This is a genomic window from Levilactobacillus andaensis (assembly GCF_016861695.1).
Classification (GTDB): domain Bacteria; phylum Bacillota; class Bacilli; order Lactobacillales; family Lactobacillaceae; genus Levilactobacillus; species Levilactobacillus andaensis.
Window position 1 is genome coordinate 1 of sequence record NZ_BOLP01000019.1, and the last position, 57,671, is coordinate 57,671.

The 57,671-nt window shown below is 50.8% G+C and carries 48 protein-coding genes, 18 tRNA genes, 1 rRNA gene, 1 riboswitch and 1 other annotated feature (1 of these 69 running past the window's edge); of the genes, 55 read left to right on the top strand and 12 right to left on the bottom strand.

The annotated features are described in order from the left end of the window. Positions 1-98: 98 nt before the first annotated feature. From rrf to JUF10_RS12085, 19 genes are all read left to right on the top strand, one after another. Positions 99-215 (top strand): 5S ribosomal RNA (rrf, locus tag JUF10_RS11995). Positions 216-221: 6 nt separating this feature from the next. Continuing rightward, a tRNA-Val gene (locus JUF10_RS12000) sits at positions 222-294 on the top strand. A gap of 3 nt (positions 295-297) precedes the next feature. After that, positions 298-370, top strand: a tRNA-Lys gene (locus tag JUF10_RS12005). Positions 371-418: 48 nt separating this feature from the next. Beyond that, positions 419-491, top strand: a tRNA-Thr gene (locus JUF10_RS12010). Between the two features lie 7 nt (positions 492-498). Then, a tRNA-Gly gene (locus tag JUF10_RS12015) sits at positions 499-570 on the top strand. A 36-nt stretch (positions 571-606) separates the two neighbouring features. Continuing rightward, positions 607-680: transfer RNA gene (locus JUF10_RS12020), tRNA-Arg, on the top strand. Positions 681-687: 7 nt separating this feature from the next. Next, a tRNA-Pro gene (locus JUF10_RS12025) sits at positions 688-761 on the top strand. Positions 762-791: 30 nt separating this feature from the next. Continuing rightward, positions 792-865 (top strand) — tRNA-Met (locus tag JUF10_RS12030). Positions 866-879: 14 nt separating this feature from the next. After that, positions 880-953: transfer RNA gene (locus tag JUF10_RS12035), tRNA-Ile, on the top strand. Positions 954-981: 28 nt separating this feature from the next. Next, positions 982-1,071, top strand: a tRNA-Ser gene (locus JUF10_RS12040). Between the two features lie 16 nt (positions 1,072-1,087). Beyond that, positions 1,088-1,161 (top strand) — tRNA-Met (locus tag JUF10_RS12045). A gap of 2 nt (positions 1,162-1,163) precedes the next feature. Continuing rightward, positions 1,164-1,237: transfer RNA gene (locus JUF10_RS12050), tRNA-Asp, on the top strand. 52 nt (positions 1,238-1,289) lie between these two features. Next, positions 1,290-1,362: transfer RNA gene (locus tag JUF10_RS12055), tRNA-Phe, on the top strand. A gap of 20 nt (positions 1,363-1,382) precedes the next feature. Next, a tRNA-Gly gene (locus tag JUF10_RS12060) sits at positions 1,383-1,453 on the top strand. 6 nt (positions 1,454-1,459) lie between these two features. After that, positions 1,460-1,534 (top strand) — tRNA-Ile (locus JUF10_RS12065). 4 nt (positions 1,535-1,538) lie between these two features. Beyond that, positions 1,539-1,626, top strand: a tRNA-Ser gene (locus tag JUF10_RS12070). A 9-nt stretch (positions 1,627-1,635) separates the two neighbouring features. Continuing rightward, a tRNA-Glu gene (locus tag JUF10_RS12075) sits at positions 1,636-1,708 on the top strand. Positions 1,709-1,728: 20 nt separating this feature from the next. Next, positions 1,729-1,802: transfer RNA gene (locus tag JUF10_RS12080), tRNA-Met, on the top strand. Positions 1,803-1,807: 5 nt separating this feature from the next. Next, a tRNA-Asp gene (locus JUF10_RS12085) sits at positions 1,808-1,881 on the top strand. 184 nt (positions 1,882-2,065) lie between these two features. Here the strand turns inward: JUF10_RS12085 and JUF10_RS12090 are convergent. Continuing rightward, positions 2,066-3,277, bottom strand: a complete 1,212-nt coding sequence (locus JUF10_RS12090; RefSeq protein WP_203642685.1) for a DUF2075 domain-containing protein — start codon at positions 3,275-3,277, stop codon at positions 2,066-2,068. A gap of 99 nt (positions 3,278-3,376) precedes the next feature. Continuing rightward, positions 3,377-3,886: an antibiotic biosynthesis monooxygenase gene (locus JUF10_RS12095; RefSeq protein ID WP_203642687.1), complete on the bottom strand. Its 510-nt coding sequence runs from the start codon at positions 3,884-3,886 to the stop codon at positions 3,377-3,379. 177 nt (positions 3,887-4,063) lie between these two features. Between JUF10_RS12095 and JUF10_RS12100 the strand changes: the two genes are divergently transcribed. The 6 genes from JUF10_RS12100 (at position 4,064) to JUF10_RS12125 (ending at position 9,537) form a co-directional block, all read left to right on the top strand. After that, a complete protein-coding gene (locus JUF10_RS12100; RefSeq protein ID WP_203642689.1) occupies positions 4,064-4,804 on the top strand; it encodes an MBL fold metallo-hydrolase in 741 nt (246 codons plus the stop codon). 261 nt (positions 4,805-5,065) lie between these two features. Continuing rightward, a complete protein-coding gene (gene spxA, locus JUF10_RS12105) occupies positions 5,066-5,470 on the top strand; it encodes a transcriptional regulator SpxA (RefSeq protein WP_143462142.1) in 405 nt (134 codons plus the stop codon). A 149-nt stretch (positions 5,471-5,619) separates the two neighbouring features. Beyond that, positions 5,620-6,345, top strand: a complete 726-nt coding sequence (locus JUF10_RS12110; protein ID WP_203642693.1) for an adaptor protein MecA — start codon at positions 5,620-5,622, stop codon at positions 6,343-6,345. A gap of 489 nt (positions 6,346-6,834) precedes the next feature. Beyond that, positions 6,835-7,638: an EAL domain-containing protein gene (locus JUF10_RS12115; RefSeq protein WP_203642695.1), complete on the top strand. Its 804-nt coding sequence runs from the start codon at positions 6,835-6,837 to the stop codon at positions 7,636-7,638. After that, positions 7,638-8,174: a hypothetical protein gene (locus JUF10_RS12120; protein ID WP_203642696.1), complete on the top strand. Its 537-nt coding sequence runs from the start codon at positions 7,638-7,640 to the stop codon at positions 8,172-8,174. Before JUF10_RS12115 ends, JUF10_RS12120 begins: the two co-directional genes overlap by 1 nt. 37 nt (positions 8,175-8,211) lie before the next feature. Further along, a complete protein-coding gene (locus JUF10_RS12125) occupies positions 8,212-9,537 on the top strand; it encodes a glycosyltransferase family 2 protein (protein WP_203642697.1) in 1,326 nt (441 codons plus the stop codon). Positions 9,538-9,860: 323 nt separating this feature from the next. On the opposite strand, the gene JUF10_RS12130 is transcribed toward JUF10_RS12125, so the two are convergent. From JUF10_RS12130 to JUF10_RS12140, 3 genes are all read right to left on the bottom strand, one after another. Next, positions 9,861-10,085 (bottom strand): type II toxin-antitoxin system RelB/DinJ family antitoxin, encoded by a 225-nt coding sequence (locus JUF10_RS12130; protein WP_203642698.1) that lies wholly within the window; start codon positions 10,083-10,085, stop codon positions 9,861-9,863. A 135-nt stretch (positions 10,086-10,220) separates the two neighbouring features. Further along, positions 10,221-11,204, bottom strand: a complete 984-nt coding sequence (dapF, locus tag JUF10_RS12135) for a diaminopimelate epimerase (RefSeq protein ID WP_203642699.1) — start codon at positions 11,202-11,204, stop codon at positions 10,221-10,223. A 4-nt stretch (positions 11,205-11,208) separates the two neighbouring features. Next, positions 11,209-12,579, bottom strand: coding sequence for an aspartate kinase (locus JUF10_RS12140; protein WP_203642700.1), 1,371 nt, complete (start codon positions 12,577-12,579; stop codon positions 11,209-11,211). 171 nt (positions 12,580-12,750) lie between these two features. Next, positions 12,751-12,931: riboswitch (Lysine riboswitch) on the top strand. Positions 12,932-13,518: 587 nt separating this feature from the next. Between JUF10_RS12140 and lysA the strand changes: the two genes are divergently transcribed. Genes lysA through JUF10_RS12175 form a run of 7 tightly spaced genes read left to right on the top strand, consistent with a single transcriptional unit; the run spans position 13,519 to position 20,679 of the window. Continuing rightward, on the top strand, positions 13,519-14,820 hold the full coding sequence (gene lysA, locus JUF10_RS12145) for a diaminopimelate decarboxylase (protein WP_203642701.1): 1,302 nt from the start codon (positions 13,519-13,521) through the stop codon (positions 14,818-14,820). Between the two features lie 18 nt (positions 14,821-14,838). After that, on the top strand, positions 14,839-15,543 hold the full coding sequence (gene dapD / locus JUF10_RS12150) for a 2,3,4,5-tetrahydropyridine-2,6-dicarboxylate N-acetyltransferase (RefSeq protein ID WP_203642703.1): 705 nt from the start codon (positions 14,839-14,841) through the stop codon (positions 15,541-15,543). A gap of 3 nt (positions 15,544-15,546) precedes the next feature. Further along, positions 15,547-16,692, top strand: a complete 1,146-nt coding sequence (locus tag JUF10_RS12155; RefSeq protein WP_203642705.1) for an N-acetyldiaminopimelate deacetylase — start codon at positions 15,547-15,549, stop codon at positions 16,690-16,692. An 11-nt stretch (positions 16,693-16,703) separates the two neighbouring features. After that, a complete protein-coding gene (gene dapA, locus JUF10_RS12160; protein WP_236008227.1) occupies positions 16,704-17,594 on the top strand; it encodes a 4-hydroxy-tetrahydrodipicolinate synthase in 891 nt (296 codons plus the stop codon). Then, positions 17,591-18,367 (top strand): 4-hydroxy-tetrahydrodipicolinate reductase, encoded by a 777-nt coding sequence (gene dapB / locus JUF10_RS12165; protein ID WP_203642707.1) that lies wholly within the window; start codon positions 17,591-17,593, stop codon positions 18,365-18,367. The genes dapA and dapB overlap by 4 nt, the downstream gene beginning before the upstream one ends. 26 nt (positions 18,368-18,393) lie before the next feature. Beyond that, positions 18,394-19,596 carry an aminotransferase class I/II-fold pyridoxal phosphate-dependent enzyme gene (locus tag JUF10_RS12170; protein ID WP_203642713.1) on the top strand — a complete coding sequence of 401 codons (1,203 nt, stop codon included), beginning with the start codon at positions 18,394-18,396 and terminating at the stop codon, positions 19,594-19,596. An 18-nt stretch (positions 19,597-19,614) separates the two neighbouring features. Continuing rightward, positions 19,615-20,679, top strand: coding sequence for an aspartate-semialdehyde dehydrogenase (locus JUF10_RS12175; protein WP_203642721.1), 1,065 nt, complete (start codon positions 19,615-19,617; stop codon positions 20,677-20,679). Between the two features lie 269 nt (positions 20,680-20,948). Here the strand turns inward: JUF10_RS12175 and mnmM are convergent, their stop codons facing one another. Further along, positions 20,949-21,515: a tRNA 5-(aminomethyl)-2-thiouridylate-methyltransferase MnmM gene (gene mnmM / locus JUF10_RS12180; RefSeq protein WP_203642723.1), complete on the bottom strand. Its 567-nt coding sequence runs from the start codon at positions 21,513-21,515 to the stop codon at positions 20,949-20,951. Next, positions 21,516-22,154: a phosphatase PAP2 family protein gene (locus JUF10_RS12185; RefSeq protein ID WP_203642725.1), complete on the bottom strand. Its 639-nt coding sequence runs from the start codon at positions 22,152-22,154 to the stop codon at positions 21,516-21,518. Between the two features lie 945 nt (positions 22,155-23,099). Here JUF10_RS12185 and leuS point away from each other — a divergent pair. The 3 genes from leuS (at position 23,100) to JUF10_RS12200 (ending at position 27,630) form a co-directional block, all read left to right on the top strand. After that, the gene (gene leuS / locus JUF10_RS12190; RefSeq protein WP_203642728.1) at positions 23,100-25,529 is read left to right on the top strand and encodes a leucine--tRNA ligase; all 2,430 of its coding nucleotides are present in this window, start codon (positions 23,100-23,102) and stop codon (positions 25,527-25,529) included. Between the two features lie 178 nt (positions 25,530-25,707). After that, a complete protein-coding gene (locus JUF10_RS12195; RefSeq protein ID WP_236008229.1) occupies positions 25,708-26,484 on the top strand; it encodes a hypothetical protein in 777 nt (258 codons plus the stop codon). A gap of 474 nt (positions 26,485-26,958) precedes the next feature. After that, positions 26,959-27,630 carry an AAA family ATPase gene (locus JUF10_RS12200; protein ID WP_203642729.1) on the top strand — a complete coding sequence of 224 codons (672 nt, stop codon included), beginning with the start codon at positions 26,959-26,961 and terminating at the stop codon, positions 27,628-27,630. A 65-nt stretch (positions 27,631-27,695) separates the two neighbouring features. On the opposite strand, the gene JUF10_RS12205 is transcribed toward JUF10_RS12200, so the two are convergent. Then, positions 27,696-28,463, bottom strand: a complete 768-nt coding sequence (locus JUF10_RS12205) for a flavodoxin family protein (protein WP_203642731.1) — start codon at positions 28,461-28,463, stop codon at positions 27,696-27,698. Between the two features lie 587 nt (positions 28,464-29,050). Next, positions 29,051-29,371 carry a hypothetical protein gene (locus JUF10_RS12210; protein ID WP_203642733.1) on the bottom strand — a complete coding sequence of 107 codons (321 nt, stop codon included), beginning with the start codon at positions 29,369-29,371 and terminating at the stop codon, positions 29,051-29,053. Positions 29,372-29,616: 245 nt separating this feature from the next. On the opposite strand from JUF10_RS12210, the gene JUF10_RS12215 reads away from it, so the two are divergent. Together JUF10_RS12215 and JUF10_RS12220 are read left to right on the top strand one after the other, a co-directional pair. Next, a complete protein-coding gene (locus tag JUF10_RS12215; RefSeq protein ID WP_203642735.1) occupies positions 29,617-31,257 on the top strand; it encodes a putative polysaccharide biosynthesis protein in 1,641 nt (546 codons plus the stop codon). A gap of 12 nt (positions 31,258-31,269) precedes the next feature. Next, positions 31,270-31,959, top strand: a complete 690-nt coding sequence (locus JUF10_RS12220) for a pseudouridine synthase domain-containing protein (protein ID WP_203642737.1) — start codon at positions 31,270-31,272, stop codon at positions 31,957-31,959. A 435-nt stretch (positions 31,960-32,394) separates the two neighbouring features. Here JUF10_RS12220 and JUF10_RS12225 read toward each other — a convergent pair whose 3' ends face one another. Beyond that, entirely contained in the window at positions 32,395-33,225 is an 831-nt protein-coding gene (locus JUF10_RS12225; protein WP_203642739.1) for an NAD(P)H-hydrate dehydratase, read from the bottom strand. A 137-nt stretch (positions 33,226-33,362) separates the two neighbouring features. Here JUF10_RS12225 and pepV point away from each other — a divergent pair, with 137 nt between their 5' ends. Both pepV and JUF10_RS12235 read left to right on the top strand, forming a co-directional pair. Further along, positions 33,363-34,763 carry a dipeptidase PepV gene (pepV, locus tag JUF10_RS12230; protein WP_203642743.1) on the top strand — a complete coding sequence of 467 codons (1,401 nt, stop codon included), beginning with the start codon at positions 33,363-33,365 and terminating at the stop codon, positions 34,761-34,763. A gap of 34 nt (positions 34,764-34,797) precedes the next feature. Continuing rightward, positions 34,798-35,304 (top strand): universal stress protein, encoded by a 507-nt coding sequence (locus JUF10_RS12235; RefSeq protein WP_203642744.1) that lies wholly within the window; start codon positions 34,798-34,800, stop codon positions 35,302-35,304. Between the two features lie 572 nt (positions 35,305-35,876). On the opposite strand, the gene JUF10_RS12240 is transcribed toward JUF10_RS12235, so the two are convergent. Together JUF10_RS12240 and JUF10_RS12245 are read right to left on the bottom strand one after the other, a co-directional pair. Next, on the bottom strand, positions 35,877-36,818 hold the full coding sequence (locus tag JUF10_RS12240) for a nucleoside hydrolase (protein WP_203642745.1): 942 nt from the start codon (positions 36,816-36,818) through the stop codon (positions 35,877-35,879). A gap of 267 nt (positions 36,819-37,085) precedes the next feature. Next, entirely contained in the window at positions 37,086-37,412 is a 327-nt protein-coding gene (locus JUF10_RS12245; RefSeq protein ID WP_048731954.1) for a PepSY domain-containing protein, read from the bottom strand. Positions 37,413-37,590: 178 nt separating this feature from the next. Here JUF10_RS12245 and JUF10_RS12250 point away from each other — a divergent pair, with 178 nt between their 5' ends. The 16 genes from JUF10_RS12250 to rplT all read left to right on the top strand — a co-directional run. Beyond that, positions 37,591-37,923, top strand: coding sequence for a thioredoxin family protein (locus JUF10_RS12250; RefSeq protein WP_203642747.1), 333 nt, complete (start codon positions 37,591-37,593; stop codon positions 37,921-37,923). A 22-nt stretch (positions 37,924-37,945) separates the two neighbouring features. Beyond that, positions 37,946-38,584, top strand: coding sequence for a YtpR family tRNA-binding protein (gene ytpR, locus JUF10_RS12255; protein WP_203642749.1), 639 nt, complete (start codon positions 37,946-37,948; stop codon positions 38,582-38,584). Positions 38,585-38,937: 353 nt separating this feature from the next. After that, positions 38,938-41,772 (top strand): DNA translocase FtsK, encoded by a 2,835-nt coding sequence (locus JUF10_RS12260; RefSeq protein WP_203642756.1) that lies wholly within the window; start codon positions 38,938-38,940, stop codon positions 41,770-41,772. 139 nt (positions 41,773-41,911) lie between these two features. Continuing rightward, complete coding sequence (murC, locus tag JUF10_RS12265) at positions 41,912-43,243, top strand: UDP-N-acetylmuramate--L-alanine ligase (protein WP_203642795.1); 1,332 nt, start codon at positions 41,912-41,914, stop codon at positions 43,241-43,243. A gap of 389 nt (positions 43,244-43,632) precedes the next feature. Beyond that, positions 43,633-44,343 (top strand): Bax inhibitor-1/YccA family protein, encoded by a 711-nt coding sequence (locus tag JUF10_RS12270; protein WP_203642758.1) that lies wholly within the window; start codon positions 43,633-43,635, stop codon positions 44,341-44,343. 199 nt (positions 44,344-44,542) lie between these two features. Beyond that, positions 44,543-47,203, top strand: coding sequence for a DNA polymerase I (gene polA / locus JUF10_RS12275; protein ID WP_203642759.1), 2,661 nt, complete (start codon positions 44,543-44,545; stop codon positions 47,201-47,203). Between the two features lie 20 nt (positions 47,204-47,223). Beyond that, positions 47,224-48,084: a bifunctional DNA-formamidopyrimidine glycosylase/DNA-(apurinic or apyrimidinic site) lyase gene (gene mutM, locus JUF10_RS12280; RefSeq protein WP_203642760.1), complete on the top strand. Its 861-nt coding sequence runs from the start codon at positions 47,224-47,226 to the stop codon at positions 48,082-48,084. Further along, positions 48,077-48,676, top strand: a complete 600-nt coding sequence (gene coaE, locus JUF10_RS12285) for a dephospho-CoA kinase (protein WP_203642761.1) — start codon at positions 48,077-48,079, stop codon at positions 48,674-48,676. The genes mutM and coaE overlap by 8 nt, the downstream gene beginning before the upstream one ends. 537 nt (positions 48,677-49,213) lie before the next feature. After that, on the top strand, positions 49,214-49,714 hold the full coding sequence (gene nrdR, locus JUF10_RS12290) for a transcriptional regulator NrdR (protein ID WP_048731935.1): 501 nt from the start codon (positions 49,214-49,216) through the stop codon (positions 49,712-49,714). 3 nt (positions 49,715-49,717) lie between these two features. After that, the gene (locus JUF10_RS12295; RefSeq protein ID WP_203642762.1) at positions 49,718-51,085 is read left to right on the top strand and encodes a replication initiation and membrane attachment family protein; all 1,368 of its coding nucleotides are present in this window, start codon (positions 49,718-49,720) and stop codon (positions 51,083-51,085) included. A gap of 3 nt (positions 51,086-51,088) precedes the next feature. Continuing rightward, on the top strand, positions 51,089-52,015 hold the full coding sequence (gene dnaI / locus JUF10_RS12300; protein WP_048731931.1) for a primosomal protein DnaI: 927 nt from the start codon (positions 51,089-51,091) through the stop codon (positions 52,013-52,015). A gap of 714 nt (positions 52,016-52,729) precedes the next feature. After that, complete coding sequence (gene thrS, locus JUF10_RS12305) at positions 52,730-54,673, top strand: threonine--tRNA ligase (protein ID WP_203642763.1); 1,944 nt, start codon at positions 52,730-52,732, stop codon at positions 54,671-54,673. A 228-nt stretch (positions 54,674-54,901) separates the two neighbouring features. Continuing rightward, positions 54,902-56,386, top strand: a complete 1,485-nt coding sequence (locus tag JUF10_RS12310; protein ID WP_203642764.1) for an MDR family MFS transporter — start codon at positions 54,902-54,904, stop codon at positions 56,384-56,386. A gap of 86 nt (positions 56,387-56,472) precedes the next feature. Then, positions 56,473-56,613, top strand: a sequence feature (ribosomal protein L20 leader region). 37 nt (positions 56,614-56,650) lie between these two features. Continuing rightward, positions 56,651-57,175, top strand: a complete 525-nt coding sequence (gene infC, locus JUF10_RS12315) for a translation initiation factor IF-3 (protein ID WP_235805876.1) — start codon at positions 56,651-56,653, stop codon at positions 57,173-57,175. Between the two features lie 46 nt (positions 57,176-57,221). Beyond that, positions 57,222-57,416, top strand: coding sequence for a 50S ribosomal protein L35 (rpmI, locus tag JUF10_RS12320; RefSeq protein ID WP_203642769.1), 195 nt, complete (start codon positions 57,222-57,224; stop codon positions 57,414-57,416). Positions 57,417-57,486: 70 nt separating this feature from the next. Continuing rightward, on the top strand, positions 57,487-57,671 hold the 5' portion of the coding sequence (rplT, locus tag JUF10_RS12325) for a 50S ribosomal protein L20 (RefSeq protein ID WP_048731924.1). The gene runs 175 nt beyond the window's last position; the window shows 185 of its 360 coding nt (coding positions 1-185); the start codon lies at positions 57,487-57,489; its stop codon lies beyond the right edge, outside the window.

Below are 57,671 nucleotides of genomic sequence, written 5' to 3' on the forward strand. Positions count from 1 at the left end.
CTAATCGGTCGAGGACTTAACCAAGTTGTAAAACGTGGTGTTCTCAAAGAAAATAATTGAATAATATCTAGTTTTGAAAGAATAAGTTCTTTCTGTAGTGTAGTGGCGATAGCCTGAAGGATACACCCGTTCCCATGCCGAACACGGAAGTTAAGCTTCAGCACGCTGATAGTAGTTGGGGGATCGCCCCCTGCGAGGATAGGACGTCGCTACGCGAATTTGGAGGATTAGCTCAGTTGGGAGAGCGTCTGCCTTACAAGCAGAGGGTCACAGGTTCGAGCCCTGTATCCTCCATTTGAGCCGTTAGCTCAGTTGGTAGAGCATCTGACTTTTAATCAGAGGGTCGACAGTTCGAGACTGTCACGGCTCATTCACCTTAGGGTGAGTGGCATTTAGATAGAACATTGATACTGGCTATGCCGACTTAGCTCAGTTGGTAGAGCACCTGTCTTGTAAACAGGGGGTCGGAAGTTCGAATCTTCTAGTCGGCATTATTTTGCGGAAGTAGTTCAGTGGTAGAACATCACCTTGCCATGGTGGGGGTCGCGGGTTCGAATCCCGTCTTCCGCTTAATACCTAACGGTATTAAGCAAAGTAACATTATTTGCACCCATAGCGCAATTGGATAGAGTGTCTGACTACGAATCAGAAGGTTGTAGGTTCGACTCCTACTGGGTGCATTTTTAACGGGAAGTAGCTCAGCTTGGTAGAGCACCTGGTTTGGGACCAGGGGGTCGCAGGTTCGAATCCTGTCTTCCCGATTAAATAAATAAATATTTTATTTAACATTTCGCGGTGTAGCTCAGCTGGCTAGAGCGTTCGGTTCATACCCGAGAGGTCGAGGGTTCGATCCCCCCCGCCGCGATTTGGACTTGAACTGGACCTTTAGCTCAGTTGGTTAGAGCAGACGGCTCATAACCGTCCGGTCGTAGGTTCGAGTCCTACAAGGTCCATCACCAGTTGGGCATTGTATGTTTTTATGGAGGATTACCCAAGTCTGGCTGAAGGGAACGGTCTTGAAAACCGTCAGGTGAGTAAAATCACGCGAGAGTTCGAATCTCTCATCCTCCTTTTATCTTAATATTATCGCGGGATGGAGCAGTCTGGTAGCTCGTCGGGCTCATAACCCGAAGGTCGCAGGTTCAAACCCTGCTCCCGCAATTGGTTCGTTGGTCTAGTTGGTTAGGACGCCTCCCTGTCACGGAGGAGATCACGAGTTCGAGTCTCGTACGGACCGTTGCTGTGCTTGTTCGCCCAAGTACGGCATCCATAATTACTAAATGGCAAATGGCTCGGTAGCTCAGTCGGTAGAGCAATGGATTGAAGCTCCATGTGTCGGCGGTTCGATTCCGTCCCGCGCCATTAAATTTACTCTATATATTGCGGGTATAGTTTAGTGGTAAAACCACAGCCTTCCAAGCTGTTGTCGCGAGTTCGATTCTCGTTACCCGCTTTATATGGGCCTATAGCTCAGCTGGTTTAGAGCGCACGCCTGATAAGCGTGAGGTCGATGGTTCGAGTCCATTTAGGCCCATTATGGAGAAGTACTCAAGTGGCTGAAGAGGTGCCCCTGCTAAGGGTATAGGTCGCGGAAGCGGCGCGAGAGTTCGAATCTCTCCTTCTCCGTTTAGTTATGACCCGTTGGTCAAGTGGTTTAAGACACCGCCCTTTCACGGCGGTAACATGGGTTCGAATCCCGTACGGGTCATTTTCACAATTTAATATTATCGCGGGATGGAGCAGTCTGGTAGCTCGTCGGGCTCATAACCCGAAGGTCGCAGGTTCAAACCCTGCTCCCGCAATATTTGGTTCGTTGGTCTAGTTGGTTAGGACGCCTCCCTGTCACGGAGGAGATCACGAGTTCGAGTCTCGTACGGACCGTCAGTTAAAGTCTTCCTGTTTAGGAGGGCTTTTTTGATTTTTCTAAAGGATTAGCGCGAGGAACCAGCTCGGTAGCTGGGAGCAATGACCGGCGACATCGCGACGATAGCTAAACCGACGGTCACACATAAAAAAGTGAAAGCTGCGGTATCCCCAATTTGGTGGGGGTCGTAGCTTTCACTTTTTATTTGGCGCCCAGGTACTGACGGAGATGGGCATCGTGGGCATAGATGTAGAGGCCCTTGACGCCTCGCTTCATGAGAACGTTGACGGAGTTTAAGATGAGTTGCTTCTTAATGGCAGTCAGTTTCTGTGTATCTGTAATGTCGTCCCGCCGTTTGAAGGCCTCGACATCCGTGTATCGCTCCAGATGGACTTCCAGCTGATCTTGCGGCGAAAGGGTTAGTGGGGGACCCAGGATGAGACCGACATAATTGAGGTCGAATCCCTGACAAGTATAAATGGAGCCCACCTCGTTAATTGTCTGTGGAAGCTCTGCCCAGGGAGTGCTGGTATAGTTATACTGATCCCATGGCAGATGAAATTGACCCTCCGTGATGTAGTGCTTGCCACCATCCAAGGTGGAGGGGTAACCAGAGGTTGAGACGATGCGTGACAGACCGACCTGATTATTTTTGGCAACAATTGTCCGCCGCATTTGCTCAGCATCGTTAAAGATACGTAGGTCATAGTGGGTCCCGACAGCCTGTGGCAATGGGCGAACATGGCTGTGAGTGAAGTCGTTGATCCAATCGACTAGGTCATCACTGGCCTGCATTCGAAATTGGTGAGTCAAGCGCACGTGTTGGTGTGGATAGCAATCAATCAGGCGTTCTAAGCGTTGCTCTGTCCAGAAACTCTTCATGCGGAGGACCTGGGTTTCATCAAAGACAAGGATGACCACTTTGGCGGAGGTCAGCAGGGAACTCAACTGATTTTCTCCGTAAAAGTTATTGTAGTGATCTGGTTGAGACAACAGCAAATGAGCTTCATCGATGACCAGAACGTCAGCTGTGGTCTGACCCTTGGCTAGTTGATTAATCAGCGAAGTTGGCCGCTGGAAGTCTTTTTTTAACAGGTGGGGTTCTTTGCCGGCAATTTCGCGATAGACCTTGAGTATTTCTGGGTGATTGACCAGAAAATAGTTAGTTGTTTTGGCTAACGGACTGTCAGGTTGCGTGCGTGCGGCCGTCTGTAGCTGATTGAAGAGGTGTGCTAGAATCACACTTTTTCCGGTCCCAGCGTCGCCATAGACCGTGAAGACTGCTGGGCCGGTTTCGTTGACGTGAGCGGTCGTGAAGCCTAAGATTTGGGCGACCAATTGTTTCTGATCGGTTGTCAGCGGTAACGTGGGTGAAATCTTGTCGGTGGCCGCATTAGAGATAAAGTGACTCAAGTTAACGCCTACTTTCTAGAACAGAATATGCCTATTGTACCGCGAATCGTAAGCAAATGAAAAAGCACCCGGGAATTTTCCGAGTGCTTGGGGGTCAATTTAGGCGTTAGAATCTGGTGCATCAGGCTTGATCTGGTGATAGTTTGCGGTGTGGAAATGATTGGCACTCGATGCGTATTGGGCAATCGGTGTAAAGGCCGCTGAGTGCCGCCAGAGAGAGAAGGCCTCACTGTCTACCCATTGAGTCAACAAGACGTATTCACCGGCGTTGTGTTCCTTGGTCAGGACGTACATGGCCGTCATACCAGCGGGGAGGACATTGCTGGCCAACTGATTCATTTTAGCATCGAAAACGGTCGCGGTGTCATGGTCAAAGGTGAAGTAGGAGAAGTTAAAGAAGCCGAGCCAGTCACGAGCACCTTGGTGCAGCTGGACACGATAGTCTAGGCCACCGGTAAAAATGGTGGGCTCATCAGTGACATCTAGAAGTTGTAGGCCTTCATCGTCCCCAGCAATTTCCATGAGAATGAGCTGACGTTGGGGGTTGCGGGCAATAATTTTACCGAGCAGATCCCGGGTACCGAACGTTAAAGATAATCTATGAAGCATACTGACCCCTCCTAACGAATGCGAACAGACTGGGTAATTGGTCCGAACACTTAGCAATTAATCCAGTCAGCGATAACTACCTTCATTATAAGGGTTTCCGATTAAAAAGCGAACCGTTTACACGCTGTGGTTTGCGCGCTACACTGGGAATATGACAAACGAGAAAGGATGCTTGCAATGCAATTAACGATTTTAGGCTGTTACGGGGGATATCCACATAATGGCGTGGGAACTAGTAGCTATTTACTGACCAGTGGTGACTACCATCTCCTCTTGGATTGTGGTTCGGGCGCCTTACTGGCATTGGAAAAAGTGCTGGACCCACTACAATTAAACGCAGTCCTGCTGACACATTATCATCATGACCACACGGCCGACGTGGGGGTTTTACAATATCTCTGGCAGTTGGCCCCCGGAAAAAAGGCGGAACCGTTGTTGCCCATTTACGGACATACGGCCGATTCACTCAACTTCGGCAGTCTCACTTGGCCGAACGCAACGGTCGGCCAAGCATACAACCCAGCTGAAACGCTGGAACTGGGGCCCTTTAAAATTGACTTTCTGCCTACCCATCACCCAGTACCGGCCTATGCGCCACGGATCACTGAGGTCAAGACGGGGGCGACCTTAGCCTTTACGGCCGATACGGCAGCCTTTGAAGGTATCGCAGAGTGGTCACAGGGAGTCGATGTGCTCTTAGCGGATACGAACTTCTTTGCCGATCATCAGGGAACCGCCTGGCATCTGACCTCAACGCAGGCGGGGACGTTAGCCAAACAAGCCGGTGTCAAACGACTATTGCTAACGCATCTCCCACAGACGGGGAGTTTGGATCAGTTACGGCAAGAGGCACAGACTGCGGCTGGTGAAGCGATTGATGTGGCGGTGGTTAAGCCTCAAGGCATTTACAATATCTAATTGTTTTTATTCGATTAATGTTAATTGCTTGATACCGTTTTCTGGGCACAACTGTTGTTATCCGTCTCAAATTACCCGATAAATAGGCAGATGGTATAATATTGTTTATTAATTAAAATTACAAAAAGGCTTCCTTTTTGATAAAAAACTAGTATAATATAATTATTAAATAATTTATATGCCGTACGGGCCACTAAGGCCGTTCATCGGTTAGTGACCCTAATAGTCGAATCGTTTGCTAATGAGAGGGAGGAAAAGATGATGACAGTTATGCTCTATACATCACCCAGTTGTACGTCTTGTCGTAAGGCTCGGTTATGGTTTGAAGAACACGGAATTGCGTATCGGGAACAGAATATCTTCTCCGAGCCCTTAACTATAGCTGAGATTAAGTCAATCTTGCGGTTAACGGAAAATGGAACGGAAGAGATCATTTCTCGCCGGTCACGCGTCTACCAAGAATTGACGGTCGATTTGGACGATTTACCGCTACGTGACTTGTATGAGTTGATTCGCCAGCATCCCGGTATCTTACGCCGGCCGATTATGGTGGATGACAAACGACTCCAAGTTGGCTTTAATGAAGAAGAAATTCGCCGTTTTCTACCCCGTGAGGTTCGTGCGCTAGAATTAGAGCGAGCCCAACGCCTAGTAAATGGTATCTAATAAGCTTAATTAGTTGCATCTGACCGGATTTGTGAGAAAATATTACTTGCAGTCCGGTTTTTTTGTTATGATTACTTTACAAGTAACTAAAAATGACTAGAATGAAAATCAAGGACAATACCCAAACCCACGAGAAAGGGGTGTTATTCATGGAAATGGAACGAATCAATGAAAACACGATTCGGGTGGTTATTGGTAACGACGATCTAAGCGAACGCGGCATTACCGTCTTGGATCTACTGGGTAACCACAAACAGATTGAAGGCTTTTTCTATAGTATTCTAGAAGAGGTCGATGTTGATCACCAATTTCAAGACAACGATGCGGTGACCTTCCAGGTTTTACCAAATCGTAACGGTCTGGAATTATTTATCAGTAAGAACGTAGACGAGGATGACGCAGCGGACGACAATGGTGCCGACGCTAGTGTTGACAGTGATCACCCCGATCAAGTGTCGGATCAGATTAAGGAGCATTTGTTGGAAAAAGACGATCAGAAAGATTTCTTCTCCAATTTCAAATCGCAGGCGAGTGACTCCAACGACATTGAAGACTACTTGAACGACGACGGTCAGCCCACAACGACGCGGGTAGTCAAGCTCCACTCCTTTGAGGACATGATCAGCTTAGCACGTGTCTTGCACCTCGAGAACGCAGCGTCTAACTTGTACCAATACAATGGAGACTATTACTTGGAACTAATCTTCTTCGTGAATGAATCGTCTAAGGAATCCATCAAGGACGAATTAGCGGTAGCGTATGAATATGCGGACCGAACCAAGGTCGCAGCCGATGTGCTCGCCGAACACGGGAAGTTAATTATGGAACATTCAGCATTGGAACTGACAAGGTTTCATTTCATCGGGAATAATTAGGACTCTATAGGATACGAAATGTTGAGTTATCAGCATTCTTAGTAAATGGTTTTCCTAATAAATCCTATTGTTTCCAGCCAAAAGCACAAGAAAAGCCCAACTTTGGAAGGGTGTGCTTTATACGCCAAAACTCTTTTTTATGCAGAGGGTTTGGCGTTTTTGTTTGCCTTTTAGGTTCGAAGAGTGCACTCAGACTAGGTGGATTATCAACTGCAGATAGGTTGGTAAGTGGCTGCTAGCGCGGTGATTGGGGGAGCTCACCTTTTCCCGATTAAAATAGGCTAGATTTTATGTATTTTTCGTGCTAAAATTACCGCATAGTGTTTATTACCTAATTATTTTCAGCATTGGCGCGAAGTTACTCTTTGAACGCTGACAAGTAAATCGTTAATCAACGAACACCAACGGGGGGATTCAGGCCGATTGGTGTTTTTTTGACGATTAACGGTGTGAAAAGTAGCTATAGTTACGGACTAGGAGTGATTGGCAATGTCTCTGGCACAACTTGAAGCGGTTCTCTTATGGATGACGGGTATCATGGCGGTCATTGTCGTGGGAACCATCACGTTTTATTACTGGTACTCACGGAAGAGCAGTAATAACTATTTAGAGAATCATGAGCTCGAACTGCGCTACTTTATTCAAAAGCAAGTCGACTTTCGGGGCAACACCACCGGTTATGAGTGCTTGTTACGGCAGCACAATGCCGATGGTTCTTGGTCGCTCCCCCAGCAACTGGATTCATTGCCCCTGCAACGGGTGATTTTTCTGTTGGAGGATACCTTCAAGGCGTTGCCCGCGGAGCCAATCACCTTGTCAATCAATCTCGAGTACGATCAAATCGTCAGTCCTGATTTCCACTACTTCGTCCGCTGGGCCATTTCGAAGATTACCCCGATGAATTTAGCCGTTGAGTACACGGCAGACCACGTTGACGGGCGAATCAACCGCCGTTTATTTGCCAAACGAATCAAGGAAGCGCGGCAATACGGGATGCGGTTTGATGTCGACAACGTGGGGTCCACGCTGAGTAACCTGAATAATATTGAATGGCTACTCCCGCAAGTCGATTCGCTCAAGTGTTCCATGCGAAGTTTTCGTAAGGAAGACCCGTCCGTTTGGCTCGACTTGAATCTACAGTTTTGGAATAAACTTTCTCAGGACAACCATATCCAGTTGATCCTGATGGGTATTGAAGATGAAGCGGACGAAAAGCTCGCTGAGCAACTTAAAATTCGGGTGCGGCAGGGCTATCATTTTGGTCGCCCTGTGAATCCCCGGGAGGAATCGTAATGGCACAGCAGGCGCAACAGGAAGCAGAAGAAAAGTCAGAACAGGAACGGCAACAGCTTTACACCGATGATTATTTTGCGAAAGGCCATTGGGGACTCAAAATCTGGCAAACGATAGTCGCTATTTTCGGGTGGCTCTGTGTCATCGTTCCCATCGTGGTCACCGTGCTGTCCTTTTGGTCGGTCTATAATCCGCGGGTGCCTCACGTCTGGACGTATCAAGAGGGGATTTTTGAAATTAAATTCATTGGCGTTCTGCTGCTATTCTCATTCGTCGTGGTCTCTTTATTTGCCGTGGGGATGACGATCATTCAGAACCGTAAGCGTGATCGGGTCGTTGAACAGTGGCCAACCTTTAATCCCATTAATCAACAGAAACGAGAGAGCGAATTAGACCGGTTCATGACGGAGCGGTTCGGTGACCAGGAGTTCCGCGAAAATGTGCGCCATTATCAGGTCAAGCCGGAACAGAATCTGGATACGGAACAGATACATGATTTGTACGCCAAGCATGATTTAAATGACTTGGATGAGTAGCGCGATGGTATGGATGGAAAAGGAGAATTAGCGGCTCGTGGGGAATATTTTTATTGATAACATTTTAAAAGCAACTCTGGGCCAGACGGTTCTCAACATCTTTCTGTTGATTCTCTGCCTATATCCCGTGGTCGGGTCCTTTTTCTGGTTTGCCGGCGCCCTATCCTATCGGTTCTTAAAAACCAACAAACGAGACAGCGACTGGTCACCGATTCTGCCGAGCAAACAACCGATGATTACCATCATGATTCCGGCCCACAACGAAGAGGTCATGATCGAGGAGACCATCACCTATTTATTTGAAGAACTGAACTACGACAACTATGAGGTCTTGGTCATGAACGATGGGTCGACCGACAAGACTGGCGAAATCATCACCCGGCTGCAGGAGAAGTATCCGCGGTTGCGGACCGTCGAGATTCTCAAGAACAAGGGGAAGGCCCACGCCTTTAACATTGGCATGTACTTCGCCAAGGGGGAGTACATCCTCAGCAACGATGCGGATACGATTCCCGAACCGGATGCGTTAATGAAGTATATGAATTTCTTCATGCGCGACCGGGACATGAACACGTCAGCCGTGACGGCGAACATGGACGTGCAGAACCGCTCAACGCTCCTGGGAAAATCGCAGACGGTGGAGTTTTCGAGTATCGTGGGGGTCATCAAACGGAGTCAGACCGCCATCAACGATTCGATGTATGCCTACAGCGGGGCCAACACGTTGTATAAGAAGGATTTCTTGATCGACGTGGGTGGGTTCCGCCAGAACCGGGCAACCGAGGATATCAGTATCGCTTGGGACCACCAGATGCTGGGGGCCGTGCCGCGGTTTGCTCCCAACGTTATCTTTCACATGAACGTGCCGGAGACCATCAAGGACCTCTACCATCAGCGCAAACGCTGGGCACAGGGGGGAACCGAGGTCTGGCTGACCAACATTAAGAAGTTCTTCCGCCATCCCATCGAACACCGTTATCAACTCTCGATGTTTGTCGATTCGACGTTGTCCATCATCTGGTCGTTCTTCTTTACGATCACCTCGATTGCCTTTATTGCCTTGATGCTTTACTTTTTCTTCACCGGGGATTTCGAGCGGGTCTTTCACGGAATCGTCATTTCCTTTATCTTCGTGACCTTCGAGCTGTTCGCGGGCTTTATGCAGCTGATTGCGGCGCTCCTGCTCGATCATCGGGGGGCCAAACTGAAATATTTGATTTTTGCGCCGCTCTACATGCTGTTCTACTGGATGGTCAATCCGATTACGGTGGTCATGACCTTTATTCCAGCGCTCAAGACGATTCTCGGCTTCGGGTCGGGAACTTGGGTTAGCCCGAAGCGCAAGTCGTTACATAAAGAATGAATAATGATATTGGCGTGATAATTAGGCAACCTAGTATGACCTCTCGCCTTACACTGTGGCTTTCTGTCAATTACGAAGATGGGCGTAAAGTTGTTATCAGTTAAACCAAAGATGTCGATTTGTACCAATACTGGGCTGAAGTAGACAATTCAGTTTTCATCCTGCAGTCAACTATATAATTTTGGAGACACGAAAGGCCTGGGATAACCTCCCAGGCCTTTTTGCTAGAGTCAATTTAATCATGTGTAGCGTCTTCTAACTGATCAAGGTGGTCAAGTCAATCAGTGCTACTCGTAAAAAATATGATGTGACCAGCTTTAACATCAGCGAGGGGCTTTATCAAATTCGGTCACGGCCTTGTCGTGGGTAGGCTTGAAAGGCATGCCATTGTCATTTACTAATTGGGCCAAGAACATGTTCACCAGATTAGGCAAGTTTGTGCCCATGGCTTCGGCGATGACTTCGGCTTGCTGCTTAAGGTCATGGTCGACACGAATCGTTAATCGCGTTTTAGGTTTAGAAGTTGGTTTAATCGCAATTCCCTCCACTCGTCGTTATAATGCTGATAGTTTAGCATCTTTTGACAATATTCTCCAGTGGGCCACTTAGGAGAAAGCTAGTTTGACCGAAAACAGTCTGGTTCAGAAAAAAACGGACGTTACCTCAACGCCACAATTTCTTTGTTACAAAACACTGCGTTTCGCGTGGTGGACGAAGGCTTGATAGGCGGCCTCTTCGTCAGTTGTTTCGATGCGTACCGTGGAAAAGTTGCCCGCACGAAAGTCCGATTCATCCAGGGTAATCTTAGCCGTAAATGTCGCGTTGCCAATCAGCCGGAGTGTACTGGTGGCGGGTGTTTTCCCTAAAGCGACATGGGTTTTGACCAAGCCACCAGGATTCAAGACGACAAGGTCACTGGCCGGGTCGAACAGCGTTGGAAATTGCATGGTAAAGGCTAGACTAGTTGCGGACATCCCCGTGCCGCAGGCGTTGGTGAAGCCCACGCCGCGCTCGTACGTTTGGACGAATAAGCGGTTAGGTCCTAAGACTTTGGCAAAGCTGACATTGACTCCTTCTGGAAAATAAGGATTTGGCGTGTTCAGACGCTGTCCCAGGTCACCCAAGACGTCTGACTCAATCTGGTCAACGAAGCTGATCAGATGGGGATTGGGAACAGCAATGGCCGTAAACGTCTGGTTGGGAACAAATTCCGGGACAGCGGTGTTGAAGAGCTCCGGCAACTGGTGGTAGGCAAAGGGCAGCGTGGCGGCGGCCATGGAGATGGGGGCAATTTGAACGCTGAATGCCGGCACGTTGGGAGCAAGACTTGCTGACCGGGACACGTCAAGATTGGCTTCCAGGGTGGCCACTTGGAAGCGGGACTTACCCGACTTCTCCGCCAGATAACGGCTGACAGTGCGGAGACCATTACCGCACATTTTGGCCTCACTGCCATCGGCGTTAATGACGCGCATAGTCCCCAGACAGGCGGGGTTTGAGCCAATCACGAGGAGGCCATCGGCGCCGTCCAGAAGTCCCGTTTGGGGATGGCAGAGGTGACGGGTTGTCCGCGATAACTCGGTGGTGGTTAGCGGCTTTGTGAGTTGGCTTTGGTCGAGTAAGAAAAATTGGTTCTCTGACCCGTGGGCCTTAATTAGTGTCAACAATGGCTTACACCTCGCTTTTGACAAAGAATGTGTCGTAGATGTGGCGGACAGCGGCGGGCGCGTCCTTGCGCTGGGTCCCAATCATGATCGAGATGCGGGAGGCGCCCTGATTGATCATGTGAATCGCAATGTTATTTTGGGTGAGTGAGTCAATGATTTTTCCCATGGTGTCAATCGTGTGGGCAATGCCCTCACCAACGACCATGATGATGGCGTAGTCGTCGATCCACTCCAAGTAGTCCGGGTGAAGCGTGGTGCGGATGTCACGGCAGAGACTGTGAATAGTTGTCGTGTCTAACTTACTCTGGTCGAAAATGATGGTGAGGTCGTCGATTCCAGACGGCATATGTTCGTAGGAGAGGTTGTATTTCTGAAATATCTCGAGCAGTTTTAAGGTAAAACCAACCTCCTTATTCAACAGGTAGCGGTGAAGATAGAGTGCCGAGAACCGGTCGGAACACGCGATACCCGTGATGGGATTGGCCGGATTGAAGAGAAATTGCTCCGGAACGATCAGGGTGCCCGGGGCAGTCGGGTTGTTAGTGTTTTTCACGTTGACCGGGATCTGGCCTTGAATGGCAGGGATGATGGCCTCGTCTTGAAAGACCGAGAAACCGGCGTACGACAGTTCCCGCATTTCGCGGTAGGACATCTTCGTGATCATCGCGGGATGGGCCACGATACGGTTGTCGACCGCAAAGATGGCGTCGACGTCGGTAAAGTTCTCGTAAAGATCGGCCCGCAGCCCGCGACTGAGAATGGCCCCGGTGATGTCCGATCCGCCGCGCGCAAAGGTACAGATATCGCCAGCCTGACTATAGCCGAAGAAGCCGGGAAAGACGACGCGGGTGTCTGTCGGGAGTTGCCAGCTGGCCAGATTGGCATAGGTTGCGGTTAAGATACTGGCATCATTAGGCGCGCCACCGACGAGAAAACCGACCGTCCGGGGGTCTACAAATTTCGCAGGGATCCCTTGTTGAGTTAAAATGGCAGCCAGTAAAATAGCGTTCAGTAATTCCCCCTGAGCCTTAAAGGTAGCCAGTAAATGGGCATTGTCCGTAAACGTTGTGGTGGCGAGGTCGTGAAGCCGGTTCGTGAGGGTAGTCATGACCTCAGTATTAAGGTCAAAATGATTGCTGATGGCTTGATAGCGGGCGAGAATCTGGGTGGTGATGACGGTGGTCTCTTGATGAGCCATTGTTTGTTGGGCGTATTGAATCAGCAGGTCTGTGACCTTAACATCTGTTGGGGTCCGTTTGCCCGGCGCGGACGTGACGATGACGCGGCGTTCCGCGTCGGCATTGATAATGGAAACGACTTTGGCGACTTGTTCGCCAGTGGCTAGGGAACTGCCGCCAAACTTAACGACTTTCACAGCTATCACCTCAGAAATAGTTAGACTCTACAGTTATTTTTAACGGCAACTTTAACAGCTGTCGAAATTAAAGCAAGCGATGAAAGTCGGATTCAGTTCGTAAAGTTAGAAAACATAGCGAATCCGCGACCGATGTCTTGACGCTCTAGGGGAATTGCTTTACCCTGATGTCAATATCTAAGAGGTTGCAACCAACAGCAGTACGTAAGGGAGTCCCTGAGTGGACCGTGAACTTGCGGAAAGGGGCGGTTGCCGAAGCACTAGTCGACTCAGCGGCTGGTTGCTGGGCCGTTGATCCAATAGGTCACGGACTGTCGTAGCAAGATGTCTGCTACGGGGCGCTTACGACGAATTCGATTCGGACTGTGAAGTTCTGGGATCTCTTTGTTAGTAAGCAAAGAGATCCTTTTTCTGATACTTGTGTTAGGGAAAAGTCAAAAGTAGGTTGGCTAAACCTTGTCGCACTGCGGCTGCCAGGGCTTCCGCCTGCTGTGGGGGACGCTTCAGCCTGAGAGGCGGGCTTCTCGCTCGATTTGAAGCCACGAAGACCACGTATCTTCAAAGTCGCCCGTGCTGTAAGCTGGCTGATGAATCGCCAGCTAACACCACCTCCACGGCTGGCTGCATCCCTGTCCTCCTCCGGCTCTGATTGTGGTTTACCACGACAACAGTCGGAAAAACTGGAGACTTAGTGCTTTCAGTCCAATTGATAACGGCTGTTACAGTCAGTATCTGCGTTGTCTAAGAACACTGTGTAAGCCGAGAGGTCGGCAGATATGGGCTCAGGCGCGTCGTTCTACTTAGTTGGCGTTTTTTGCCTGCTTAGTAGAAGGCCAAGCTTTAAGACTCGGGTTTTTCGAGGCTTAAAGTTGTGCCCGCACCGTTCCAGCCCATATCTGCCGACCGGTAAGGCGAAAATTGAAAGGACGTGTGAGGCCAATGAGTAAACAACGATTACAGGCAAATGAACAGGGTCACTTGGTTTTAGACGGGGTGGATGCCACCCGACTAGCACAGGAATATGGCACGCCGCTGGTGGTCTATGATGTGGCCGCGATTCGCCGGCAGATTCAGGAGTTTCGGGCGGCCTTTACGCGCAGTGGGCTACGGTATCAGATTAGTTATGCGAGTAAGGCTTTTGCAGCGGTGGCGATGTATCAGGTCATCGACGAGGAGGGCCTCCACGCAGATGTTGTTTCCGGTGGCGAACTCTACACGGCGTTGCAGGCGGGTTTCCCCGTCCGTGACCTCAGCTTTCACGGGAACAATAAGTCACTAGCCGAGCTTGAGATGGCCGTTGAGAATCATGTTGGCGTCATCGTCCTCGACAATTTTCACGAGATCGACCTGCTGAAACGGGTGCTGGAGACCCAGAACGCCAGCTGTGACGTCATGTTGCGGCTGACACCGGGAATCACCGCCCACACGCATCGCTATACGCAAACAGGGCAGGTCGACAGCAAGTTTGGCTTCGATGTGGCGTCTGGCCAAGCCACTCGCGCACTGCAGGCGGTCTTAGGCATTCCGCAGATGAACGTGATTGGGATTCACGCGCACATTGGGTCGCAGATTTTTGGCGTGACCGGATTTGAACTGTTGGTCAGAAAATTGATGGCGATTTCGGCTCAATGGCGCGATCAATTGAATTTTACGCCGGGCATCTTAAATTTAGGCGGCGGGTTTGGCATCGCTTATACTGCGGCGGATGATCCGTTGACGCCGGCTGATTTTATCCAACACATCACCACGACGTTACGGGGGTTAGCGGATCACTATCAGTTGCCGTTGCCCGAGGTGTGGATCGAACCGGGACGCGCCATCGTTGGTCCCGCCGGCTATAACCTGTACACGGTGGGGTCGCGCAAGGACATCCCCGATTTACCAGCGTATCTCAGCGTTGATGGCGGGATGGGGGATAATATTCGACCGGCCCTGTATCAAGCTAAATACGATGCCGTTTTAGCGAATAAAATGGATGCGCCGATACACGAGACCGTTCACCTGGCTGGAAAGTTTTGCGAATCGGGCGACATTTTAATCGATCAATTAGCGTTACCGCAGAGCGAATCCGGCGACCTGATAGCCGTGCTGGACACCGGAGCGTACGGCTATAGCATGGCGTCCAACTATAATCGCAATCCGCGCCCGGCCGTTGTTTTCGTAGAGGACGGTCAAGCCAAGCTTGTGGTGCGGCGTGAGACCTACGCCGACCTAGTCCGATTGGATGCACGTTATGAGTAATTGAGGGGGAAAACGACCATGCGGAAACTGACAGCAACGGAAATCATTCAGTACATTGGGACCGCCAAAAAAGAGACGCCGGTCAAGGTCTACCTGCAAGGGACACTGGATTCGGCGACGATTCCGGCTGGGGTGAAATGTTTTGCCACACCGGGACTGACCATCTTGATTGGTGATTACCAGGCAATCGCGCCGTTACTGGTGAATCGACCGGCGGAGACATACGACTTAGAAATCAGCGCGCGTAATTCAGCCGTGCCACTACTCGACACGGAAAATATTAATGCCCGTATTGAACCGGGCGCGGTGATTCGTGATCAGGTTGAAATTGGGGCCCACGCCGTCATCATGATGGGGGCCATCATCAACATTGGTGCGGTTATCGGTGCCGGGACCATGATCGACATGGGGGCCGTCTTGGGTGGCCGCGCCACGGTCGGTAATGACGCCCATATTGGGGCGAATGCCGTCTTGGCAGGCGTCATTGAGCCCGCCTCGGCCACACCGGTGCGCATCGGCAACCGGGTCACGATTGGAGCCAACGCGGTCGTTCTCGAGGGCGTTCAGGTCGGGGATGACGCGGTCGTTGGTGCCGGGGCTGTGGTGACAAAGGATGTGGCCCCGGGAACCGTGGTGGCGGGGGTGCCGGCGCGCGTCATCAAGATCAAGGACCGGCAGACCACGGCGAAGACCCACATCGAAGACCAATTAAGGGAGTTGTGAGCCATGTTGACCGAAGCCAAATTGATCCAAATTCGTCGGCAGTTACACCAGATTCCAGAGTTGGCTTTACAGGAGACGAAGACGCAGGCCTATTTGCAACAAGTGATAGCGACGTTGCCAGAGACCTATTTGACCGTGGCGACGTCACCCAAGCTGCCAACGGCGTTACTGGTGCGGGTTGCCGGTAGCCAGCCACAACGCACGATTGGTTATCGCACCGATATTGACGCGTTACCGGTGACTGAGAATAATGACCTTACTTTTAAGTCGACCCATCCGGGCGTTATGCACGCCTGTGGTCACGACATCCACATGACGGTGGCGTTGGGCCTACTCAGCTACTTTGCCGAGCAGCAGCCCCGCGACAACCTGGTTTTCTTTTTCCAGCCCGCGGAGGAAAGCGAGAGTGGTGGCAAACTGGCCTATGACCGCGGATTGCTGAGCGGGGACTTGCGACCCGATGAGTTTTACGGTCTGCACGACAATCCGGACCTACCCACGGGAACGATTGGCTGTCGACTGGGAACGTTGTTTGCCGGGACTAGTGAGGTCAACGTGACCATTCACGGGACGAGCGGCCATGCAGCGTTTCCACAGAAAGCCAACGATGCTATCGTGATTGCGGCCAGCCTGGTCATGCAACTGCAGACGATTGTTGCGCGTAACATTGACCCAACGGTTTGTGGCGTGTTGACCATTGGCAAAATCACGGCGGGCACGATTCGCAACGTGATCGCCGGGGAGGCCCGGTTGGAGGGGACGATTCGTGGCCTGACGCAGGAGATGATCGGCTTCATTCAGCACCGGGTGCGAGAGATTGTGGCCGGGGTCGCGTTGACCTATCACGCGCAGATAGACGTGACCTTTAATCAGGGCGGGTATTATCCGGTGGAAAATGACCCGACGTTGACGGCTAATTTTATCCGCTACATGCGGACGGCCGCGGATGTCGACTTTCAGACAACGCCACCAGCAATGACGGGCGAGGACTTTGGCTACCTGTTGTCCAAGATTCCGGGAACCATGTTTTGGCTGGGGGTCGACAGTCCAGGCGGTCTCCATGCCGCTAATTTTCAACCGAACGAGGCCGCAATTTTTAAAGGGGTGACCGCGATTCGAGGATTCTTATGTGACCGCATGACCCAATAAAGGAGTGAGCGATGATGTTTACGAATGCTGATCTGATGACGGCAATCATTACGCCGTTTACCAACGATGGCTGCGCCATCAACTACGTGGCACTTGAAAAATTGACGAATCATCTGCTGGATACTGGCACGAAAGGTTTTGTCATCGGTGGGACGACCGGGGAGACGCCGACGTTGAGCGAAACGGAGAAATTAACGCTCTACCTGCGTTTTGCCCAAATCGTGGCCGGGCGGGTACCAATCATTGCCGGTGCTGGCAGCAACAACACGGCGGGGACGATTGATTTTGTCCAAAAACTAGCCCAAATCGACGGTATCGACATGGCCTTAGTCGTCGTGCCGTACTACAACAAGCCTAACCAGCGGGGAATGGTGGCCCATTTCAAGGCCGTGGCCGATGCGTCGTCGTTGCCCATCATGATGTATAACATTCCGGGCCGTACCGGCGTCTTGATGGCCAAGGAGACCATCGTTGAGCTGGCCCAGTACCCGAACATTGCCGGCGTGAAACAGTGTCATACCATGGCTGATTTCGAGTACATCGTTGAACACGTTCCTAGCGACTTCCTGGTCTACACCGGAGAAGATGCCCAGGCACTCTTCGCGAAGGTCGTGGGGGGCAGCGGGGTGGTCTCCGTGGCGGCCCATCTCTATGGCGCCGAGATCCGACAAATGTATGATGCGTTGGCTAAGGGGGATTACCGGACGGCCGGGGCCTTACAGCGGGAGTTGACTCCGAAGATGGCGGCCCTCTTCATGTACCCGTCGCCATCACCGGTCAAGGCCCTGCTCAACGACCTAGGGTATGACGTGGGAACGTGTCGGTTACCGGTACTGCCGTTAAATGCAGCAGAAAAGGCGGCTTTGTACCACGCCCTAGCGTTAAAGGGGGCGATGGCGTGATCTCAGTCATCATTGCGGGCTTCAACGGGGCCATGGGCCAAAAGGCGGTGCAGTTGGTCACAACGACGCCGGAATTTCATTTGGCCGGGGTCTTCAATCCGCACGTCACGAGTCGCCGCGCCACGGACTATGGGTTGGACGGTGCGGTCACCATTTACAATGACCTCGAGCAGATCACTACGCCAGCTGATGTGTGGCTCGATTTCAGTACACCCAGTGGGGTCGCCACCAATGCTCAGTTTGCGATTACGCGGGGGATGCGGCCGGTGATTGGGACCAGTGGGTTGACGGAGGCCCAGCAACAAGAGTTACAGGGCACGGCCAACGCTCGCCAGTTAGGCGGTATCATTGCCCCTAACTTTGGCGTGACGGCGGTGCTCATGATGAAATTTGCCCAGCAGGCCGCCGCCTACCTTCAGCGGGCAGAAATCGTGGAGTATCACCATGAGGACAAGCTGGATGCGCCATCCGGAACGGCCCTGAACACGGCGCGGCTGATCCATGAGGCGCAACAAGTGGATGAGCCACAGCCGGCAGCGGAGCAAGATTCCTTAGGGACACGCGGTGGCGACTACCATGGCATCAAGATCCACGCCGTACGTTTACCGGGATTCGTGGCCGACGAGGAGGTCATCTTCGGTGGGCCCGGCGAGACGTTGACGATCAAACAGAGCACCACCGACCGGCAGTCGTTTATGACCGGGGTGCGCCTGGCAATGACGGCGGTCATGCAGCGGCAAGACTTAGTTATTGGACTAGAAAATATCTTATAGGCGGGAAAGGTTAAGGGGGAATTCGTTTGCCAGAATTAGATGCTAGGCTTGAAACGATTGTTAACCAAAAGATTCAGGCGATGGGGGCGTCTCAGATTCGCGCCTTCGCTCAGAAATTCGACCAGATTCCGGGGATCATCAAATTAACCTTGGGCGAACCGGACTTTAACGTGCCGGAACACGTCAAGGACGCCGCTATTCGGAGTATTCAGGACAATAAGTCACACTATACCGATCAACGTGGAATCCGCGAGCTGCGGCAAGCCATCAGCGGTTACCTGCAACACCGGTTTCGGCTCACCTACGATGCCGACACAGAAATCGTGGCGACGGTCGGGGCTTCGGAGGCCATCTTTAGCGTGTTGGGCGGACTGATCAATCCGGGCGACAAGGTCTTAGTGGCGACACCGACCTTTGCGTTGTATTGGCCGGTCATTTCGATATTTGGTGGAATCCCGATTCAGGTCGACACGACCGCTGATGGGTTTCGATTGACCGGTAAGCACCTGCAAGCCGTCATCGACCGCGAAGGCGCGGACACGGTCAAGGCTGTCATTTTAAACTTTCCAGGGAATCCGACGGGGGTGACCTATGACCGCGCGCAGTTACAAGCCGTGGCCGATGTTGCGAAACGCCAAGGGATGTACGTGATCACGGACGAAATATACGCGGAGCTCACGTACGGCCAGCCCCACACGTCCATGGCGGAATTGCTACCGGAACAGACGATTCTGATCAATGGGTTGTCCAAGTCCCACGCGATGACGGGGTATCGCATCGGTTATTTTGCCGGACCAGCTGAGATCGTTAAAACCATCAGTAAGTTGCACGGCTTCGTGGTGACCTGTCCGTCAAATCCGGCCCAGTATGCGGCGCTAGAGGCGTTGACCAATGGACTGGATGACTCGAAGCAGATGCGCCAAACTTACCAGCAACGTCGCGATTACGTGGTTCCCGAGCTCAATCGGTTGGGGTACGTGACAACGATGCCGACCGGGGCATTCTATGCGTTTGCGAAGATCCCGCCGGAGTTCGGTCTGGATGCCGTGGCTTTTGCGACCAAATTGGCGGAAGTGGGCTTGGTGGGCGTCACGCCCGGGAGTTGTTTTGGTGCCGGGGGCGAAGGCTACGTGCGGCTGTCCTACGCATCTTCCATGGCAGATCTGAAAGAGGCCATGCGCCGGTTAGCGGTCTTCACGGCTGACTTACGGACACACGTTTTGAATTGAAAATGGGGAGATGATGGGATGCAAGCAGGACTTACGGTTGCGATATTGGGGGCCACGGGCGCGGTGGGTACCCGGATGCTGGCTCAGTTGGCTCAGTCGACGATTCCAGTGAAGACGGTCAAATTATTGGCATCGTCCCGTTCGGCGGGAAAGTCGCTGACATTTAAGGGGCGGTCGCTGACGGTCGCGGCAACAACGGCGGCGTCATTTGCGGATGTTGACCTGGTGTTGGCCTCGGCTGGTAGCGCAGTGTCGAAGCAATTCTTACCGATTGCGGTGGAACAGGGCGCGGTCTGCGTGGACAATACCAGTGCCTTTCGAATGGTGCCGACCGTGCCGCTGGTCGTCCCGGAGGTCAACAAAGAGACACTGCGGGAACATCACGGCATCATTGCGAACCCCAACTGTTCGACGATTCAAATGATGGTGGCGTTAAATCCGATTCGTCAGGCGGTGGGGTTGAAGCAGGTCATTGTGTCGACCTACCAAGCAGCCTCGGGAGCCGGCCAGTCGGGATTAGATGAGTTCTATCAGGAAGCCAGGGACTATCTGGATGGCCAGCGGATGACGGCCGAAATTTTTCCGACCAAGGGTGATCAGCGCCACTACCCATTGGCCTTCAACCTGTTGCCACAAATCGATGTGTTGGAAGATGATCTGTACTCGCACGAAGAGTGGAAAATGATTCATGAGACCAAGAAAATCATGCTGGGGGATATGAATGCCAGCGAAATCAAGGTGACGGCGACTTGTGTGCGCGTACCGGTGCCGTTTAGTCATGGCGAGTCCATTTGGATCGATACCGGGAATCCTGATGCGACCGTTGCCCAATTGCGCCGAGCACTGGCAACTGCTCCGGGAGTCGTGTTGCAAGACGACCCACGGCACCAACTGTATCCGCAACCGTTAAATGCGACTGGAACACGTGAGACCTATGTTGGGCGGATTCGACCAGACTTAGAGAATCCGGGAGCGTTTAATCTGTGGGTCGTAGCCGATAATCTATTAAAGGGTGCCGCGTGGAATACTGTTCAGATTGCGGAATGTTTGGTAGTGGATGGCCTAATCAACAGTATAGTTTGATTATGTATATAACAATTAATTTCCAATGTCATATTTCGGTTCTCGTTTATGTAAGTTGGGAGATAGTTTTGAACGATTAGTCGATATAAGTGGCATGGTAAATCGGTTGTTAGCTACAAGCGAGAGATTTGCCGGATTAAAAATGATTATTGTACGGTACAATAGAAAATTACACTTGCCATCCGAATGATTATATTTATAAACGATTGCGTTAGAATCGACAAAAAGGCACCATCAAATCCAAAAGTGAACTTGATGATGCCTTTCAATTACCGCCGTTCGATTGCTAACAAAAATGGCGGGGTATGAATTTGATTGATAAAACCATAACGCAGAACTTGATAGTCTTTCTGTGGGAGCGCCTGGCAGAAGTCGACGACAGCGTCCCGTTCGGTTGGGCCACCGGGATGACCGGCGTAGACAACTAGGATAATGCGGCCGCCACGTGGCAGGTGAGGCAACAACGTTTTGACCGCAGTCAGGGGCGTGGTGGGACGAGTGATGACGGATTTATCACCACCCGGTAGGTAACCGAGATTGAAAACGGCTGCTGCGACGCGCTCATCTGGTGCCAGAAAGTCGCCAACATTTTCATGACCAGTCGCGTGTAGGTCAACCTGGGCGCCTAATCCGGTTAGAACAAGCTGTTGTTGCGTTTCGTCGAGCGCTGCTTGTTGGATATCGAAACCGATGACGTGACCAGTTTTGCCGACTAGGTTTGCTAGGAAAATCGTGTCGTGACCTTGGCCCACTGTGGCGTCGACCACCGTATCGCCGGGCCCCACACATTCCGAGAGTAACGTATGACTATAAGTTAAGGCATTTGGTAAATTCATTTATAATGCATCTCCATAGCGCGTGAGAAACCATTGACTGACGGTCAATAAGAAGAACCCTAATGACCAGCCGGCAACCACGTCACTGGGATAATGGACCCCAACGTAGACCCGGGATAATCCGATGCAGACAATCCAAAGACTCAGGACCAAGGTACCCGCCCAGCGCCAATTGTGATGTTGCCGCAAGGACCAGCCCAAAAGAACAATCAGGGAACCCCACAGTAGCATCGCCGTAATGGAGTGACCACTAGGAAAACTGTAGGAGCTGGCGGCAACTAGCCGGTTAACGGTTGGTCGTGGGCGCTGGATGATATTTTTGATCACGGTATTGCCTACGCCAGCCCAAATCAGCACGTTAAACGCTAAAAAGAGTGCCCCGCGGTAATGGCGGGCAATGACCAGTACGGCAACGAGCAGGAGCGTTACCCACGTTACAGGTTTCGGATTACCGGATTTGGTCACCCAGATAATGCTCTGCATCAAGCCATGTGGCAGGGGATGACGCACCCAGCCGATAATTAGCTGGTCGAACGCCTTGATCCAAGGTTGCTGTAAAGCGACTCCGAATAAGTCAATGAGAAATAAGATGCCCGCGGCCCAAGTGAAGCGCCAGCGGGTTTTTGAAATGGTCGTCAAAGGTTGACCTCCTATATGATTATAATAATTTTAGTATAGCACAGTGTTTTAGTAGGGCTGAAATTGATTTTGGAAAATAATCTAGCGTGAGTCAAAGTCGTTTATCGATGAGCCAATTATCTGGCTATTTTAGTAGTTTAGGGGGCAATCTAACTCTTGTTTTTTTGGCGAATAATTGGTTGTTACTGGTGGGGTGTTCAGGTATGCTTAAAGTACAAAGTGAATGAATTAGCCGATTTTGGAAAATTAGAATGCCGGTATGTCAACGATTCTTTAGTGTATTCCCCGTGTATACGGGGGTGATCCCATCTTGGCCGACTTATCGTAAGCTGTCGCCCAGTATTCCCCGTGTATACGGGGGTGATCCTGTAATGGTTGTTAGCGTCAACGGGCTTGTTGAGTATTCCCCGTGTATACGGGGGTGATCCTTTTACTCGTTCCTTTGGGGGATACATAGGGGAGTATTCCCCGTGTATACGGGGGTGATCCTCGCGTCCAGGTGCTTAGCTTGCAGGCGTCCAGGTATTCCCCGTGAATACGGGGGAAGAGAATCCTATACCATTGCGTACTGATAGTATCTCTATTTCTCAATTCCCCGAATTATTCTCTAAGAAGTCGGCGTGACCCTTGCTTTTCCCTAGGGGGTTTGCTAAGATGAAAACAATCTGATTAGACAAAGACGTTGATGAGAAGTAGTAGTTCAACGGGGTATTCAGCAAGCGGATGGTCGCTGTGAATCCGTTATCCCGTGGAACGAACTTGTCTCTGAGTCTTCTCCGCTGCAAAGTGGGCGTTTGGCGACGTTATCAGCCGGAATGAGCCTCGGTACAAGACCGGGGAAATGTAGGTGGTACCGCGCTAACACGCCCTGCAGAAGTCGTTTTATGGACTTCTGGGGGCTTTTTTTATGGCTTGGCGTTGAAAATGAGAAAGGGAGCGAAAATTTTGGCATACAAACACCAAATTATTGAGCACAAGTGGCAACATTACTGGCGGGTCAACGAAACGTTCAAGACCCCTGACACTTCCAGTAAACCAAAGTATTACGTGATGGATATGTTCCCATATCCTTCAGGTCAAGGCCTGCACGTGGGACATCCTGAAGGCTATACGGCAACCGACATCATGGCCCGTTTGAAGCGGATGCAGGGCTTTAACGTCTTGCACCCAATGGGCTGGGACGCTTTTGGTCTGCCCGCTGAACAGTACGCGTTGAAGACCGGGCACAACCCTAAGGACTTTACCGCGCACAACATCAAGAACTTCAAACGTCAAATTCGCTCACTCGGTTTTTCTTACGATTGGAGTCGTGAGGTCAACACGACCGACGAATCCTTCTACAAGTGGACGCAATGGATCTTCGAACAAATGTACAAGAAGGGTCTTGCCTACGAAGACAAGATCATGGTCAACTGGGCGCCCGACTTCATGGGTGGGACCGTTGTGGCCAACGAAGAAGTCATTGACGGCAAGACGGAACGGGGTGGCTATCCCGTTTACCGCGTGCCAATGCGTCAATGGGTACTGAAAATTACGGCGTACGCTGACCGTTTGCTGGATGACTTGGATGACCTAGATTGGCCAGACAGCATCAAGGAAATGCAACGTAACTGGATCGGCCGTTCCGAAGGGGCTAGTGTGTTCTTCCCAGTTGATGGTCAAGAAGACACCAAGGTCGAAGTCTACACCACGCGTCCTGACACGTTGTTTGGGGCAACCTACATGGTGTTGGCGCCAGAACATGCTTTGGTTGATCAAATTACGACGCCGGAACATGCCGCTGAAGTGAAGGCTTACAAGGAAGCCATCGACAGCAAGTCCGACCTCGAACGGACCGATTTGAACAAGGATAAGACTGGGGTCTTCACCGGTGCTTACGGGATCAACCCGTTAAGCGGCAAGAAGCTTCCAATCTGGATCGGTGACTACGTGCTGGCTTCTTACGGGACTGGTGCCATCATGGCCGTCCCAGCACACGATGACCGGGATAACGAATTTGCTCAAAAATTCAACCTGCCGATCGTTCAAGTGATTGCGGGCGATGACGATACCGACGTTCAAACGGCCGCTTATACTGGTGACGGCGAACACATCAACTCTGACTTCCTGAACGGGATGAACAAGAAGGATGCCATTGCTGCGGCCATTAACTGGTTGGAAGAACACAAGGCTGGCCACAAGAAGGTCAACTTCCGGTTGCGTGACTGGATCTTCTCCCGTCAACGCTACTGGGGTGAACCAATTCCCGTTATCCACTGGGAAGATGGCGAAACCACGTTGGTTCCAGAAGACCAGTTGCCATTGAAGCTCCCAGCTGCTAAGCAACTCGAACCTTCTGGAACGGGTGAAAGCCCATTGGCCAACCTGGATGACTGGGTAAACGTTGTGGATGAAAACGGCCGTAAAGGGAAGCGTGAAACTAACACCATGCCACAGTGGGCTGGGAGTTCATGGTACTTCCTGCGTTACGTTGATCCACACAACGACCAAGCGATTGCTGATCCAGAGAAGTTGAAATACTGGATGCCAGTTGACCTGTACATCGGTGGGGCGGAACATGCCGTCTTGCATTTACTGTACGCCCGGTTCTGGCACAAGTTCCTTTACGACCTCGGTGTCGTGCCAACCAAGGAACCATTCCAGAAGTTGGTCAACCAAGGGATGATCTTGGGGACCAACCACGAAAAGATGTCCAAGTCAAAGGGGAACGTTATCAACCCCGACGAAATCGTCGAGAAGTTCGGTGCTGACACCCTGCGTCTGTACGAAATGTTCATGGGGCCATTAGAAGCCTCCAAACCATGGAGTACGGAAGGTATCAACGGCTCTCGTCGCTGGTTGGACCGTGTTTGGCGTCTATTGATCGATGACAACAACCGTCTGCGTGACCGGGTCACGATGATCAACGATGGGACGTTGGATAAGATCTACAACCAAACCGTGAAGACGGTGAGTGAAGATCTCGAAGCCATGCGCTTCAACGTTGCCATTTCACAACTGATGGTCTTCGTCAACGAAGCCTACAAGGCGGACAGCCTGCCACTGATCTACATGGAAGGTTTCGTCAAGATGATCTCACCAATCGTGCCCCATATCGCTGAAGAACTGTGGGCACTGATGGGTCATGACGACACGATTTCCTACGCCAAGTGGCCAACGTACGACGCCAAGCAATTGGTTGAAGACGTGGTCGAAATGGTCGTTCAGGTCAACGGTAAGGTTCGTGCTCACCTGAAGGTCGCTAAGGACGCGGCTAAGGATGACATCGAAGCCCAAGCCTTGGCTGACGAAACGGTCAAGATGCATACGGACGGTAAGACGGTTCGTAAGGTCATCGTGGTACCAGGTAAATTGGTCAACATCGTTGCCAACTAAATTAACCTAAAAGAAGTGCCGGTAACTTTCCTAATGGAGAGTGACCGGCACTTTTTAATTGGCAAAAACTTGTGCTTGGGAGATAATTCGGGACGATTTATGAAAGAACTCGCCTTGAAATCAGAGGAATCGCCACTAAATAATGGTTGGCAAAGCGCCGGTTTTGGAATCAAGGGCGATGAGAGAAGGGATTATCGTGTGGCGTAAGTTAAGCATTCTCAGTCGCTTTGAATTGCGACAGACCTGGGACGACAAGATGGTTTTATTTTATACATTGATTGCTCCAATGATTTTCTTTGTGGTAGCGGACTTCAGTTCACACGGCCATCCATTTGGCGTTCATGATCTGGCATCCCAGTTAGTGGGGTATTGGGTCTACATTGTTTTAGTAGGCGTTTTGAACGGGTTCCAGTTTGCCTTGATCGGCATGCGCGAATCGAATTTCTTAAAGATGTTTACGGTGATTGCCGGCGATAAGCGCTTGATCTTTTTCAGCAATCTTGCTGTGCAACTTCTATTTATTGAGATTGAAGTTTTCGTATTTGATGTAGTCGTTTTAATTTTGAATCCGGCATCGCTGATCTTGCTACCTATGATGGCGGGGGGCTTACTGTTAAACCTGATCTTGATTCCAATCGTCGCCGGATTCACGAACTTTCTCTTGATTCTCCCACTCCGCACCAACCTAGTATCTTTGATGACCACGGGATATATCTTTGCGGGGATGTTCCTGATGAGTCCGGGGATCACGTTAGCACCCTGGCTCAATGATATCTTAGCGGCGATTAATCCCTGCTCGTACATGCTTCAATTCTACAGCGCGGGACTGGATATTTTAGGCCGGGTGTCATTACCCCAGGTTGGCCTATTGCTGGGGGTGGCGGCGTTCTACTTGCTCGTCGGTTACTATCCCGTACGTCACATGAAGCTCCAGTCGAACACGAACCGTTATTGATGGATGGTTATAAATTGGGTGCACTCCGGCTGCCAGAGATTCCGCCTGCCATGGGGAACGCCTTCAGCCTGAGAAACGGGCTTCCGGCTCGCCTCAAAGCCACGAAAAGCGCGTGTCTTCGAGGACGTCCCACGCTGTAAGCCGGGAAAGGACCCCGACAAACAGCGTCGACACGGCTGGCTACATCTCTGGCTTCCTCCGGCTATGATTGATCACTACCATAGCAAGCGTTGAAATGCGTGAGTAACTTGTCTTTTTAATTGTACTGACAGTAGCAATGGTTAATGCGTCAGGAGGACACTCTATGAACTGAAAAAGTCTGTCAAACGTGTACACGTCGTCAAAACTATACGGGGTGAATGCTGAGACGTTGGAACTTCTTGTTAAGTCAGGTGATGCTGTTATCTAAGTGCCTCAATCCCTAATTTGTAAATAGATTATTACACAAAATAATTTCTAAACAGGAGGTCAGTCATGAGAATCCAAGATTTTTCTTACCAGTTACCGGATGGCCGGGTACTATTTGACCATTTAACGGCTGACTTTGAGCCGGGGAAAATCAACGTTCTACTGGGCGTGAACGGCGTGGGGAAGACGACGCTGCTCGATTTTATCGCCGGCGTTAGTGAACGGCGGGACTTACCCTTTGAAGGCTTCCCCGAAATGGCACGGATTGCCTATCAGATGCAGGGGGCACCGTTTACCGGGTCGGCCAAGGTAGTAGATGCCATTCGAATGATGGTGAATTTAGATCGGCCGACTGCTAATTTTGAAGCCAGCCAATTGCCAGAGAGCCTAAAGGATATTGCCAACAGCCAGTTTCGCGACCTCTCTGGTGGGCAACGGCGATTGGTCATTCTAGAAGGAATTTGTCAGTTACAACGCGACCTATATCTATTTGACGAACCGGAAAGTGGTTTGGACGTTAAGATTGCTGCCCAAATGATGAATCGGATTGAAGGCTTAGCCGCTAAGGGGAAAACGGTGATCATGACGACCCACCAGTTTCGCAATCTTCCGGAAGACAACGTCCATTTACTGGTGTTGGCTGGAAAGTGTATTGCTTTCGCGGGCACACCGGCGGAACTGATGGCAGAGACTAACACTAAAAGTTTAGAGGATGCTTATTTGAAAACTGATTCCTAAACAGTTGCGTCAAAAAAAGAGAGGTCCGGAAAAATTTCCGACTTCTCTTTTGGCATGTTCTGAGTTTAACGCCGGCGGTGCCGCACAAACGTAAAGAAGTGCAGGAGACTGGCTAGAAGGACATAGAAGATGACCACAAAACTTACATACGTGATCCAAAACTTGCCGGCCGCGAAGACACCGAACCACCATGCCTGCAAGCCCATCGTGACGAGGGCCATGACGGCAATCATGGCGAACAACAATAAATAACGTTTCAAGGTATTATCATCCTTTCGTGGTCGGTCGGCAATCTTCTTAGCCCAACGCCGACACTCTGCTAGTTTTTCCGGTCGAGGAGCGTGTGTGCCACCCCAGGTTCCCGTACCAACGAATTCTCCGACCTTAATCAGTCCGGCGCCAGTTAGCACGCGGTCGATGGTCACAAAGGTCTGGTCCGTGATGCCAGTGAAAAAGTTTTCGGTGGAACTGATAAAACAGGTCGTCATGCTCAGGTAATGCTTGTCCTTATATTTGCCGGGTAACGTGTCGGCCACGGAGTTCATCCGGACCAAGCGAAACCGCATGCAGTCAAAAAACTGCTTCATCACGCCCGAGAGACCACCCCAGTATGTAGGTGCACAGACAATCCAAAAGTCACTGGCCGACATTTTAGCCTCGATTTCATCCAACGCCGGACACGGCTTTTCCTTCGTATCGGGATAAATGTCGTAATCCCGCAGAAAGACGGTCTCAACGGTGGCATTGGCAGGTAAATTATCGGTAACGGCCTGCAGATAGCCAGCCGTAATTCCGTTTCGCTCGTGACTTCCTAGTAACGCCAAATAACGCACAGCAATCGCCTCACAATATTTAATTATTAATAAATTGCGTACAATAATTATACCGCATTTAGCCGATTAATGAGGATTAGGGGATTACCTAAAGTTAGTGAAAAATGACGACATGATGCTAAGGTATGGTCACAAGTTAGAGTAACCAGTGATGGGGGCTTTAAAGCAGCGGCAGTGAGCGCTAAAATAATAACGAAGATTGCTCGTTGTTTTGGGCGTAGCGATGTTAGTGGAAAATAGGTCGTTACAAGCATTCTAACTTTTAGGTTGACCCTATAAGGCTTGTTATGTCGAAACGTGGCAATCTACAGGCATTAAATTTGACGTTATGGCAAAGCACAATCAGAGCCGGAGGAGGTCAGGGATGCAGCCAGCCGTGGTAATATTGGGTGCTGGCCGTCTGGCTAGCACCCAATATGGGCGATTTTGAAGACACGCGTTTTTCGTGGCTTCAAAACGAGCGAGAAGCCCGGCCCACAGGCTGAAGCGTCCCCACAGCAGGCGGAATCCCTGGCAGCCACAGGCGGACAATCGTAAACAATCCCAAATAAAAACCCTCACAGAAGAAGCTTGTGAGGGACGAGACATTAAAGAATTTCAGTAAGAATGGCGAAGAAGCGTTGGGAAATGGCTTCCCCTTGGCCCGCCTTAGAGAATTTGTATTTCAGTAGGTGACGGTCAATTTCGTGGAAGAAAACGTTGGCCATAGTTGAATAATCGCTATCGTTGGTTTGGTCGATGCGTTTAAAAGCCCGCCAGGTTGAATAGATCAACTGAGCGTCGGAAACGTCTGCCAGTTCTGGAAAATGTGCGCGAATGCTCTTGGTCATTGTGATGACCTGCTTGGCCCGTTCGGGGGACATTTCCATCTTCGGTGCCGTGGTTGCACCGGCTGTTGCTTGCGTCATATTGGCATTCCTCCTTGAATAAGTTCTGATTCCTTGCTACTTTCAAGGATACCACTGTTGACCCTATCCGGTAAGCAATGTCGGCTGGTTTCGGCGAATTCAGTGCGCTGTCGGTTAAATCTTTAACGAAACCTGATAATTTTTAAGAAAAAGCTATGGTATAATGTTGGTTTGATTAGCTTAGCTCCGTTAAGAGCCTAAGTAATAGGACCATTGAATTTTAAAAATTGAAAGTAGGGTGTCAAATGGCGGCAAAGTCTGATAATTCTGGCAATCAAGCTGACGCACAAGAACAGATGGTAGCGGGCTCTGCGTGGATGACGGCGGGAAGCATCTTTTCGCGAATCCTGGGCGCAGTGTATATCATCCCCTGGAACATCTGGTTCGGCGCCTTCTATCTCCAAGGAAATGCGTTGTACGGAAAAGGGTACAACATCTACAGTTTCTTCCTGATTGCCGCAATTGCGGGGGTGCCCTCGGCGATTGCAAAGCAAGTGGCGCACTATAATGCGTTAAATGAATACGGCATTAGTGTCCGCCTGTACAAGCGGGGCTTGGAAATTGCCATTATGACCGGGGTCGCGATTGCTGCGTTGATGTACTTTGGCGCGCCACTCTTTATCGGTGGGGACGACAACTTGATTCCGGTCCTGCATTCGTTGGCATGGGCGATTCTGATCATCCCCACGATGAGTCTGACCCGCGGGTACTTCCAAGGTTTCCAACAAATGGCGCCTTCAGCCATCTCCCAGTTTGTCGAACAACTTGTTCGCGTGTTGTACATGTTGCTGTCGGCCTACGTGATCATGCGGGTCCTGAAAGGTAACTGGATCACCGCTGTGTCGCAGTCGACTTTGGCCGCAGCGATGGGGGCCCTAGGTGGTCTGTTGGTCCTCGGCGTTTACTACTGGCGCCGCCGGCGGCATTTCCGGTCGTTGGTCCGCAACAGTAATAATCAAATGGTCGTGCCGGCATCGCAACTCTACCGGGAAATTATTGCGCAAGCCGTGCCTTTCGTGGTCTTGGGTGCTGGGATTACGATTTTTCAACTGATCGACCAATACACCTTCGCACCGATTATGCATATGGCTGGCAATTATTCAGCGGCTTACCTAAACGACTTATTCGCGCTGTTTGGGGTTAACGCCAACAAATTAATTATGATTACGATTTCCTTAGCGTCGGCCTTGGCCGTGACGGTCGTGCCGTTGCTGTCCGAAGCCTACACGCGGGGTGATAAAAAATCGATCTCTAACCAATTATCCAACGCATTCTTAATGTTTGAATTTGTCATGATTCCCAGTGCGTTAGGAATGTCCGCCGTGGCCCGACCATTGAACCTGGTCTTCTACGGTCGGTCACACGAGGCCTTGGCCGCATCGATTCTGGCCTTCTCCTCGTACCTCTCAATCTTGTTGGGACTATACACAGTCGTTTCCGCCCTCATGCAGGGAATCTCGCAAAATAAGCGGGCCGTGCGCTACTTTATCGTCGGTACGGTCGTCAAATTTATTGTGCAGTGGCCGCTGGTCTACTTCTTCGGGGCGTTTGGTCCCTTACTGGCGACTGGTTGTGGGTTCTTGGTCACGTGTTACCTGATCATTCACTCACTGGACGTTCAATTTGGCATCAACTACACGCAGATCGCCAAGAAGACGAATGGTATTTTACTGACGTCGATTGGGACGTACATTTTGGCTAAGGCGATTACTTTCCTGGGAAGCTTCAGTGGAAGCGAAGGCCGGATCATGAATTTCTTGATTGTGGCCGTGGCAGCACTGGTCGGCGGTTATTTCTACGTGTACGTGGTCTTGAAGAGCCGCTTGGCAGATGCCATCATGGGTCCCCGAGTCGCAGGGTTACGGCGACGGTTGCACATTCACTAGGAGGACGTTGAGATGAACATTGAACGGTACTTAACGGAAAATCGACAGGGAACGCCATTGCAAATTTTGCGGTTACTGCGGCAGGGACGGGTGACGGTCAATTCTGACGTGGTCGACTCACCCCGGGCAACGGTAGCCGTGGCGGATAACGTCCGTGTCGACGGGATGACCGTGACCGGGCGTCAGCCGCAATACCTAGTCTTCAACAAGCCAGTCGGATTTCAACTGAGCATGGACCCCACGACACCGCACAGCTTGGGCAGCCTGTTAAATGCCTTTGATCAGCCACGGCAATTAAAGCCGCTGACGGATTTACCCAAAGAAGCGGTGGGCCTGGTGTTGGCTAGCGATGACGAACACTTCTTGACCGATGTGACGAATCAAAACTGGCCGAGTCAATTTCAGGTGCAGGTCAGCGGGACAACAGCGCCCGTACTAGCGCCCAACCAAGCCTTCCATGAGGTGACAACACAGGTCGACCGGGTCCATCAACACGTGACGGTCACTTTGACGACGACCGATAGCGAATCGGCGGTCGCGGTCCTCGGAGCGTTGCCAGACGTTCTGGGTCCCGTCGAACGATTAACGGTTGGTCCACTGCGACTCCCCGTTGATCTACCGAATGGGGCGTACCGCGGCTTGTTACCAGCGGAGATCGATGAGTTGACTGGCCCACTGGACAGTGTAGAAAATAAAATGTAATTAAAAAAGTAGAAACCTCTATCTGGAATGGATAGGGATTTCTGCTTTTTTGATGGTCTGACTAAAGGTTGGAAGATGAAGTACCTGTCTCATCTCGGTAGCGGTAGGAATTCGCACCATGAAGTTGGTTTGAATTTGCCGCACTCCGGCTGCTGTGGTTGTGTTCTATCAAAACAACGATCGAAAGACGTGTCAGGTTAGCGCTTTCGGGTCCAATCGATAGCGACTGTTACCCGTCGTCTAAGAACACCGTGTAAGCCGAGAGGTCGCCAGATATGGGCTCAGGCGCGTCGTTCTGCTTAGTTGACGGCGGGTTTCCGTCGGCTTAGCAGAAGACCAAGCTTGTAGACTCGGCTTTTTCGAGGCTTCAAGTTGTGTCCGCACCGTTCCAGCCCATATCTGGCGGCCGGTAAGGCGAAGGCCATACTAGGTTGCCTAGTCTTTACATTCATGTTCTTTCATAAACTGTGGTAAGACATCAATGATCTGGTGGGGCAGGACCACATACTGGGTTCGCGCCAGTTCTTCGGCGATGGCGCTGTGGCTGTACACGGCGGCGAGCACGGCATCCGTTTTGTTTGTAAACTGAGCGACAAAACCGCCGACCATGCCAGCCAGGGTGTCGCCCATGCCACCAGTCGCCTGAGCAGGGGTTCCCAGTGGATTCTCGTAGACGGCGGTTGGCGTGTAGATTTGCGTCCGGTGGGACTTCAACACGACCGTGGCGTTTAATTGGTTAACAATCGGCTGATTTCTTTCTGGCGTTTGTTCAGCGATAGCGATGCCACTGAGGCGTTGCCACTCCATTTGGTGCGGCGTGAAGATCAGGTGCGCTTGTGGCAAGGTCAGTTGGTGTTGAGCCACCAAGGTGATGGCCGATCCATCAATGACCAGCGTTTGCTCAGGTTGAACGACACTGAAGACGTTATTCAAAATGGATAGGGACTGCGAACTAGTGCCGAGCCCCGGTCCAATGACGATGACGTCAGTGCCCTTGACTAGCTCCTGCGTCTGCGCCAAGTCGTTGAAATCAGCGAACATGGCTTCCGGCGAGCGGGCGTGTAGGCTGCCCTGATTGCTGGGATCGGTGATGGTCGTGACCAGTCCAGCACCGGCGTAAACGGCTGCGGCACTGGCCATGAGAATGGCACCACCGAAGTTGCGATTGCCGCCAATCAGGGTGATGCGCCCGTACGTTCCTTTGTAGCTATCGGCCGGGCGCTGCCGAATCGTCTGCGTTAAAATTTCTGTGGATAGAGTTTGCATGGTGAAGGCCTCCTCGTTTCAGTTTTAGTATAGCATGTTCGTTCGTGAAATCGGCTTACATTCGGGCGCGGGTATGCTAAAATCAAAGGTAAGTATTCCTGGACGTTTGGTCCGAATAAAATGAAGGAGGTCCAATCATGGCAATTGATTGGCAACAGCTAGCTGAAAAGTACCGGAAGGATTATATCGCAGATTTAACCACCCTGGTCGGTATCGACAGCTCTCGTGACGACTCTAAGGCCACCGATGACTACCCATTAGGTCCTGGCCCGGCCAAGGCACTGATCGCATTTTTAGGATTAGCCGAACGTGATGGGTTTAAGACAAAAAATTTAGACAACTTGGCAGGCTACGTGGAGTATGGCGAGGGCGATGAGACCTTGGCGATTCTCGGTCACGCGGACGTGATGCCAGCGGGCAAAGGGTGGCACACGGATCCCTTTACGTTGACCGCCAAGGATGGCAATCTGTATGGTCGGGGAACTTCCGACGACAAGGGACCAGCCTTAGCCGCTTACTACGGTTTAAAGATGTTGAAGGACCAAGGAATCACACCTAAGATCAAGATTCGTTTCATCATTGGGACCGACGAGGAAAGCGACTGGACGGGGATGAACCACTACCTCGACTTAGAACCGGCACCAACCTTAGGCTTCTCACCAGATGCCGAATTCCCACTGATCAATGGTGAAAAGGGGAACGTGACCTTCACGTCGACCTTTACTGGCACGAACGGCAACGGTTTAGTCTTACGCGAATTTGATGCCGGCCTGCGGGAAAACATGGTCCCACGGGACGCTGAAGCAACGGTTGAAAATGGGGACAACGCCCAATTAACCGCTGACTTTGACAAATTCTTGACGGACGCCCCAGTGACGGGTGACGTGACGACCGACGCGGACGGCTTACATTTCCACGTGATCGGTAAAGCGGCCCACGGGATGGAACCAAAGAACGGCATCAACGCCGGGACTTACCTGGCAACCTTCTTGGCCGCGCAAGCCTTCGGTGGTGACGCTGCGGACTTCTTAGGCCTGCTCGCAAGTAATTTACATGACGATTCCCGGGCGAACAAGTTAGGCATTGCCTACACCGATAAAGTCATGGGCGACTTGACCATGAACGTTGGGATCATGACCTTTACCGCCGATAAGGGTGGTCTGATCAACACCAACTTCCGTTACCCAACTGGAACGGGCGCCGCTGACATCGAGACTGGCTTGGCAAAGGCCACGGCCGACATGAACGTGACGTTGAAGCAGGGCCGCGAAATGGTTCCCCATTACGTTGACCCAGCCGATCCAATCGTGGCAACGTTGATGGACGTTTACCGCCAACAAACCGGCGACATGACTGCCCAACCAGAAGTTGTGGGCGGTGGGACCTATGGCCGTTTGATGAAACGTGGTGTGGCCTTTGGGGCCTTATTCCCTGGCACGCAGGACACGATGCATCAGGCCGATGAATTCCAACCCGAGGCTGACCTACTAAAGGCAATGGCCATTTACGGTCAGGCAATCTTCGAGTTGACCAAATAAGGTCGTGAGAATGACCGGCAAAGGAGTGGTAGAGATGACCGAAGGATACAAACGGATTTTAGTGGGAGTTGATGGTTCCCGCCAAGCACGCCGCGCAGTAGAAAAAGCCATTGCGGTTGCGGTGCGGAATCAAGCTGAATTAATCATTGTGACCATTATGAGCGGCGGTGACTATGTTGGCCTGGGTAACAATACCGAGGTTGGCTTTGGCTACGTTGACCAACAAGTGATGGACGAAGCGCGTCAACGCCTCGAACAGATTGTGGACAAGTACCGCAAGAAGGCTCAGGATGCCGGTGTTAAAGAAGTGGTGACCGCCGTTTACTACGGTCACGCCAAGGTCGATTTGGCCCGGACACTGCCGAAGGAATACCAAGCAGACTTAATCATGCTGGGTGCCACTGGGGTCAATGTGGTCGAACGGATGCTAATGGGGTCCACGGCAAGTTACGTGGTCACCAACGCCATCTGTGACGTCATCATAGTCCGGACGGATATTAATAATCAGGCGACTAATCTGAAACATTTACCGATGGATTAGGGTTAAGACGGAAAACAGGCTATGTCCTTGCCATTTAATTGGCGAGAACATAGCCTGTTTTTTGTTAGAAAATGAAATTGAGTAGGTATTGCCGCACTGCGGCTGCCAGGGATTCCGCCTGCTGTGGGGACGCTTCAGACTGGGAAAATCACCAGTCTTCTCGCTCGCTTTGAAGCCACGCATAGACCCGCGCGTCTCCAAAGTCGCCCATATTGATAGCTAGCCAGCTATCAATATTACCACGGCCGGCTACATCCCTGGACTCCTCCGGCTCTGGTTGCTCATTGCCAGAACATGGGCGGACCAAGATCCATGTAATCTCTACAGTTGTGGCGTAACATATGACAAATTTTCAATCATCACTCATAGTTGTCCTAAGCCACAAATGTAAGCCGAGAGGTCGGCAGATATGGGCTCAGGCGCGTCGTTCTACTTGGTCGGCGTTCTTGGCCGGCTTAGTAGAAAACCAACCTTGTAGACTCGTGGTTTTCGAGGCTTCAAGTTGTGTTCGCACCGTTTCAGCCCATATCTGGCGGCCGGCAAGGCGAAAAGACCACCGTGTTGCCCAAGCTTTAATAATTACGAGTTGCGGATTTGGCGAGGGTGTCGAAGCGGTCGTAGAACTGGGCCTTGTCGACCTGCGTGACGAGAGTGACGGGGCGACCGTTAGGCGTGATGAACGTGCGGCCTGCACCGTGGCCGGTGGTAAGCACATCGCTGTGAACGACCGAGGCGTCAACAATTTCTGGGTAGCGACTGGTCAGCGTGGTCAGAACATCCCACAGGTAGTAGGTGGAGTCGGCCTCAAAGGCCATGACCAATGAATAACCGTAGCCAATCAATTCCATGGCAGGGTAACGGCGGAGCTCGGCCCAATGTTGCCGTAGGTCGGCCGTTAGTGGAATCTGGTCGGTACTTTCCAGACCGACCATTTGAATGTCGATGTCGGTGTCCCAGACGGTCTTAACGGCCTCGGGGTCCCAAAAGGCGTTCCATTCCATGGTGCCGTCTTGGTCGGGCTCACTGACGTTTCCTTGGTTGTTCATGGTGCCACCCATCCAGAACAGTTTGTCGATCTTAGCCGTGATGGTGGGGTCAATCGCCAGTGCCCGCGCTAGGTCGGTCAGGGGACCGGTCATGACGAGGGTGGTCTTGCCGGGCGTTTGTTGGAGTTTCTCAATCATATCGAGATGAGCAGGCTTTTCGGCTGCGGGGGTCGAAATAAAGCCGCGTTCGTTGAGGACCGGGAAGTTATCAAACGAGTAGGCCGAGAGCCGCCAATTTTGCGGGAACTGGTGGACTGGTCGTGAATTTGACGTTGCCACGGACAGCGGCTGTTGCGCTTGGCCGAAAAGATCAATAATCTTCCGCGAAGCCGAGACGGCGGGTTCCACGTAGGAATCGGCACCGACCACGCCGACACCAGTCAAATTGATATCGGGCATCTGCAGTAGGAGCAGTAGGGAAACGAGGTCATCAACATTACCATCATGATTGAAATAGACATTTTGCAAGCCAGAACACTCCTTATATGATTACAAATTCTCAAAAGTATAGCATATAAGTTCGTGATTTAATAGTGAAAGCGAGCATAAATTTATTTATTCTCGATAGTAAAACGTAAAACACGAAATATAAACCGATTTACCTTTTATGAAACCCAGCCAACAACTTAAAGGTGGTTTAGTTTGTTGGTTGACCTGTTTTACTCAGAAACTGAAGGCAACAAAAAAGAGCCAACCACGTCATCGTTAGCTCCCAAATGGATTTTAAATTAATGTTTAAAGCCGGTGAATATCGAGGACACTGCCGGTTTTGGCGTCGGCAATGAACTGGTATTGGACTAATTTGTCGTCCTCATAACGGGTGATACCGCCGTAATAGGCTTCCGTTTTCACCGCAAATTTTTGGAACGGTACGGCATGCTTTTCAATCCACGCACCTTCGATCGGGGATTCTTGTCGGAATTGCCGCTTGACCTGATCCAAGATGTTATCGGGATCCAAACGAGAAAAGCCACCGAAAAGTCGCGTGATGAAAATGCCCATCAGGCCTCCGAGCACACCGGTGAGACTTAATTGATACAATTGTCCATTTTTAGCAGTCATGCTACCGCCTCCTTAAGCAGGTTAATGTTGGGCACTACTCCCATCACTTCTGCCACCAGTATAACAATGATTGCCGCGAAGTTCCCGTAAAAAGACAAAAATCGTGTAAATTCCTTTTGGCATGCTATAATGGTTCTTGTGTAACTTTCAAAATTAAAAAACAAAGGAGTGCTTACTCATGGAACAATTACCCAAGATGTCTGCCGCTGAATTGAAGGACGTTGTCAAAGACGGCAAGACCATGTTATTCTTCTCCGCGACCTGGTGCCCAGACTGCGCGTTCATCAAGCCAGCGATGCCAGCTATCGAAGCGGAATATTCTGACTTTAAGTTCATCGCCGTTGATCGCGACGAAAACATCGACTTAGCCGTTGAACTTAATGTATTTGGCATTCCTAGTTTCATCGCTTACGCCGATGGTGAAGAAATCGGCCGGTTAGTGAACAAAGATCGTAAGACTAAAGCAGAGGTAGAAGAATTTATTAATTCTTTGACAGCCAACGCCGACTAAACCCGTTGGAAAGGATTCAGACATGTTAATTGCTAGTTACAATCCCCAAGAATTAGGGGACACTTTAATTGTTGTCGTGGCGCAAGATTCCGCTGAACAAGCGCACACGGTGCGGGACAATATTGCCCGTATTTATGATTCAGCGACGGAAAAGACGCTGGGGTACAACTTCCTTGCTATTTCCGAAATTTTACCAGATATCGCTGGTCTGGGCCAAGTTCACTTGTCAGCTGATGACGTGGCAGCCCTAAACGATGCCTTGGAAAACGCTGGCTTTGCCGGTGAATTGGTGGCAGAAACGAGTTCACGCTTTGTTGTGGGCTACGTCAAGACTGCCCATCCCCATCCCGATTCTGACCATTTATTGGTGACGGAAACAGTTGTGGATAACGATGAATCGCTACAAATCGTCAGTGGGTCACCTAACATGCAGGCCGACATTAAGGTCGTTGTGGCCAAGGTGGGCGCGATGATGCCCAATGGTCTCATCATCTGGCCAGGTGAATTACGCGGCGTTGCCAGTAACGGGATGATTTGTTCCGGTCGTGAGCTGGGCTTAGCCAACGCACCACAAAAGCCAGGAGCTTTAATCTTGCCTGATGACTATGAAGTGGGCGAACCGTTTGATTTTGAACGGGGCCAAACTATTTTTAAAGCTTAAGAAACATTACAAAGTGGGTCAGACCTTGTCGTCTACCCGCTTTTTTGTGTACAATAGTATAGACTGACTAGATTGCGTCCGGGCCGAGCCAATGGATTCTAACTAAAGCTGGCAGAAACACCGTCCGCCTAGGCTTTATCAAGGGAAACGTTGGCTAATAGCAGGGGGAACTTACGCGTGACCCTTGGCGGACGCCAGGTTAATTGCCCCATGGCAGCTACTTTTGGGGCATTGGGACACCTTAAATAAAAAATATTTAAAAAATTCAGGGAATGAGTACAGCGGCCGTTTGGGCGGCCTCTCCTCCCGTAATAAAAAGCGATAAGAGTTGCGCTGATCAAGGAGGAAGCAACATGGAACATTATGATGGACCGGCCTTCTACCGGAAATTTCCAGTAGAACCGACCCCTGATGAATTAGAAGACACGACGAACGAACGTGCTCAGCGACAGGTCAAGGAGCGTAAAGCCCGCAATGACCGTATTCGGTTACGTGAAGCACGGCAGAAACCGGCGGCAACACCCGAAAAAAAACAGCCAGTCTCTCCAACTTCAAACGTGAAATCACAACCAACACCGGAAAAGCTGACGACTGGCACGGAAAGTTACCGTCCGTTTCAAGTTACGGCAATTCCCAAGCAACTTCACTGGACGCGGCCAACGTTAGCATCGCGGCGCCGGTATCAACGATTAGTTGCCAGTTTACATAAGAATGATGACAGCTTCTTTTTGTTTGGTCGAGCCGAGGATGCTGATTTACCCACCACAACAATCAATGCTTCGGCTGAGGAAACGCCAACGCCAGCTTCTAAGTCAGAACAACCGGTTGTTAAACATGAAATGAAACCAGCAACTCCCGTTAGTTTAACGGTAACAGCGGCCCATGACGCCAAGGTTCCCGTGCCATTTGTTGCGGCCAATGATACGCCGGTTGTGGAGACGACTGCCAAAGCAGCAACTGTTGAACCGGTTGCTGACGAGAAGTCGGCGATTGAGCCAGCGCCAACTGAAATCTTTTATCCAACGGCACCAGTTGAGGATGACGCCGAAATGGCGGTTGCAGAGACGTCTGAATCAGAAACGACAGTGACATCCGAGTCTGTGGCGGAAACGATTTCGGAAGTGGAAACAGATCAGGCTTCAGAGGCAGAGACGGCTAACGAACGAACAGCAAGTAAAGCTTCTGAAAACTTAACGACGGACGCAGAACCGATTGCCACGCCGGTCAAACCAATCTCCGAAGCGACCTATCTACCGGTCGGGTCGGCTGGAAATACCAGTGACCAACGTCAATCTGAAGCAGTCGACACGAGTGAAGCCATGCCAGTTGATGAGAAGCGTAATGACACCGCCAACATTGCGGCAGCGGATTCTGAACAACCCGCTGAGGTGGCTAAACTTTTAGCACGCGCTGAAGCGGACACGACTAGCGAGTCGACCGTGGATTCAGAGACAGAATCAGCTTCTATTCAAGACATTACTACCGAGACCGATGCCGAAGAGGGGAGTGGGCTTGAAACCACAAACGCCGAGACGACAGCCTCTGAGTCAACACCATCAGTAACGGATAACCCTGTCAAGCCCACAACACCGGCCAAGCCAAAAGCTAAGCCGAGTCGTGGGTTGGGCCATTCGCTGGGTGACATCATGCAAGAAGAAGGCAATGATCAGCGCAACTTAGCGCTCTTTGATCGGCCAACTCCCGCGCCAGTCGAACCAGAAGTCGAAGAGGAGACCGACCGCGGGTATCATTTCCCAGATCTAAGCCTGCTACCGAATCCCATTGTGCCCGATGAAGAAGCCTTGGATGAATGGATCGAACACCAAGCGGAGGTCTTAGATGCCACGCTGAGTGCCTTCCATGTCGACGCGCACGTGACCGACTGGACGGTCGGCCCCACGGTCACTCAGTTCCAGATCAGCCTAGCGCTTGGGGTCAAGGTCAATAAAATCACCAACCTCAATGATGACTTGAAGCTGGCTTTGGCGGCGAAGGACATTCGCATCGAAGCACCAATTCCGGGCAAGACGACGGTCGGCATTGAAATTCCAAATCTGAAGTCCCGGCCAGTCATGCTGTCGGAAATTCTGAATTCAGAAGCCTTTAAGAAGAGTGAATCACCGTTGACCGTGGCTCTCGGGGTCGATTTATTTGGGAAACCTCAGGTCACCGATCTGCGGAAGATGCCACATGGGCTGATTGCCGGGGCTACCGGTTCAGGGAAGAGTGTGTTCATCAACTCCTTACTCCTGTCGATCCTCTACAAGGCCACGCCTAAGCAGGTCAAACTCCTGCTGATCGATCCTAAGGCCGTTGAAATGGCGCCTTACGATGCCTTGCCACACCTGTTGTCGCCCGTGATCTCCGACCCTAAGGCCGCTGCAGCTGCTTTGAAATGGGTCGTGACCGAAATGGACGAACGTTATGAGAAATTAGCCGCTGCCGGCGTGCGGAACATTGAGCAATTCAATGACCGTGCCGATGCCAACGACGAACCCGCCTTGAAGATGCCATACATTGTGATCATTATCGACGAATTGGCCGACTTGATGATGATGGCGGCGAGTGAGGTGCAGGACTACATTGTCCGGATCACGCAAAAGGCCCGGGCCGCAGGGATTCATTTGCTAGTTGCCACCCAACGGCCAAGCGTGGACATTGTGACCGGGACGATTAAAAATAACATCCCGACCCGAATTGCCTTCATGGTTTCCAGTCAGATTGACTCCCGAACTATCTTGGACACGGCGGGGGCCGAAAACTTACTTGGCCGTGGGGATATGCTATATTTGGGTAACGGTGCGAGCCAGCCAATGCGGCTACAAGGGGCCTTTGTCGAATCCGAAGTGGATGCCGTCACGGACTTTGTGCGGACACAGGGCCAGCCTCACTATGCCTTTGAGCCCAAGGGTTTACTGCAACGGGAGACCGCTGAAGAAAACCAAGACGAGCTCTTACCGAAAGTTCTGGACTACATTGCCCAAGAAAAGTCGGTCTCCACGTCTAAACTCCAACGGGTCTTCTCCATTGGCTACAATCGTGCAGCCAATCTGATCGACGACTTGGAGCAGCACCACTACGTTTCGCCTCAACATGGTTCCAAACCACGTGAGGTTTATTTAACACCCGAAGACTTAGGAAAAAAGTTACCGGAACCGCATGACCAGGGTGCACCATTCTCATCTTAGCTTGAATAGTCCTCACGCGTCTTTAATCGCCCAGTTCTTTTATGGGGTGGGGGGATATGCTAAAATGAGAGTAGAGTCACTCGATCGGTCGGGGGGATCAGTGGCCTTTGCCGAAGAGAGTAGAAAAGAGGATCATTTAATGGATAACGCAACGGTGTATCACTTTGTTGGAATTAAAGGATCAGGGATGAGTGCCCTCGCTCTGATTTTGCATGATAAGGGCTTTAAGGTTCAAGGTTCAGATATTACCCAGTACACGTTTACTCAACGTGGCTTGGAACAGGCTGGCATCGACGTCATGGCATTTGACGAAGCCAACATTCACGAGGGATTAACGGTGATTGCCGGGAACTCCTTTACGGATGACCATCCTGAAATCAAGAAGGCTCGTGAAATGGGCCTGCCTGTTTACCGTTACCATGAATTCTTAGGTCACTTGATCGAAGGCTACACGAGTATTGGGGTTGCTGGTGCGCATGGGAAGACCAGTACGACTGGTTTGTTGGCGCACGTCTTGAGTGGTGTGGCCCCAACATCTTATTTGATTGGTGATGGTACTGGGAAGGGAACGCCTAACGCGCGCTTCTTCGTGTACGAAGCCGATGAATACCGGCGTCACTTCCTGGCAACTAAGCCAGACTACGCCATCATGACCAACATTGATTTTGATCACCCCGATTACTACACCGGCATCGATGATGTCTACAGTGCGTTTGAGACTTGGTCCAACCAAGTTAAGAAGGGAATCTTTGCTTGGGGCGATGACCCTGAGTTACGGAAGCTCAAGACCGATGTACCCGTCTACTACTACGGGACCAGCGACCGCGATGACTTCCAGGCGAAGAACATCAAGCGTTCGACGACCGGTTCATCCTTTGACGTTTACCATGACGATGAATTCTTAGGTAACTTTGAAATTCACTTGTACGGCGAACATAACGTGCTGAACAGTTTAGCCGTCATTGCCGTGGCTTACTTTGAAAAGGTCGACATGGACGAAATCAAACGTGAATTGGTCGACTTCAAGGGTGTTAAGCGTCGGTTTACGGAACGTAAGTTAGCTGACATGACCATCATTGATGACTACGCGCACCATCCATCAGAAATCAAGGCCACGTTGGACGCTGCTCGGCAAAAGTATCCGGATAAGGAAATTATTGCCGTCTTCCAACCACATACGTTTAGCCGGACGATTGCGTTGATGGACGACTTCGCCAAGAGCCTGAACTTAGCGGACAAGGTCTTCTTGACCAACATCTTCAGTTCAGCTCGCGAAACGCAAGGCGCAGTCTCCAGTAAGGACTTGGCTGCTAAGATTGTTAAGGGCGGCGAAATTTTGACCGTTGATAACATGTCACCACTGCTGGACTTCCACGACGCCGTGGTCGTCTTCATGGGTGCCGGCGACGTTCAGAAGTACGAACGCTCTTACGAAGAATTACTGAGCCACCTCTCATTGAAGAATAACTAAATTTAAAAACTGAAAATTAGTGATTATAGCGGAATGAAGTGAGCCATTAAAGTTGGACATGGAATTTACGCTGCTTGCTGGATGGCGAGCTCCCGGTGTTTTTCGGGGACTTGCCATCCAGTTTTGTTTTGATTGACGTTTGTTGTAGAAGTTAATCTGGTCGGTTATGGCTTGAATCAAGGCTTCCTTTGCTTTGAATTGCAGAGCCGGAGTGTGGCCAATTCAACCTAGTCTGGTAGCGTAATTAGGTTTGGACCGAAATGGGTGCTTTCACGACTGATTACTTGTGTTTATCGCCAGATTTGATAGAATATATTCAATAAACCCAGAAACTGGTCGTCAAGTTGTGGCGGCTAAGTCGGGAATTGATTGAAAAAAGGAGCGTTTCAATGAACAACTTTGATCAGCAGCCCCGCACAACAGTTAACACCGAGGTTGGCTTAAATGCCTTTCTAACCAAGATGTTTGGATGGATGGGCTTAGCAGTTTTAATTTCCGCCGCTACTGCCTTCGTGATGGCAACGCAATTTAGTGGTGCCGTCCAGAGTCTAAGTCGTGGTGGTTTGTTGTTACCAATCATCGTTTGGTTCATCTTGCCATTCGTGATTAGTGGTCAATCGATGAAACGTCCGACCGTCGCCTTTGTTGGCTTGATGGTATACGCGGTTATCACCGGGATCGTCATTTCGACGTACACATTGTATTACTCGAATGCGTCGATGACCGCCGCCTTCGTTTCCAGTGCTGCCATCTTCATTAGCATGGCTGGTTTCGGGATCTTTACCAAGCGTGACTTGACTAAGTTTGGGACGCAGGCAACCGCCGCTTTAATCGGGGTCATCGTGGCCGTACTTGTCAACGCCTTCCTGGTGAAGAGCGTGATGGTTTCCCTGATTTTCTCAGTGATCACGGTCATCATCTTCGCTGTCTTGACGGCTTGGGACACGCAACGGATGCAAAAGATGTACCTGCAATACGGTGACCAGGTCTCCACGACCGGTTTGGCCGTTAACGGGGCTTTGCAACTGTACTTGGACTTCGTGAACCTGTTCTTACAACTCTTACAAATTTTCGGTATCTTTGGTGGCGGACGCGACTAAACGAACCGTTGAACGTCAGAAGTATTGGGCTTGAACCAATACTTCTTTTTTTATGGTTTCGATTTTCGCCATTTTTTTGGTAAAATAGGGATGGAACGTTTAGCGGTAAAATCAAATACGCCGGCTAAACAAAAATGGCTACATTTCGGATAAACTAAACTACTCGAGTACGGAAAACCAGACTCGAAAGGAGCGTCACATGGCAGAGAAACGATTGTTATTGATTGATGGGAACAGCGTCACCTTCAAGGCCTTCTTCGCGTTGTACACGGCATTAGGCAAATTTACCAACAGCGAGGGGCTGCACACGAATGCCATTTACGGCTTCAACACGATGCTGGAGACCATGCTGGACACGGTCAAGCCCACGCATGCCTTGGTCGCATTTGACGCCGGGAAGACCACTTTCCGGACAAAAATGTATGACAACTACAAGGGCGGCCGGGCGAAGACAGCGCCAGAACTGTCCGAACAATTTCCGTACGTGAAGGAACTCTTGGCGGCCCGGGGCATTCAGACCTATGAATTGCCCGACTATGAGGCCGATGACATTATCGGAACGTTGGCGAAGCAGGCCGAAGACGCCGGGTTTACCACGACCATTGTGACCGGGGACCGCGATTTAACGCAGCTGACCGATGACCACACCACGGTTTCGATTTCCAAGAAGGGCGTCAGTGACATTGAACACTACACGCCAGCTTACGTGAAGGAAAAGATGGGCGTGACGCCCGCTCAAATCATTGATATCAAGGGACTTCAAGGCGATAATTCCGATAACTATCCCGGTGTGACTGGGGTTGGACCTAAGCGGGCCGTTGATTTGATTGGCAAGTACGGGAGCATTGAAAACCTGTACAACCACATCGACGAGATCACGGCCAAGAAGCTTAAGGAACACCTGGTGGAAGACCACGAGCAAGCACTGATGTCGAAAAAATTAGCGACGATTTTGCGGGATGCCCCGGTTGAAAAAAAGGTTGCGGACTTAACCTACGAGGGCGACGACCAAGAAAAACTAGTCGAATTTTATCAACGGATGAACTTCAACCAATTCTTAAGCAAAATGAGCGTGGATGGCGAAGCGCCAACCGCAACGCCAGGCTTAAAGGACGTTGCGTTCACGGTACTTAAAGCCGACAATCTGAGCGATTTGCCAGCCTTTACGGACGGCTGTGAATTCTATCTGGAAATGTTGGATGAAAATTACCATACGGCCCATCTCGATGGTTTTGTCATCGGTGACAAGGACCAGTGGTGGGTCAGCCGCGACGTGACGCTCTTACAGCAAGCGCCATTAAAGGGCTTATTGGAAGCGAGCGACATTAAGAAGCAAGTCTTCGATGCCAAGCGGACGTACGTTGCATTACGGCGGTTAGACATCACGTTGGCCGGCGTCGACTGCGACCTCTTGCTCTGCTCGTATCTACTGAACACCTATGACAACAGTAACGACCTCGGTCGGGTGGCCATGGAACACGGCTATCACCAAGTAGCGACTGATGAGGATGTCTACGGAAAGGGCGCCAAGGCGGCGATTCCAGCCGATGACGTTGATTTCTTCTCCCACCTTGCCAGAAAGGCTCGGGCAATTGAAAGCTTACGGCCTCAGTTATTTAAGGGCTTAGAGGAAAATGAACAGACGCAACTCTACCAAGACATTGAATTACCGATGGCCTTCGTGCTGGCTCGAATGGAAGTGGCCGGTATCACGGTCCAAGCCAGCGAGTTGGAAGCCATGGGCAGCAAGTTTACCGAACAATTGGCCGAAATCGAACAGACGATTTACAACGAAGCCGGCGAAGAATTTAACATTGGCTCGCCCAAGCAACTAGGCCACATTCTTTTTGAAAAGATGGGCTTACCGGCTATCAAGAAGACCAAGACCGGTTATTCGACGGCGGTCGGCGTATTGGAAAAGTTAGCGGCCGAAGCCCCAATTGCGGAAAACATTTTGAAATACCGGAAGATTGCGAAGATTCAGTCGACTTACGTGGAGGGCCTGTTGAAGGTCATTCATCCAGACGACCACAAGGTGCACACCCGCTACCTGCAGACATTGACGCAGACGGGACGATTATCTTCTGTCGACCCGAACTTGCAAAATATTCCCGTCCGGAACGAAGAGGGCCGTGCCATTCGAAAGGCCTTTGTTCCCCGGCACCCCGGCTGGCAGATCTTCTCGTCTGACTATTCTCAAATCGAACTGCGGGTCCTCGCCCACATGAGTCATGACGCCAACATGCAGGAGGCCTTCCGTGAAGGCGAAGACATCCATGCGGCAACGGCACGACGGATCTTTAGAATGGGACCGGACGAAGAGGTCACGCCAAACATTCGGCGGCAGGCCAAGGCCGTTAACTTTGGAATCGTGTACGGCATCAGTGACTTTGGCTTGTCACAAAACATTGGTATCAGCCGGAAGCAGGCCAAGAACTTTATTGATACCTACTTTGAAGAGTATCCCGGCGTGAAGGCCTACACGGAACGTATGGTCCAACAAGCCCATGAATTGGGGTATGTTGAGACGATTGCGCATCGCCGGCGGTATTTGCCAGACATCAACTCCCGGAACTTCAATCAGCGGTCATTTGCCGAACGAACGGCCATGAACACGCCAATTCAGGGGAGCGCGGCTGATATTATTAAGATTGCAATGATTCGGATGGAAGATGCCATCAAGGACATGCAGGCCACGATGTTGCTCCAGGTCCACGATGAGTTGATCTTTGAAGCGCCAGCGGAAGAAATTGAAACATTGGCAAAATTAGTACCGAGTGTGATGGATTCCGCTATCGACTTAGAGATTCCGTTGAAGGTGGAAAGTCACTACGGGCCTACCTGGTACGACGCCAAGTAGGGTAAAAGGAGAGACGGTTTATGCCAGAATTACCAGAAGTTGAAACGGTTCGGCGCGGACTGAATCGGTTAGTGGCCGGTGCTACTATTGACCATGTTGAGGTGTTTTATCCCAAAATGGTCACGCCAGACCGCGATGAGTTCACGGCGGAGTTGATTGGCCGACAGATTGAGCGCATCGACCGGCGGGGCAAGTACCTGCTCTTTCGGTTCAGCGGCGACCTCACGATGGTGTCCCATCTACGGATGGAGGGCAAGTATGATGTCCAACCCGAGGGTAGTTCAGTGACCAAGCATACCCACGTGGTCTTTCACTTGAAGGACGACCGGGAATTGCGGTACACGGATACCCGTAAGTTTGGCCGCATGCAGCTGGTACCAACGGGACAAGAGGCCGAAGCGATGCCGTCGTTAGCTAAAATGGGGCCGGAACCGACCGAAGAAACGTTGACGTTAGCCTATATGCAAACGATTTTTGGCAAATCTCATAAAGTGGTCAAACCCTTTTTACTCGATCAATCGCGAATTGCCGGTCTAGGGAACATCTATGCCGATGAAGTGTTGTGGTTGTCAAAGATCAATCCATTGACGCCAGCTAATGAGTTGACCGAAGCCCAATTGGAAACGTTGCGGCAGAGTATCATTGAGGAAATGGCGTTGGCAATTCAGGGCCACGGAACCACCGTTCACTCGTTCTCCACGGCATTTGGCGAGGCCGGTCAATTCCAAAATCACCTGCACGTCTACGGTCGTGAGGGTGAACCCTGTGAGCGTTGTGGGACCGAAATTGAGAAGATCAAGGTCGCCCAACGCGGCACACATTTCTGCCCGAAGTGTCAGCCGTTACCAGCGGCAGCTTTGGAGGCGTTTGACCGTGACTGAGGTATGGGGATTAACTGGTGGTATTGCGACTGGAAAATCGACCGTGAGCGTCTGGCTGAAAGCGGCGGGGTTACCCGTGATCGATGCCGATGTGATTGCCCGTGAGGTCGTGGCGCCGGGAACCGAGGGCTTACGGCAGATTGCGGCGACCTTTGGCAAATTGTATCTGACGGCGGGTGAGCTTGATCGCAAGCAACTGGGCCAACTGGTCTTTCATGACCCGGCACAGTTGAAACGACTCGAAGTCATCACGACACCACTGATTCAAGCCGAGATTCAACGACAACTAGCAGGCTATCGTCAAAAGAAAGTTTCCGTCGTTATCATTGATGCGCCAACTTTCTTTGAGTCGGGTTACCTTGAAGCATTGACCGATCACGTGATGGTGGTGGCAACGGATGTGGCCACACAAAAACGCCGACTAATGGCGCGCGACCAGCTTTCAGCGGATGACGCTCAAGCTCGAATGGACCGGCAGTGGCCGATTGAAAAGAAGGCCGCCCGCGCAACCGTTGTCATTGATAACGGGGGAACGATTGCCGAAACGCGTCAACAAGTGGTAAAATGGCTTGACATGAGCAACTTAAAGTAAATGTTGGTGTGTCCTGCGCCTTACCGGTCGGCAGATGTGGGCTGGAACGGTGCGAACACAACTTGAAGTCTCGAAAATCGCGAGTCTTCAAGATTGGTTTTCTACTAAGCTGGCGAAGAACGCCGACCAAGTAGAATGACGCGCCTGAGCCCATATCTGCCGACCTCTCGGCTTACATTCATGTTCTATGGCAGTTTTGATGATAATTGGAAAGTTGTTACAGGGTATGTTGTGAGCGTTTGGGATGAATGGTTCTGACCCTCATTCTGGTAACGAGCAATCAGAGCTGGAGGAGGCCAGGGATGCAGCCAGCCGTGGTAATATTGATAGCTGGCCGTTGGCTAGCTATCAATATGGGCGACTTTGGAGACGCGCGGTCTATGCGTGACTTCAAAGCGAGCGAGAAGACTGGTGGTTTTTCCAGTCTGAAGCGTCCCCACAGCAGGCGAAATCCCTGGCAGCCGCAGTGCGGCCAATCAACACAATTTAGTATTTGACAATGATGAGAGAGAATTAAATTTAGCGAGGTGACCAAATATGCAGTGTCCACACTGCCATCATAACGGATCACGGGTCGTTGATAGTCGGCCCACCGACGACGGTCGGGTAATCCGTCGGCGCCGTGAGTGTGAGAGCTGCGGCTTTCGGTTCACGACATTTGAGCGGGTCGAAGTGACTCCTCTGTTGGTAATCAAGAAGAATGGGACGCGGGAAGAATTTAACCGTGAAAAAATTCTGAAGGGCATCATTCGCTCGGCTGAGAAGCGACCGGTGGGAATGGATGTCATGACCGACATTGTCGATAGCGTCGAAAATAAGATTCGCGCGTTGGGCGTCAATGAGATTTCCAGTCAGTTGATTGGGGAGTACGTGATGGACAAACTGGTCGACGTTGACGAGATTGCTTATATTCGGTTTGCCAGTGTTTATCGGCAATTCAAGGATACCGGTGTCTTCTTTAACGAACTGAAGGATATGCTCGATAAAGACAAAGAAAAGGCTAAAAAAGAATCAAACGGGCAAAGTGAGGCGAAGTAGGGTATGGAAGATTCCTGGCACCAATTGAAGCCCAAGGCCGGTTTTACGGTGCGGGTAAACGGTCGCATCAGTGACCTGAGTTGGCAAACGTTGACCCAACTCTACCAGCCCATCATGGGACCGAGTGCCGCAGGGCTCTTCTCGGCCCTTTTTTGGCTACCAAATCGGGGAACCTATCAACGACATACCACGTTGTTGGCGGCAATGAGCTTAGACCTGGAACACTTTTACGAGGCTCGGATTCGACTAGAGGCTACCGGACTATTGACGACTAAGGTGACCACCCAAGATGACCTAATGGGATTCATTTACGAGTTACACGCGCCCTTAGCACCGGCTGCTTTCTTTAAGGATGACTTGCTCAGTGTTCAATTACTGGGGGTCATTGGCGAAGAGATGTATCAGCAGTTGATTTCGACGAATATGCCAACGGTGGCACCGCTGGCCAATGAAAAAGACGTGACGAAGAACTTCCTAGAGGTTTTTCACGTGGATGGTCAGGAGTTGAACGATTTGCCCACGGCCATTACGAACGGTCGGCAACGGCTGACAAAAGCGCCCAAGAGTCCAGTTTTGTCGGCTAATGATGAGCCGGAATTTGATTTCAAACTGTTGGGTGAGATTTTAGAGCACTCGTTCATTGATACGCGTGCGGTTCAAGCCAATCGCCAACTGTTATTGACCGAACATGTGACCTACGGGTTAGATGAGGTCACTATGGCGCGTTATGTGGGTGAAGCTACCGACTTGGCAACGAATCAGTTTGACGCGGAGGCGTTTAAACGCATCGTTGCGCAGCATTTTGGTCAGCCACGCCGGGGTGTAGCGCCGGTGAAAGCAACTCCAACGCCGGCTGCGACCACGACCGGCACGCCGACGTCCGCCGAACAAGCGTTGATCAAGGTGGCCACGGCGACGGCACCAGCGGTCTTTTTACAGGCTATCAAACAGAAGAACGGTGGATTCGTCACGGATGGGGAACAACGTATCGTGCGCGACTTGGTTAGCCGCCAGCTGTTCCCAGAGGCCGTTTTAAACCTCATGATCTATCACGTTTTGGTTGATGAGGATAAGCCGACGTTAAATAAAAATCTACTAGATACGATTGCTAACGACTGGAGTAAGGCCAAGGTCAATACGCCTCAGTTAGCGATTCAGAAGATTCGTGAGCGGCAACGAGCTGCGAGTCAGCCGCGCAAGTCGCGGAACCGTCAGCCAACGGTGAAGGAAACCTTGCCAGACTGGGCGAAAAAGCCAGCGGCTGAGACGCCAACGGCAACCACTGCCAAGTTATCTACGGAGCAACAGCAGCGGTTACAGGAGCGCATTGCGAAGCTTAAAGAGAACCGCCAATCAGGAAAGGAGGACTAACCCATGGAAGATCTCAGTAAAACCATGCAGCAGCTGATGAATCAGCGCCATTTAAACGATAACTACCGTCAATTGATGGACAAAGTCTACGCAGATCCGCAGGTTACCCAGTTCTATCACGACCATCAAGCGGAATTGGCAGAAGACGTGATGACGCGTTCGGCAGCGAAACTCTATGAATTTGTGAGCGAACGGGAAAAATTAGCGAAGGGGGGCACGACCTTTGCAACGGGATACGAACCGCAACTGATCGTGTCGAATCACCTTATCGACGTTGCCTACGTGCCAACAGTCGAAACGCAGGAAAAGCAGGCCCAACAAGCATTGCGCCAACGGGTCAAGTCGATTGCCATGCCGAAAAATATTCGGGATGCCAGCCTGACCGAATTTGACCAGGACGCCGATCGTGCGGAAGCCTTGATGGCGGTCTTAGACTTTAAGGATGCCTATGAAGCGAGCCCCAAGCGTCGCCACCAGGCCTTATATTTAGCCGGAAGTTTTGGCGTGGGTAAGACCTACCTGCTGGCCGCATTGGCCAATGAGTTAGCAACGGATGGGTTCTCCAGCACGTTAGTTCACTTCCCGAGTTTTGCGGTCGAAATGAAAAACTCAATTGCCAAAAACGGCGTGGCCGATAAGCTAGATGCTCTGAAGAAGGCGCCCGTCCTCATGATCGATGACATTGGGGCGGATGCCATGTCCGCCTGGGTCCGTGACGACATTCTCGGCGTTATTTTGGAATACCGGATGCAAGAGGAATTGCCAACGTTCTTTAGTTCGAATTTTTCCATGCAACAATTGGAGACGGAACACCTGCGCATCTCAACGCGGGGGGATGATGAACCACTGAAGGCCCAGCGCCTGATGCAGCGAATCCGCTTCTTAGCCCGTGAAATCACAATGGTCGGCGTCAACCGGCGGCCGCAATAAGCTTGGATTCCGCCTTGCCGGCCTCTCGGCTTACACGGTCACTCTATGAACACCATAAGTATGACTGATCATAATGTTTGTCACCAACTGAACGGTCAGTGTAGTGTCCGGTTAATTTCAATATTTGTTATGGTTGAGAGGTTGAGAGCAAGCCAGAGCCGGAGGCGGCCAGGGATGTAGCCAGCTGTGTCGACGATGTTAGGCGGGGTATTTTCCCGGCTTACATCGTGGGACGACCTGAGAGACACGTGTTCTTCGTGGCTTTCAGGCGAGGCGTAAGCCTGGTCCTTAGGCTGGAGCCGTTCCCCATAGCAGGCGGAATCCCTGGTGGCCGCAGTGCGGTAATTTCACAGCAACAATCTTGAACAAATTCTCTGTCAGTGCTTGACAACTTTCACTGGCAAGTGTTTAATAGTCAATGAAACCAAGAAGAGCTATGACGAAAGACATGGTGCTTGCGGGATCGTTCACAGGAAGAGTTGGCCTAGCTTGGAAGCCGACTTAGCGACCGCAAACATTACCGCTTTCCCCAGCTGTCGAAAGGAAATTTTCGGCCGGTTCGTTCCGTTATCGACGATTAGAGTTCACGGGGGTAGTCTCGTGAAAAATATCGGGTGGAACCACGTTATTGACGTCCCCAGTGCCTATTTAGTTAGGTGCTGGGGACTTTTTGCGTCGATGACCATCCAAAAATCAATGAGGGAGATCATAATTATGGCAGATATTTCAATCAAATTCCCTGACGGTAAAGCAAAAGCCTTTCCAGAAGGGTCAACGCCCGAAGACGTTGCCAAGTCTATTTCCATCAGTTTAGCAAAGAAGGCCGTTGCCGCTAAGTTAGACGGCAAACTGGTCGACTACTTGACCCCACTCGCTGGTGACGGTGCCATTGAGATCATCACGAAGGACAGCGACGAAGGCTTAAGCGTTCTGCGGAACACGACTGCCGCATTGCTACGGATTGCCTTGAAGAAGGAATTCCCAGCCATTCGTTTGGGTGAAGTTAGTGCTGACGAAGACGGGTTCTTCGTGGATACTGACAAGGATGACCAACAAGTGAGCGTTGATGAACTGGACGCCTTAGCTGTGATCGTTGAAAAATTGATCAGTGACAAGTTGCCTATCGACCGGATCTCATTGAGCAAGGCTGACGCTTTAACCGCTGCCAAGGACGATCCTTACACGACGGAATTGATCAATGCCGTTGATGGCGATGCCGTTTCCTTCTTGAAGATCGGTGACCACCAAGTCTTAAGCGATGGTGCTCAATTAGCCAACACGGGTGACGTGAAGAAGTTCAAGTTACTCTCCGTTGCTGGTGCTTACTGGCAAGGCAAGTCCTCAAACCCAATGCTCCAACGGATCTACGGGACGGCCTTCTACAAGCAAGCTGACTTGGATGCCGACTTAGTTAAGCGTCAAGAAGCTCATGACCGTGACCACCGTGTCATTGGGAATCAACTGGACTTGTTCTTCGTTGATCCTAAGGTCGGTGCCGGCTTACCTTACTGGATGCCAAACGGTGCCACGATTCGTCGGACCATCGAACGTTACATCATCGACAAGGAAGTTGCTAACGGTTACCAACACGTTTACACGCCAGTTCTGGCTAATCTGGATCTGTACAAGCAATCCGGTCACTGGGCCCACTACCGTGAAGACATGTTCCCACCAATGGACATGGGTGATGGCGAACAACTTGAATTGCGGCCAATGAACTGCCCAAGCCATATTCAAATTTACAACCACCACATCCGTTCTTACCGCGAATTGCCATTACGGATTGCCGAATTAGGGATGATGCACCGTTACGAAAAGTCCGGTGCCCTGAGTGGTCTGCAACGGGTTCGTGAAATGACCTTGAACGATGGTCACACGTTCGTTGCCCCAGAACAAATTCAAGATGAATTCAAGAGCATCCTGGACTTGATGGTTAAGGTTTACAATGACTTTGACATCAAGGACTACACGTTCCGTCTGAGCTACCGTGACCCTAAGAACACGGAAAAGTACTTCGATGATGACGAAATGTGGAACAACGCGCAAAAGATGTTGAAGGGTGCCATGGATGACCTTGGCTTGCCTTACGTTGAAGCCGAAGGGGAAGCTGCCTTCTACGGTCCTAAGTTGGACGTTCAAACGAAGACGGCTCTTGGGAACGAAGAAACGCTCTCAACCATCCAATTGGACTTCATGTTGCCAGAACGTTTCGACTTACACTACGTCGGTGCCGATGGTGAAGAACATCGTCCAGTTATGATTCACCGTGGCTTGGTTTCAACGATGGAACGGTTCACCGCTTACCTGACTGAAATCTACAAGGGTGCTTTCCCAACTTGGTTGGCACCTAAGCAAGTTACCATCATTCCTGTTTCCGAAGAAAAGCATGGTGCTTACGCTGACAAGTTAGCTGCTGAATTAAAGGCTGCTGATGTTCGGGTCAATGTCGACAAGCGTGGTGAAAAGATGGGTTACCTGATTCGGGACGCCCAAACGCACAAGATTCCATACACGTTGGTTGTTGGTGAAGACGAAATGGCTAATGGGACTGTTTCTGTACGTAAGTATGGGGAAGATAACAGTGAATCCATGAGCAGTGACGCCTTCGTCAAGGAAATCTTAGGCGATATCGCTACTTACAGTCGCGAAGAAAACTAAATTTAACTTGGTGTTGAGAACGAAAGTGGTTCTCGAAACTAAATAATATAGTAGAAAACGGGGTCGCTAATTTAGCGGCTCCGTTTTCTTTAGGTAGAGTGTCACGTTGAGAAGTGGTAGTGTAGTTAATAGAGTTGCCTAATAGAACCCATTGACAAAATTCGTCGATGGTTATGCGTTGACGTATCTGAGGTGACTAAAGCGTATTTCAGAAGGAAGATGGTAAGCGTGTCACAGCCAAAAACAAACGTACTTGCCGTGACGATAGCAATTTACGTGGCAACGTTCGTGAGCGCCATTGAGGGGACCATTGTGTCAACGGCCCTGCCTACGATTGTGGGAAATCTCCATGGCGTTGCGTTGATGAATTGGGTATTTTCGATTTACTTGCTGGCTACTGCGATGGTAACGCCGATTTATGGCAAACTCGCCGATGTGATCGGCCGTAAACCAATCATGCAGTTTGGCCTGGGGGTGTTTATCGTGGGGTCAGCGATGAGTGGCCTGGCCTCTAGTATGCCGGTACTGATTTTCTGGCGAGCGATTCAAGGGATTGGGGCGGGGGCCTTGCTGCCAGTCTCGATGACGATCATTGCCGACATCTATTCGATTGAAAAACGGGCGAAAATTTTGGGCATCACCAACTCCGCATGGGGAATTGCGGCGGTGTTGGCACCTTTACTGGGTGGAATCATTATCGATAAGCTCAGCTGGCACTGGATTTTCTTCATTAACATTCCGATTGGGCTAATTACCATGATATTATTTCAATTATACTTACATGAACCCAAGCGACAACGGACGGAGAGCATCGATTATCTGGGGAGCTTTTGGCTGATGCTGTGTCTGCTCAGTCTGATGCTAAGTTTTCAAGTGCTCAGCAACCAGCCAATTGTCTGGGCGGGCTTCATTGGTGGCCTGGTCATCAGTGTCGTTAGCTTGATTCTATTCGTGCGGCGAGAGAAACGAGCGGTCGACCCGATCATTTCGCTGGAGTTGTTTAAGAATCGGCCGTTCATCGTACAAAATGGGATTGCCGCGTTGATCAATGGCTATCTGATGGCATTGACGGTCTACGTGCCGACCTGGGGCCAAGGGCTTCATGGCGTCTCTGCTTCGGAGGCCGGGTTAGCCTTAACTCCGAACTCATTGATGTGGGTCGTCGGGGCCTTTGCAACGAGTTACTTCTTAGCGCGGTGGACCCCTCGACGAATCCTGTATTTTAGTCTCTCTTTCATCTTAGTTGCGGGCTTAGCGTTGGCCATATTGCCCATGCAGGCGCCGTTTGGCTGGTTCTTTATCATCACAGCGGTCAATGGCTTTGGTTTCGGAATTGCCATGACAACGACCACCCTGACATCTCAGCGCTTAGTCTCGGCTGAAAATGTCGGCGTGGCAACCTCATTTAATACACTGGGACGGACGATTGGGCAAACCCTGATGGTCTCCATTTTCGGCATCATCCTGAACACGGGGATGCAGCAGGGCATCACGCATTCTGCGGGAACGAGCATGGCGATGATGAATCGTTTGATCAATCCGCAGACGGCAAGTGGCCTGCCAGAAAAGTTGTTGCCAACCTTGCGACAAATCCTGTATAATGGATTGCATTGGGTTTACGTGATTGGTTTTGTTATCGTTGTGCTGACCTTTGTCATTAACCGGTTGGATCATAGCAACCAGGTTTTGGGCAGTGGGGCAACCGACGATTAGCCGACCGTAAAGCCAGCGGGTTTTCTGAAAAACTATGAAACACCCGTTGACATGAAACGGGCTAGCTGGTATGATGGTTAAGTTGAGAAATTAAGCAGAGGCTTCCGCTTCTCGCCTTATGACGCAGGTTATTGGGCTGGATATGCACGTTATCTAATCTTTTAGATTGGATTTTGGTGCGGGAGCCGTTTGATTTTCATCAAAGGTTCCCGCATTTTTTTGTGAGTGAGATTTCTGCAGTTCTCGAGATTATTTTGGAGGTGGATTACCATAGCAAACGACACGATTGTCAACGAGGGGATTCGCGCACGCGAAGTTCGATTGATTGCCGGCGACGGTGAACAATTGGGTATTAAGTCTAAGCAAGAAGCTTTGCAGATTGCTGAAGACGCTAACCTCGATTTAGTTTTGGTTGCACCGAAAGCTAAGCCACCAGTAGCCCGGATCATGGACTACGGGAAATACCGCTTTGAGTTGCAAAAGAAGCAACGCGAAGCTCGTAAAAAGCAAAAAGTGATCAGTGTCAAAGAAGTACGGCTCAGCCCTACGATTGATACCAACGACTTTAACACCAAGCTGAAGAACGCTAAGAAGTTCTTGGCCAAGGGTGAAAAAGTTCGGGTCTCAATTCGTTTCAAGGGTCGGGCAATTACGCATAAGGACATTGGTCGTGAGGTGCTCAACCGGATGGCTCAGGAAACTTCTGACGTCGCTACTGTTGAACAACGGCCAAAGATGGATGGTCGCAGCATGTTCCTCATGTTGTCACCCATCGCTGAGAATAAGTAATTGATTGGGTAGCCTAGCTACCGATTTAAGGAGGATATTTCGTATTATGCCAAAGATGAAGACTAACCGCGCCGCAGCTAAGCGTTTCAAAGTAACTGCCAAGGGCGGTATCAAGAGTGCCAACGCATACACGTCTCACCGTTTCCACGGTAAGACCAAGAAGCAACGCCGGAACCTTCGTGGTACCCGGATGATGAACGAAACGACCATCAAGACTTACCACGCACTTTTACAAAAGTAAGCCGGTCACTAATTTTTCGGGTCGACGAAATGTCGACATAATGTTTGAATTGATTTAGGAGGAAAAGATTATGCCACGAGTTAAAGGCGGTACTGTTACACGCGCACGTCGCAAAAAGGTTTTAAAGTTAGCTAAGGGTTACCGTGGTTCTAAGCACCGTTTATTTAAGGTAGCTAAGGACCAAGTCATGAAGGGCCGTCAATACGCCTTCCGTGACCGTAAAGCTACGAAGCGTAACTTCCGTAAGCTTTGGAT

Excerpts from the sequence above, each read along its gene's own strand:
- pepV (WP_203642743.1), top strand. The coding sequence starts at position 33,363 with ATGGCAATTGATTGGCAACAGCTAGCTGAAAAGTACCGGAAGGATTAT.
- nrdR (WP_048731935.1), top strand. The coding sequence starts at position 49,214 with ATGCAGTGTCCACACTGCCATCATAACGGATCACGGGTCGTTGATAGT.
- JUF10_RS12200 (WP_203642729.1), top strand. The coding sequence starts at position 26,959 with ATGAGAATCCAAGATTTTTCTTACCAGTTACCGGATGGCCGGGTACTA.
- dapA (WP_236008227.1), top strand. The coding sequence starts at position 16,704 with ATGATGTTTACGAATGCTGATCTGATGACGGCAATCATTACGCCGTTT.
- JUF10_RS12215 (WP_203642735.1), top strand. The coding sequence starts at position 29,617 with ATGGCGGCAAAGTCTGATAATTCTGGCAATCAAGCTGACGCACAAGAA.
- thrS (WP_203642763.1), top strand. The coding sequence starts at position 52,730 with ATGGCAGATATTTCAATCAAATTCCCTGACGGTAAAGCAAAAGCCTTT.
- JUF10_RS12195 (WP_236008229.1), top strand. The coding sequence starts at position 25,708 with ATGAGAGAAGGGATTATCGTGTGGCGTAAGTTAAGCATTCTCAGTCGC.
- JUF10_RS12115 (WP_203642695.1), top strand. The coding sequence starts at position 6,835 with ATGTCTCTGGCACAACTTGAAGCGGTTCTCTTATGGATGACGGGTATC.
- JUF10_RS12235 (WP_203642744.1), top strand. The coding sequence starts at position 34,798 with ATGACCGAAGGATACAAACGGATTTTAGTGGGAGTTGATGGTTCCCGC.
- spxA (WP_143462142.1), top strand. The coding sequence starts at position 5,066 with ATGACAGTTATGCTCTATACATCACCCAGTTGTACGTCTTGTCGTAAG.
- dapD (WP_203642703.1), top strand. The coding sequence starts at position 14,839 with ATGCGGAAACTGACAGCAACGGAAATCATTCAGTACATTGGGACCGCC.
- JUF10_RS12260 (WP_203642756.1), top strand. The coding sequence starts at position 38,938 with ATGGAACATTATGATGGACCGGCCTTCTACCGGAAATTTCCAGTAGAA.
- JUF10_RS12220 (WP_203642737.1), top strand. The coding sequence starts at position 31,270 with ATGAACATTGAACGGTACTTAACGGAAAATCGACAGGGAACGCCATTG.
- murC (WP_203642795.1), top strand. The coding sequence starts at position 41,912 with ATGGATAACGCAACGGTGTATCACTTTGTTGGAATTAAAGGATCAGGG.
- JUF10_RS12095 (WP_203642687.1), bottom strand. The coding sequence starts at position 3,886 with ATGCTTCATAGATTATCTTTAACGTTCGGTACCCGGGATCTGCTCGGT.
- dnaI (WP_048731931.1), top strand. The coding sequence starts at position 51,089 with ATGGAAGATCTCAGTAAAACCATGCAGCAGCTGATGAATCAGCGCCAT.
- JUF10_RS12295 (WP_203642762.1), top strand. The coding sequence starts at position 49,718 with ATGGAAGATTCCTGGCACCAATTGAAGCCCAAGGCCGGTTTTACGGTG.
- lysA (WP_203642701.1), top strand. The coding sequence starts at position 13,519 with ATGAGTAAACAACGATTACAGGCAAATGAACAGGGTCACTTGGTTTTA.
- JUF10_RS12225 (WP_203642739.1), bottom strand. The coding sequence starts at position 33,225 with ATGCAAACTCTATCCACAGAAATTTTAACGCAGACGATTCGGCAGCGC.
- mutM (WP_203642760.1), top strand. The coding sequence starts at position 47,224 with ATGCCAGAATTACCAGAAGTTGAAACGGTTCGGCGCGGACTGAATCGG.
- JUF10_RS12210 (WP_203642733.1), bottom strand. The coding sequence starts at position 29,371 with ATGACGCAAGCAACAGCCGGTGCAACCACGGCACCGAAGATGGAAATG.
- JUF10_RS12245 (WP_048731954.1), bottom strand. The coding sequence starts at position 37,412 with ATGACTGCTAAAAATGGACAATTGTATCAATTAAGTCTCACCGGTGTG.
- polA (WP_203642759.1), top strand. The coding sequence starts at position 44,543 with ATGGCAGAGAAACGATTGTTATTGATTGATGGGAACAGCGTCACCTTC.
- ytpR (WP_203642749.1), top strand. The coding sequence starts at position 37,946 with ATGTTAATTGCTAGTTACAATCCCCAAGAATTAGGGGACACTTTAATT.
- JUF10_RS12250 (WP_203642747.1), top strand. The coding sequence starts at position 37,591 with ATGGAACAATTACCCAAGATGTCTGCCGCTGAATTGAAGGACGTTGTC.
- JUF10_RS12100 (WP_203642689.1), top strand. The coding sequence starts at position 4,064 with ATGCAATTAACGATTTTAGGCTGTTACGGGGGATATCCACATAATGGC.
- JUF10_RS12175 (WP_203642721.1), top strand. The coding sequence starts at position 19,615 with ATGCAAGCAGGACTTACGGTTGCGATATTGGGGGCCACGGGCGCGGTG.
- JUF10_RS12120 (WP_203642696.1), top strand. The coding sequence starts at position 7,638 with ATGGCACAGCAGGCGCAACAGGAAGCAGAAGAAAAGTCAGAACAGGAA.
- JUF10_RS12110 (WP_203642693.1), top strand. The coding sequence starts at position 5,620 with ATGGAAATGGAACGAATCAATGAAAACACGATTCGGGTGGTTATTGGT.
- JUF10_RS12155 (WP_203642705.1), top strand. The coding sequence starts at position 15,547 with ATGTTGACCGAAGCCAAATTGATCCAAATTCGTCGGCAGTTACACCAG.
- rpmI (WP_203642769.1), top strand. The coding sequence starts at position 57,222 with ATGCCAAAGATGAAGACTAACCGCGCCGCAGCTAAGCGTTTCAAAGTA.
- mnmM (WP_203642723.1), bottom strand. The coding sequence starts at position 21,515 with ATGAATTTACCAAATGCCTTAACTTATAGTCATACGTTACTCTCGGAA.
- JUF10_RS12270 (WP_203642758.1), top strand. The coding sequence starts at position 43,633 with ATGAACAACTTTGATCAGCAGCCCCGCACAACAGTTAACACCGAGGTT.